This is a genomic window from Comamonas sp. C11, from assembly GCF_024496285.1.
Lineage (GTDB): Bacteria > Pseudomonadota > Gammaproteobacteria > Burkholderiales > Burkholderiaceae_C > Comamonas > Comamonas testosteroni_F.
Genome location: NZ_CP101743.1, coordinates 2,001,876 through 2,055,053 on the forward strand (window position 1 = coordinate 2,001,876; position 53,178 = coordinate 2,055,053).

At 60.0% G+C, this 53,178-nt stretch carries 67 protein-coding genes, 1 tRNA gene and 2 pseudogenes (1 of these 70 cut by a window edge); 43 read left to right on the top strand and 27 right to left on the bottom strand.

Annotation, left to right across the window (positions count from 1 at the left end):
• Positions 1-389 precede the first annotated feature (389 nt).
• A pseudogene (locus NOX35_RS09140) lies at positions 390-533 on the bottom strand (IS5/IS1182 family transposase); the annotation flags it as partial.
• A gap of 115 nt (positions 534-648) precedes the next feature.
• Complete coding sequence (locus NOX35_RS09145) at positions 649-1,605, bottom strand: folate-binding protein YgfZ (RefSeq protein WP_182286425.1); 957 nt, start codon at positions 1,603-1,605, stop codon at positions 649-651.
• 44 nt (positions 1,606-1,649) lie between these two features.
• Here NOX35_RS09145 and mltG point away from each other — a divergent pair, with 44 nt between their 5' ends.
• The 6 genes from mltG to NOX35_RS09175 all read left to right on the top strand — a co-directional run bounded on the left by mltG (position 1,650) and on the right by NOX35_RS09175 (position 6,559).
• Complete coding sequence (gene mltG / locus NOX35_RS09150; RefSeq protein WP_256496407.1) at positions 1,650-2,642, top strand: endolytic transglycosylase MltG; 993 nt, start codon at positions 1,650-1,652, stop codon at positions 2,640-2,642.
• 90 nt (positions 2,643-2,732) lie between these two features.
• Complete coding sequence (gene tmk, locus NOX35_RS09155; RefSeq protein ID WP_256496408.1) at positions 2,733-3,422, top strand: dTMP kinase; 690 nt, start codon at positions 2,733-2,735, stop codon at positions 3,420-3,422.
• Positions 3,419-4,444 (top strand): DNA polymerase III subunit delta', encoded by a 1,026-nt coding sequence (locus NOX35_RS09160; protein WP_182286428.1) that lies wholly within the window; start codon positions 3,419-3,421, stop codon positions 4,442-4,444. The genes tmk and NOX35_RS09160 overlap by 4 nt, the downstream gene beginning before the upstream one ends.
• Positions 4,445-4,566: 122 nt before the next feature.
• Entirely contained in the window at positions 4,567-4,890 is a 324-nt protein-coding gene (locus NOX35_RS09165) for a PilZ domain-containing protein (RefSeq protein WP_182287144.1), read from the top strand.
• Between the two features lie 113 nt (positions 4,891-5,003).
• On the top strand, positions 5,004-5,834 hold the full coding sequence (locus tag NOX35_RS09170; RefSeq protein WP_256496409.1) for a TatD family hydrolase: 831 nt from the start codon (positions 5,004-5,006) through the stop codon (positions 5,832-5,834).
• Entirely contained in the window at positions 5,831-6,559 is a 729-nt protein-coding gene (locus tag NOX35_RS09175) for an ankyrin repeat domain-containing protein (protein ID WP_182286430.1), read from the top strand. Before NOX35_RS09170 ends, NOX35_RS09175 begins: the two co-directional genes overlap by 4 nt.
• Before the next feature lie 112 nt (positions 6,560-6,671).
• Here NOX35_RS09175 and msbA read toward each other — a convergent pair whose 3' ends face one another.
• On the bottom strand, positions 6,672-8,540 hold the full coding sequence (msbA, locus tag NOX35_RS09180; protein ID WP_182286431.1) for a lipid A export permease/ATP-binding protein MsbA: 1,869 nt from the start codon (positions 8,538-8,540) through the stop codon (positions 6,672-6,674).
• 300 nt (positions 8,541-8,840) lie between these two features.
• On the opposite strand from msbA, the gene tolB reads away from it, so the two are divergent.
• The 5 genes from tolB to NOX35_RS09205 all read left to right on the top strand — a co-directional run bounded on the left by tolB (position 8,841) and on the right by NOX35_RS09205 (position 12,512).
• A complete protein-coding gene (tolB, locus tag NOX35_RS09185; RefSeq protein ID WP_182286432.1) occupies positions 8,841-10,160 on the top strand; it encodes a Tol-Pal system beta propeller repeat protein TolB in 1,320 nt (439 codons plus the stop codon).
• A gap of 67 nt (positions 10,161-10,227) precedes the next feature.
• Positions 10,228-10,755: a peptidoglycan-associated lipoprotein Pal gene (pal, locus tag NOX35_RS09190; RefSeq protein ID WP_003061517.1), complete on the top strand. Its 528-nt coding sequence runs from the start codon at positions 10,228-10,230 to the stop codon at positions 10,753-10,755.
• The gene (gene ybgF / locus NOX35_RS09195) at positions 10,755-11,516 is read left to right on the top strand and encodes a tol-pal system protein YbgF (protein WP_182286433.1); all 762 of its coding nucleotides are present in this window, start codon (positions 10,755-10,757) and stop codon (positions 11,514-11,516) included. The genes pal and ybgF overlap by 1 nt, the downstream gene beginning before the upstream one ends.
• Entirely contained in the window at positions 11,516-12,340 is an 825-nt protein-coding gene (locus tag NOX35_RS09200; RefSeq protein ID WP_256496410.1) for a ThiF family adenylyltransferase, read from the top strand. Before ybgF ends, NOX35_RS09200 begins: the two co-directional genes overlap by 1 nt.
• 96 nt (positions 12,341-12,436) lie before the next feature.
• Positions 12,437-12,512: transfer RNA gene (locus NOX35_RS09205), tRNA-Lys, on the top strand.
• A 70-nt stretch (positions 12,513-12,582) separates the two neighbouring features.
• Here the strand turns inward: NOX35_RS09205 and NOX35_RS09210 are convergent.
• From NOX35_RS09210 to NOX35_RS09300, 20 genes and pseudogenes are all read right to left on the bottom strand, one after another.
• Positions 12,583-13,596, bottom strand: coding sequence for a site-specific integrase (locus tag NOX35_RS09210; protein ID WP_256496411.1), 1,014 nt, complete (start codon positions 13,594-13,596; stop codon positions 12,583-12,585).
• Between the two features lie 14 nt (positions 13,597-13,610).
• A pseudogene (locus NOX35_RS28765) lies at positions 13,611-13,742 on the bottom strand (helix-turn-helix domain-containing protein); the annotation flags it as partial.
• Positions 13,743-13,825: 83 nt separating this feature from the next.
• Entirely contained in the window at positions 13,826-14,296 is a 471-nt protein-coding gene (locus tag NOX35_RS09215; protein ID WP_256496412.1) for a hypothetical protein, read from the bottom strand.
• Positions 14,297-14,399: 103 nt separating this feature from the next.
• Entirely contained in the window at positions 14,400-14,723 is a 324-nt protein-coding gene (locus tag NOX35_RS09220; protein ID WP_256496413.1) for a hypothetical protein, read from the bottom strand.
• Positions 14,720-16,015 (bottom strand): hypothetical protein, encoded by a 1,296-nt coding sequence (locus NOX35_RS09225; RefSeq protein WP_256496414.1) that lies wholly within the window; start codon positions 16,013-16,015, stop codon positions 14,720-14,722. Before NOX35_RS09225 ends, NOX35_RS09220 begins: the two co-directional genes overlap by 4 nt.
• Before the next feature lie 60 nt (positions 16,016-16,075).
• Positions 16,076-16,414 carry a hypothetical protein gene (locus tag NOX35_RS09230; protein WP_256496415.1) on the bottom strand — a complete coding sequence of 113 codons (339 nt, stop codon included), beginning with the start codon at positions 16,412-16,414 and terminating at the stop codon, positions 16,076-16,078.
• Positions 16,411-17,085: a hypothetical protein gene (locus NOX35_RS09235; RefSeq protein WP_256496416.1), complete on the bottom strand. Its 675-nt coding sequence runs from the start codon at positions 17,083-17,085 to the stop codon at positions 16,411-16,413. Before NOX35_RS09235 ends, NOX35_RS09230 begins: the two co-directional genes overlap by 4 nt.
• 69 nt (positions 17,086-17,154) lie before the next feature.
• The gene (locus NOX35_RS09240; protein WP_256496417.1) at positions 17,155-18,957 is read right to left on the bottom strand and encodes a YqaJ viral recombinase family protein; all 1,803 of its coding nucleotides are present in this window, start codon (positions 18,955-18,957) and stop codon (positions 17,155-17,157) included.
• Entirely contained in the window at positions 18,954-19,904 is a 951-nt protein-coding gene (locus NOX35_RS09245; RefSeq protein ID WP_256496418.1) for a recombinase RecT, read from the bottom strand. The genes NOX35_RS09240 and NOX35_RS09245 overlap by 4 nt, the downstream gene beginning before the upstream one ends.
• A gap of 8 nt (positions 19,905-19,912) precedes the next feature.
• On the bottom strand, positions 19,913-20,104 hold the full coding sequence (locus NOX35_RS09250; RefSeq protein WP_256496419.1) for a hypothetical protein: 192 nt from the start codon (positions 20,102-20,104) through the stop codon (positions 19,913-19,915).
• Between the two features lie 162 nt (positions 20,105-20,266).
• Entirely contained in the window at positions 20,267-20,530 is a 264-nt protein-coding gene (locus tag NOX35_RS09255; protein ID WP_256496420.1) for a hypothetical protein, read from the bottom strand.
• Positions 20,527-20,787 (bottom strand): hypothetical protein, encoded by a 261-nt coding sequence (locus NOX35_RS09260; protein ID WP_256496421.1) that lies wholly within the window; start codon positions 20,785-20,787, stop codon positions 20,527-20,529. Before NOX35_RS09260 ends, NOX35_RS09255 begins: the two co-directional genes overlap by 4 nt.
• A gap of 247 nt (positions 20,788-21,034) precedes the next feature.
• The gene (locus NOX35_RS09265) at positions 21,035-21,184 is read right to left on the bottom strand and encodes a hypothetical protein (RefSeq protein ID WP_003061541.1); all 150 of its coding nucleotides are present in this window, start codon (positions 21,182-21,184) and stop codon (positions 21,035-21,037) included.
• Positions 21,181-21,558 carry a hypothetical protein gene (locus NOX35_RS09270; RefSeq protein ID WP_256496422.1) on the bottom strand — a complete coding sequence of 126 codons (378 nt, stop codon included), beginning with the start codon at positions 21,556-21,558 and terminating at the stop codon, positions 21,181-21,183. Before NOX35_RS09270 ends, NOX35_RS09265 begins: the two co-directional genes overlap by 4 nt.
• A gap of 261 nt (positions 21,559-21,819) precedes the next feature.
• Positions 21,820-22,578 carry a hypothetical protein gene (locus NOX35_RS09275; RefSeq protein ID WP_256496423.1) on the bottom strand — a complete coding sequence of 253 codons (759 nt, stop codon included), beginning with the start codon at positions 22,576-22,578 and terminating at the stop codon, positions 21,820-21,822.
• A gap of 127 nt (positions 22,579-22,705) precedes the next feature.
• Positions 22,706-23,089, bottom strand: a complete 384-nt coding sequence (locus NOX35_RS09280; protein ID WP_256496424.1) for a hypothetical protein — start codon at positions 23,087-23,089, stop codon at positions 22,706-22,708.
• 910 nt (positions 23,090-23,999) lie between these two features.
• Complete coding sequence (locus NOX35_RS09285; RefSeq protein WP_256496425.1) at positions 24,000-24,455, bottom strand: hypothetical protein; 456 nt, start codon at positions 24,453-24,455, stop codon at positions 24,000-24,002.
• A complete protein-coding gene (locus tag NOX35_RS09290) occupies positions 24,452-24,817 on the bottom strand; it encodes a hypothetical protein (RefSeq protein WP_256496426.1) in 366 nt (121 codons plus the stop codon). Before NOX35_RS09290 ends, NOX35_RS09285 begins: the two co-directional genes overlap by 4 nt.
• Before the next feature lie 51 nt (positions 24,818-24,868).
• Positions 24,869-25,456 (bottom strand): hypothetical protein, encoded by a 588-nt coding sequence (locus tag NOX35_RS09295; protein WP_256496427.1) that lies wholly within the window; start codon positions 25,454-25,456, stop codon positions 24,869-24,871.
• Entirely contained in the window at positions 25,425-26,051 is a 627-nt protein-coding gene (locus tag NOX35_RS09300) for a LexA family transcriptional regulator (RefSeq protein WP_256496428.1), read from the bottom strand. Before NOX35_RS09300 ends, NOX35_RS09295 begins: the two co-directional genes overlap by 32 nt.
• A gap of 118 nt (positions 26,052-26,169) precedes the next feature.
• Between NOX35_RS09300 and NOX35_RS09305 the strand changes: the two genes are divergently transcribed.
• Positions 26,170-26,364 carry a Cro/CI family transcriptional regulator gene (locus tag NOX35_RS09305; RefSeq protein WP_256496429.1) on the top strand — a complete coding sequence of 65 codons (195 nt, stop codon included), beginning with the start codon at positions 26,170-26,172 and terminating at the stop codon, positions 26,362-26,364.
• A gap of 2 nt (positions 26,365-26,366) precedes the next feature.
• Here NOX35_RS09305 and NOX35_RS09310 read toward each other — a convergent pair whose 3' ends face one another.
• Positions 26,367-26,876: a hypothetical protein gene (locus NOX35_RS09310; RefSeq protein ID WP_256496430.1), complete on the bottom strand. Its 510-nt coding sequence runs from the start codon at positions 26,874-26,876 to the stop codon at positions 26,367-26,369.
• 109 nt (positions 26,877-26,985) lie between these two features.
• On the opposite strand from NOX35_RS09310, the gene NOX35_RS09315 reads away from it, so the two are divergent.
• Positions 26,986-27,192: a hypothetical protein gene (locus tag NOX35_RS09315; RefSeq protein ID WP_034383533.1), complete on the top strand. Its 207-nt coding sequence runs from the start codon at positions 26,986-26,988 to the stop codon at positions 27,190-27,192.
• Positions 27,193-27,202: 10 nt separating this feature from the next.
• On the opposite strand, the gene NOX35_RS09320 is transcribed toward NOX35_RS09315, so the two are convergent.
• Positions 27,203-27,481 carry a hypothetical protein gene (locus NOX35_RS09320; RefSeq protein ID WP_256496431.1) on the bottom strand — a complete coding sequence of 93 codons (279 nt, stop codon included), beginning with the start codon at positions 27,479-27,481 and terminating at the stop codon, positions 27,203-27,205.
• Positions 27,482-27,485: 4 nt separating this feature from the next.
• Here NOX35_RS09320 and NOX35_RS09325 point away from each other — a divergent pair, with 4 nt between their 5' ends.
• The 29 genes from NOX35_RS09325 (at position 27,486) to NOX35_RS09465 (ending at position 51,305) form a co-directional block, all read left to right on the top strand.
• Positions 27,486-28,340, top strand: a complete 855-nt coding sequence (locus NOX35_RS09325) for a helix-turn-helix domain-containing protein (protein WP_256496432.1) — start codon at positions 27,486-27,488, stop codon at positions 28,338-28,340.
• Positions 28,341-28,342: 2 nt separating this feature from the next.
• The gene (locus tag NOX35_RS09330) at positions 28,343-28,801 is read left to right on the top strand and encodes a hypothetical protein (RefSeq protein ID WP_256496433.1); all 459 of its coding nucleotides are present in this window, start codon (positions 28,343-28,345) and stop codon (positions 28,799-28,801) included.
• A 27-nt stretch (positions 28,802-28,828) separates the two neighbouring features.
• Positions 28,829-29,314: a RusA family crossover junction endodeoxyribonuclease gene (locus tag NOX35_RS09335; protein WP_256496434.1), complete on the top strand. Its 486-nt coding sequence runs from the start codon at positions 28,829-28,831 to the stop codon at positions 29,312-29,314.
• A complete protein-coding gene (locus NOX35_RS09340) occupies positions 29,311-29,490 on the top strand; it encodes a hypothetical protein (RefSeq protein ID WP_256496435.1) in 180 nt (59 codons plus the stop codon). Before NOX35_RS09335 ends, NOX35_RS09340 begins: the two co-directional genes overlap by 4 nt.
• 1 nt (position 29,491) lies before the next feature.
• On the top strand, positions 29,492-29,953 hold the full coding sequence (locus NOX35_RS09345) for a recombination protein NinB (RefSeq protein ID WP_256496436.1): 462 nt from the start codon (positions 29,492-29,494) through the stop codon (positions 29,951-29,953).
• Positions 29,947-30,210, top strand: coding sequence for a hypothetical protein (locus tag NOX35_RS09350; protein WP_256496437.1), 264 nt, complete (start codon positions 29,947-29,949; stop codon positions 30,208-30,210). Before NOX35_RS09345 ends, NOX35_RS09350 begins: the two co-directional genes overlap by 7 nt.
• An 8-nt stretch (positions 30,211-30,218) precedes the next feature.
• Positions 30,219-30,602, top strand: coding sequence for a hypothetical protein (locus NOX35_RS09355; RefSeq protein ID WP_256496438.1), 384 nt, complete (start codon positions 30,219-30,221; stop codon positions 30,600-30,602).
• Positions 30,603-30,982: 380 nt separating this feature from the next.
• Positions 30,983-31,456: a terminase small subunit gene (locus tag NOX35_RS09360; RefSeq protein ID WP_256496439.1), complete on the top strand. Its 474-nt coding sequence runs from the start codon at positions 30,983-30,985 to the stop codon at positions 31,454-31,456.
• Positions 31,453-32,757, top strand: a complete 1,305-nt coding sequence (locus NOX35_RS09365) for a PBSX family phage terminase large subunit (RefSeq protein WP_256496440.1) — start codon at positions 31,453-31,455, stop codon at positions 32,755-32,757. Before NOX35_RS09360 ends, NOX35_RS09365 begins: the two co-directional genes overlap by 4 nt.
• Complete coding sequence (locus tag NOX35_RS09370; RefSeq protein ID WP_256496441.1) at positions 32,757-34,856, top strand: hypothetical protein; 2,100 nt, start codon at positions 32,757-32,759, stop codon at positions 34,854-34,856. Before NOX35_RS09365 ends, NOX35_RS09370 begins: the two co-directional genes overlap by 1 nt.
• Entirely contained in the window at positions 34,853-35,146 is a 294-nt protein-coding gene (locus NOX35_RS09375) for a hypothetical protein (RefSeq protein ID WP_256496442.1), read from the top strand. The genes NOX35_RS09370 and NOX35_RS09375 overlap by 4 nt, the downstream gene beginning before the upstream one ends.
• On the top strand, positions 35,139-35,510 hold the full coding sequence (locus NOX35_RS09380; protein WP_256496443.1) for a hypothetical protein: 372 nt from the start codon (positions 35,139-35,141) through the stop codon (positions 35,508-35,510). The genes NOX35_RS09375 and NOX35_RS09380 overlap by 8 nt, the downstream gene beginning before the upstream one ends.
• On the top strand, positions 35,507-35,761 hold the full coding sequence (locus NOX35_RS09385; RefSeq protein ID WP_256496444.1) for a hypothetical protein: 255 nt from the start codon (positions 35,507-35,509) through the stop codon (positions 35,759-35,761). The genes NOX35_RS09380 and NOX35_RS09385 overlap by 4 nt, the downstream gene beginning before the upstream one ends.
• A gap of 135 nt (positions 35,762-35,896) precedes the next feature.
• Positions 35,897-36,841: a hypothetical protein gene (locus NOX35_RS09390; RefSeq protein WP_256496445.1), complete on the top strand. Its 945-nt coding sequence runs from the start codon at positions 35,897-35,899 to the stop codon at positions 36,839-36,841.
• 4 nt (positions 36,842-36,845) lie between these two features.
• The gene (locus NOX35_RS09395) at positions 36,846-37,790 is read left to right on the top strand and encodes a DUF5309 domain-containing protein (RefSeq protein ID WP_256496446.1); all 945 of its coding nucleotides are present in this window, start codon (positions 36,846-36,848) and stop codon (positions 37,788-37,790) included.
• A 48-nt stretch (positions 37,791-37,838) separates the two neighbouring features.
• Positions 37,839-38,156 (top strand): hypothetical protein, encoded by a 318-nt coding sequence (locus NOX35_RS09400; protein WP_256496447.1) that lies wholly within the window; start codon positions 37,839-37,841, stop codon positions 38,154-38,156.
• Positions 38,153-38,782 (top strand): hypothetical protein, encoded by a 630-nt coding sequence (locus NOX35_RS09405; RefSeq protein WP_256496448.1) that lies wholly within the window; start codon positions 38,153-38,155, stop codon positions 38,780-38,782. The genes NOX35_RS09400 and NOX35_RS09405 overlap by 4 nt, the downstream gene beginning before the upstream one ends.
• The gene (locus NOX35_RS09410) at positions 38,779-40,230 is read left to right on the top strand and encodes a hypothetical protein (RefSeq protein ID WP_256496449.1); all 1,452 of its coding nucleotides are present in this window, start codon (positions 38,779-38,781) and stop codon (positions 40,228-40,230) included. The genes NOX35_RS09405 and NOX35_RS09410 overlap by 4 nt, the downstream gene beginning before the upstream one ends.
• Positions 40,227-40,538, top strand: coding sequence for a hypothetical protein (locus NOX35_RS09415; protein ID WP_256496450.1), 312 nt, complete (start codon positions 40,227-40,229; stop codon positions 40,536-40,538). The genes NOX35_RS09410 and NOX35_RS09415 overlap by 4 nt, the downstream gene beginning before the upstream one ends.
• Entirely contained in the window at positions 40,535-40,948 is a 414-nt protein-coding gene (locus tag NOX35_RS09420; RefSeq protein ID WP_256496451.1) for a hypothetical protein, read from the top strand. The genes NOX35_RS09415 and NOX35_RS09420 overlap by 4 nt, the downstream gene beginning before the upstream one ends.
• On the top strand, positions 40,945-41,718 hold the full coding sequence (locus NOX35_RS09425; RefSeq protein WP_256496452.1) for a hypothetical protein: 774 nt from the start codon (positions 40,945-40,947) through the stop codon (positions 41,716-41,718). The genes NOX35_RS09420 and NOX35_RS09425 overlap by 4 nt, the downstream gene beginning before the upstream one ends.
• 266 nt (positions 41,719-41,984) lie before the next feature.
• Positions 41,985-42,227, top strand: a complete 243-nt coding sequence (locus NOX35_RS09430) for a hypothetical protein (RefSeq protein WP_256496453.1) — start codon at positions 41,985-41,987, stop codon at positions 42,225-42,227.
• A 3-nt stretch (positions 42,228-42,230) separates the two neighbouring features.
• Entirely contained in the window at positions 42,231-43,499 is a 1,269-nt protein-coding gene (locus NOX35_RS09435; protein ID WP_256496454.1) for a hypothetical protein, read from the top strand.
• Entirely contained in the window at positions 43,499-45,712 is a 2,214-nt protein-coding gene (locus tag NOX35_RS09440) for a hypothetical protein (protein WP_256496455.1), read from the top strand. The genes NOX35_RS09435 and NOX35_RS09440 overlap by 1 nt, the downstream gene beginning before the upstream one ends.
• A 572-nt stretch (positions 45,713-46,284) precedes the next feature.
• On the top strand, positions 46,285-47,091 hold the full coding sequence (locus NOX35_RS09445; RefSeq protein WP_256496456.1) for a hypothetical protein: 807 nt from the start codon (positions 46,285-46,287) through the stop codon (positions 47,089-47,091).
• Positions 47,092-47,099: 8 nt separating this feature from the next.
• On the top strand, positions 47,100-49,994 hold the full coding sequence (locus NOX35_RS09450) for an SGNH/GDSL hydrolase family protein (protein WP_256496457.1): 2,895 nt from the start codon (positions 47,100-47,102) through the stop codon (positions 49,992-49,994).
• Positions 49,995-50,062: 68 nt separating this feature from the next.
• Positions 50,063-50,389, top strand: a complete 327-nt coding sequence (locus tag NOX35_RS09455) for a hypothetical protein (protein WP_256496458.1) — start codon at positions 50,063-50,065, stop codon at positions 50,387-50,389.
• Positions 50,386-50,856, top strand: a complete 471-nt coding sequence (locus tag NOX35_RS09460; protein ID WP_256496459.1) for a hypothetical protein — start codon at positions 50,386-50,388, stop codon at positions 50,854-50,856. The genes NOX35_RS09455 and NOX35_RS09460 overlap by 4 nt, the downstream gene beginning before the upstream one ends.
• 41 nt (positions 50,857-50,897) lie before the next feature.
• The gene (locus NOX35_RS09465) at positions 50,898-51,305 is read left to right on the top strand and encodes a hypothetical protein (RefSeq protein WP_256496460.1); all 408 of its coding nucleotides are present in this window, start codon (positions 50,898-50,900) and stop codon (positions 51,303-51,305) included.
• A gap of 32 nt (positions 51,306-51,337) precedes the next feature.
• Here the strand turns inward: NOX35_RS09465 and NOX35_RS09470 are convergent, their stop codons facing one another.
• Both NOX35_RS09470 and NOX35_RS09475 read right to left on the bottom strand, forming a co-directional pair.
• The gene (locus NOX35_RS09470; protein ID WP_256496461.1) at positions 51,338-51,586 is read right to left on the bottom strand and encodes a hypothetical protein; all 249 of its coding nucleotides are present in this window, start codon (positions 51,584-51,586) and stop codon (positions 51,338-51,340) included.
• Between the two features lie 786 nt (positions 51,587-52,372).
• Entirely contained in the window at positions 52,373-52,558 is a 186-nt protein-coding gene (locus NOX35_RS09475) for a hypothetical protein (RefSeq protein WP_003070780.1), read from the bottom strand.
• A gap of 463 nt (positions 52,559-53,021) precedes the next feature.
• Between NOX35_RS09475 and NOX35_RS09480 the strand changes: the two genes are divergently transcribed.
• Positions 53,022-53,178: the 5' portion of a lipocalin family protein gene (locus tag NOX35_RS09480; protein WP_371878541.1), read on the top strand. The gene runs 287 nt beyond the window's last position; 157 of the gene's 444 nt are visible here — the first part of the coding sequence; it begins with the start codon at positions 53,022-53,024; its stop codon lies off the right edge, out of view.

The following is a 53,178-nucleotide window of genomic DNA, read 5'->3' on the forward strand; positions in this document are numbered from 1 at the left end:
AGCAATCGACCGAGGCTGTGTGGAAACGCAAAAATTTCATCGACATCTCAGCCAATGGGCAACAGATTTTTCGCATTTCATTGCGTTGAAGACTTTTCCAGATTAATAACGATCTGAGCCCTACCAATCGGACATACAACGCTTTATGGGCTGCAATTTCGCAGTTTAAAAGGGTTCACTTGCCCATCAACTGCATGGACCTGCAGCACATTCTTTGGGAGATCTACCCCGACAGGGACGATGGTTTGCATGGCACGGCTCCTGATGAATGACGAAGAAATTGGCTTGCCGATCCATCGTGGCACTGCGTATCCAGCAGGCCAAGATGGCGGGAAGTCCTTCATATTCAAATCCGTCCGAGGTTGAGTTACCCCTGACCCCAGACGCAGCTATGCCACGCCGAGCGTCTGCGGACGCCCTAGTTCAGTGAACCGATTGAGGATGGCCGCGCGGATGTGCAGTTCATTGGCTTGTCGTTCAAGGGCTCTGGACATGACCCGCTCGCCCAGTCGTTTGATGCAGTTCATCTTGGTCTACACCAAGCAAGCTGCTCTGGCGACGGCAGACGGTGCCGAAGTTAGGTACTGGCCAATCCAGCCCTGACAAATCAGGCACTGCCAGTCCTGCGGCAATGCGGGTCCGAGACGTTCAGATATCCGCCAGTAGCTCGTAGGGCAGGGGCAGGGTCTGCAGCGCAATGCCCTTGCCCGTATCGGCGCTCTGGCCTTCGGCCAGCGCAGCATGGGCAAACAGATCGTCGCGGGTGGAAGAGGCAATCTGCATCGAGACAATGGCATCCCAGCCGCCTTGCGGAGCTGCGGCTGCCTGCACCACGGTGCCGGTTGCCTGCTCGAGATCTTCGGCGCTGAAGACTTCCTGGCCGACGCTCAGAGCCTGGTCGGCATGAACCAGATAGGCGCGGCGCTTGAGCGTGCCGCGGAACTGGCTGCGGGCCACCACTTCCTGGCCGGGGTAGCAGCCCTTCTTGAAGTTGACGCCACCCAGGGATTCGTAGTTCAGCATCTGGGGTACAAAGGCATCGACCACGGGGGCCGACAGAGTGGCCACGCCGCTCTGTACTTCGGACCATTGCCAGAGGTCTTCGCTCAGCAACTGCCCTTCGGGGGCCTGACCCGCAGGGCCTATCCACAGCGCACGCTGGTTGCCTGCAGCGGGGTAGAGCGCGAGCACATGGGCATCGCCTTGCTGCTTGAGCGCCCAGGCCGCTGCGTTCTTGCCGGCAAGCTGCTCGGCGGCCTGGCCGGTCAGCCCGTAGAGGGCGAAGTCAGCCGTCGCATCGCTGAGCTTGCACTGGGCGCGCAGCACAAACATGGACAGGCGCTTGAGTGTGGGGGCCAGCAGGCTGCGGTCACAGATCAGCACAATTTCATCAGCGCTGAGCCTGAAGCCGATGAAGCTGGCCAGCATGCGGCCCTTGGCCGTGCAAAAAGCCGCGAGGCGGGCCTGATCGAACTTGAGCAGCGCGAAATCGTTGCTCAGCTGGCCATGGAGAAAGCTGGCTGCGTCGGCGCCAACGGCGCGGATGACACCAAGGTGGGAAATGGGGGTAATGCCGTTCAGGGGCAGCGTCTTGGGCTGGGTCATGGCTGAATTATGATCGTCGCTCTGTGTACTGATGGATCTAGCTTGTGCGTGCCCTTATTCGAGCACTGATATTTTTGCTGCTTCTGGCTGCCCTGGCGGCGGGAGGCGCCTGGTGGTGGCTGAACCAGCCGCTGCAGCTGTCCGAGCCCAGTCTGGAGCTGGAGATAGAGCCCGGCACCACGCCGCGTGGCGTGGCGCAGAACGTGGTCAAGGCCGGGGTGCAAACCGATGCGCGCCTGCTCTATGTGTGGTTTCGCCTCTCGGGCAAGGACCGCGCCATCAAGGCTGGCAACTACGAACTGAGCACGGGGCTCACGCCCTATGTGCTGCTGCAAAAGCTGGCGCGGGGCGAGGAAAGCCTGCGTGCACTGACTCTTGTCGAAGGCTGGAACTGGCGTCAGGTGCGCGCGGCGCTGGCGCGTGAGGAATTCCTCAAGCAAGACAGCGCAGGGCTCAGCGACGAGGCTGTGATGACGGCACTGGAGCGCGCGGGCGTGCCGCCCGAAGGCCGTTTTTTTCCCGACACCTATACCTACGCCAAGGGCAGCTCGGACATGGCCGTGCTGCGCCGTGCGCTGCATGCCATGGATCGCCGTCTGGCCGATGCCTGGGCCATGCGGGCGGCCAATACCCCGCTCAAATCTGCCGACGAAGCCCTGATCCTGGCCAGCATCGTGGAAAAGGAAACCGGCCGCGCTGCAGACCGGGCGCAGATTGCCGGCGTTTTTTCCAACCGCCTGCGCATAGGCATGCGTCTGCAGACCGATCCTTCGGTCATCTATGGCGTGGGGGCCAGCTTTGACGGCAATCTGCGCAAGCGTGATCTGCTGGAGGACACGCCCTGGAACACTTATACCCGTGCGGGTCTGCCCGTCACGCCGATCGCCATGCCCGGCAAGGCTGCGCTGATGGCGGCCGTGCAGCCCGATCAGACCAAGGCGCTGTACTTCGTGGCCAAGGGCGACGGCACCAGCCATTTCAGCGCCTCGCTGGACGAGCACAATAGGGCCGTCAACCGCTACCAACGCGGTCAATAAGCAATCCTTGAGGGCGCAAGGCAGTGGTCTGTGCCCTGTGTCGAATCAAACAACTGGTGCAGCCCCTGCGGTGCACTAGAGGAAATATCAGTGAGTACAGCTTTACCCAAGGGTCTGTTCATCAGTTTCGAAGGCATCGACGGTGCGGGCAAGTCCTCGCATATCGAGGCACTGGCCCAGGCTTTTCGCGATCAGGGCCGGGTGGTCACGCTCACGCGCGAGCCCGGCGGCACGCCGCTGGCCGAAAAGCTGCGCGCCCTGATGCTGCATGACGCCATGGACCCGCTGACCGAGGCGCTGATCGCCTTTGCGGCCCGGCGCGACCATCTGGTACAGGTCATAGAGCCGGCGCTGGCGCGTGGCGAGGTGGTCATCAGCGACCGCTTCACCGATGCCACTTTCGCCTACCAGGGCGCGGGCCGTGGTTTCAGCTGGGAGCAGTTGTCGGTTCTGGAGCGCATGGCTCAGACCGGTACTGCTCTGCAGGCAGGGCAGGCCCCGGATTTCATGCGAGAGCCCGACATGACGCTCTGGTTTGACCTGCCCGCCGAAGTGGCGGCCGAGCGCCTGGCTACGGCCCGCGTTCCCGACCGCTTCGAAGCCCAGCCCGGCGAGTTCTTTGCCCGAGTGGCCCAAGGCTATGCAGAGCGCGCCCGGACTGCACCTGGGCGCTTTGTGCGCATCGATGCCCATGCCAGCCGCCACGCCGTGTGGCAGCAGATCACCCAGGCCGTGGTGCGCAAGGGCTGGCTGGCCATCATGGTGGGCAGCAAGCCATGAGTGCATCCGATCTCGAAGCGCCCTGGATCGCTGCGCAGCGTGGCCGCCTGCTGGCCCAGCGTGGCCATGCCTGGCTGCTGCAAGGGCCTTCGGGTCTGGGCCAGTACGCACTGGGACTGTCGCTGGTGCGCGCCTGGCTTTGCGAGCAGCCGTCTGCGCAAGGCGCCTGCGGTCATTGCGCCAGCTGTCATGCCATCGAGGTGCGTGCCCATGCCGATCTGTGCGTGCTCATGCCCGAGGTGCAGATGATGGAGCTGGGCTGGCCGCTGCCGGAAAAGGCCCAGGCCGACATCGACGACAAAAAGCGCAAGCCCAGCAAGGAAATTCGCGTGGAAGCCATGCGCGATGCCGTGGAGTTCTGCCAGCGTACCAGCGCGCGCGGACGCGGCAAGGCCGTGCTGGTCTACCCGGCCGAGCAAATGAATGCGATTACCGCCAATGCCTTGCTCAAGACGCTGGAGGAGCCGCCCGGAGACACCCGCTTCGTGCTGGCCAGCGAGGCAGCGCACCAGTTGCTGCCCACCATTCGCAGCCGCTGCCTGACGCACACCATGACCTGGCCCGCCGCGGCCGAGGCCGCGCAATGGCTGCAGACGCAAGGACTGAACGAGCCCGATGCCGCAGCGGCCTTGCAGGCTGCCGGCGGCCGGCCCGGCGATGCGCTGCGCATGGCGGCGGACGCAGGCAAGGCCGCCGCCTGGGCGCAGTTGCCAAGGCAGCTGGCCAAGGGTGATGTGGCTGCGCTTGCGGCTTTTGCACCGGTGGATGCCGTGCAGGCGCTGCAGAAAATCTGCCACGACCTGATGGCTCTGGCCGGTGGCGGCGAGCCCCGGTATTTCTCGCCTGCCGATCTGCCGGGCAAGCCGCTGCCCATGGCGCTGCTGGCCGAATGGTCGAGCGAGCTGTTGCAGGCGGCGCGCACGGCCGATCACCCCTTCAATGCCGGGCTGATGATGGAGGCTCTGGCCTCCAGGGCGCGGGCGGTGCTGATCTCGGGCAAAGCCGCCAGAGCCGTGCGCTAGGTCATGAAGCTCGGTTTGGTCAAAATTTTCCCGGGTGTTAACCTCGCGATTTGCGCCGCCCGGCCGTCACAAGAATTCCGCTACCGACTATGAACGCAACTACCACCCCTCGTCCCAGCGTGATGCAGCTGGCGATCAAGGAAAAGGCGGCGCTGTATGCCGCCTATATTCCGTTGTTCGCCGAAGGGGGGATTTTTGTGCCCACGCAGCGTGACTATCGTTTGGGCGATGATGTCTATGTGCTGCTGACCCTGCCCGACGATCCGCAGCGCTATCCGATTGCGGGCCGTGTGGCCTGGGTGACGCCCGAGCGTGCTTCCGGCAATCGCACCCAGGGCGTGGGCATCCAGTTTCCCAAGGATGCCAAGTCCGCCGAGCTCAGGGCCAAGATCGAGCAGATTCTGGGCACGGCCCGGAGCTCAGAGAAGCCGACCCAGACAATCTGATTTTTTAATACTGGCGCGCTCCCACATCAGAGACGCCGAGCAAGAGCCGTCTGCAGCGATGGCGTCGTCCCCTGGGGGAAGCGGCGCAGCCGCCCAGGGGCGATCCAATTTCTATGTTTACCGATTCCCACTGTCACCTGAATTTCCCCGAACTGAGTGCCAATATCGCGCAGATCCGCGCAGCCATGGCTGCTGCCAAGGTCACGCGCGCGCTGTGCATCAGCACGACGATGGAAGAGTTTCCCGAGGTGCACCAGCTGGCGCTGGACTACGACAATTTCTGGGCCACCGTGGGTGTGCACCCCGACACCGAAGACATGACCGAGCCCAGCGTGCAGGATCTGGTGGAGCGCGCAGCACTGCCGCGTGTGGTGGCGATAGGCGAGACCGGGCTCGATTACTACGGCATGGAAGACCGCAAGGGCGGTCGCACGATTGCCGACCTGGAATGGCAGCGCGAGCGGTTTCGCACGCATATCAGGGCTGCGCAGATTACGCAAAAGCCGCTGGTCATCCACACCCGCAGCAGCTCCGACGACACCCTGGGCATTTTGCGCGAGTGCGGCGAGGCGGATTCCGGCACCCAGGCAGGTGGTGTTTTTCACTGTTTCACCGAAACCGCCGAAGTGGCCCGTGCCGGTCTGGACATGGGTTACTACATCTCACTGTCAGGCATCGTGACCTTCAAGAATGCCCAGCACCTGCGTGACGTGGCGGCTTTCGTGCCACTGGACAGGTTGTTGATCGAAACCGACAGCCCCTATCTCGCGCCCGTGCCCTACCGCGGCAAGATCAATAATCCTTCCTACGTGCCCTTTGTGGCCAAGCAGATTGCCGAGGTGCGCGGCATCTCCATCGAGGAGGTGGCTGCCGCCACCAGTGCCAACTTTGACCGCCTGTTCAAGGGCGTGACCTTGTCAGCGAACTCCGGAGCGAGTGCATGAGTCTTTTTGCTGCCCCATCGATTGCATCGTCATTGAACCGCCGCCAGAGCCTGCGCTGGGCGGGTGCTGCTGTCGTCGGGGTGGCGGGCCTGCCAGGGCTGGCCCTGGCCAATGACTACGAGGACTATTCGCGGGCGCTGGTCAGCGACAACTCCAGTGCCATGGTGAATCTGATCTTTCGCGGCTTCAACGCCAACACCCTGGATTCACGCGGACGGCCGGGGTTGGTGGCGGCTCTGCATCAGGACTCGCTCAAGGTCTTCGATGTGCTGCTCAAGGCGCCCCGCATCGATGTCAATCTGGCCTCGCGCCAGAACGAGACGCCGCTGATGATGGCCTGCATCAAGGGGCACCTGGATATCGTGCGCGAGCTGATCAAGCGCGGCGCGGACGTCAATCGCGAAGGCTGGGCGCCGCTGCACTATGCGGCTTCTGCCGATACGCCGCAGACGCTGGACATCATCAAGCTGCTGCTGGAGGAAAGCGCCTATATCGATGCCGCATCGCCGAACGGCAGCACACCGCTGATGCTGGCCGCCCAGTACAGCAGCGAAGCCGTGGTCAGGCTGCTGCTGGAGGAGGGCGCGGACATCACGCTGCGCAACCAGCGCAATATGACGGCTGCGGATTTCGCCAGGCTGGTGGACCGGCAGTACATGGTCGATCTGCTGGGCAAGGCGCTGCAGCATGAGCGCCGTACCCAGCCCTCGCGCGGGACCTGGTAGCGGGCGCTGTTCACCGCTGTCATTGGTATTTTGGTAGCTGCCAGCGCCCAATGAAAAAGGACTTCAGAGTTATTTGACTCTGAAGTCCTTTATTCATATGCGGTAGCAGCTCTTAAATTTGAGGCTCACCGGGGGTCGAGCTGCGCACCTGATTGTGCAGGCGGGCATAGAGACCACCCAGCTCCATCAGCTGTGCATGCGAGCCTTGCTCGGCAATCTGGCCGCGTTCCATGACCACCACGCGGTCCGCATGCTCGATGGTGGACAGGCGGTGGGCGATCACCAGCGTGGTGCGGCCCTGCATCAGCCGGTTCAGGGCTTGCTGGACCAGACGCTCGGACTCGTTGTCCAGCGCCGAAGTGGCTTCGTCCAGAATCAGGATCGGCGCGTCCTTGTATAGCGCGCGGGCAATGGCCAGGCGCTGGCGCTGGCCGCCCGAGAGCTGGCTGGCATTGTGGCCCACGAGGGTGTGCAGGCCCTGAGGCAGATTGCGCACAAAGTCGCCCAGATTGGCGGCTTCCAGCGCGGACCAGACGCGGGCCTCGTCGATCTCCTTGCCCAGCGCCACATTGGCCGCGACGCTGTCGTTGAGCATGACCACGTCCTGGCTGACCATGGCGAACTGCTGGCGCAGCGTGTTCAGGTCCCAGTCGGCCACGGGCACGCCTTCCAGCATGATCTGGCCGCTGGTGGGCGAGAAAAAGCGGGGCAGCAGATTGACCAGCGTGGTCTTGCCGGCACCGGACGGGCCGACCAGGGCCACGACTTCGCCAGCCTTGACATTCAGGCTCAGGTGCGAGAGGGCCGGAGCCTTGTCCGGGCCAAACTGCACGCTCACATCGTTCAGCTGCAGTGCGCCGCTGACCTTGGCGCAGGGCTTGAAACTGCCGCCTTGCTCGTCGGTGGAGCCTTCGAGCAGGGCCAGGCCACGTTCCAGTGCGGCCACGCCGCGCGTGATGGGGTTGGCCACATCGGCCATGCGGCGAATGGGCGCAATCAGCATCAGCATGGCCGAGATGAAGGCGGCAAAGCCGCCCACGGTCACATCCTGCACGCTGGCCGAGCCGATGGCGGCACCGCCTTCGCGGCTTTGCCACAGGGCGATGCAGAGAATCACCGACAGCGCAATCGCCGCCAGCACCTGGGTCAGCGGAGTCATGGCGGCCGAGGCGATGGTGGCCTTGGTGTTCAGGCCGCGCAGCTGACGGCTCAGCTCGCCAAAGCGCGACTGCTGCGAAGCCTGGGCACCATGCAGGCGCACCATGCGGTGGGCCAGCACGTTCTCCTCTACCACATAGGCCAGCTCGTCGGTGGCTGTCTGGCTGGACTTGGTGATGCGATAGAGGCGGCGCGACAGCGTCTTCATGACCCAGGCCACACCCGGCACCATGAAGGCCACGATCAGCGTGAGCTGCCAGTTCAGATAGATCAGGTAGCCGAGCAGGGCGATCAGCGTGAAACCGTCGCGAGAAATGCTCATCATGGCCTGCACCAGCTGCTGGGCACCGGTCTGCACCTCGTAGACGATGGTGTTGGACAGCGCCGATGCCGATTGCCTGGAAAACAGGCTCATGTCTGCGGCCAGCAGGCGCTCGAAGAGTTTCTGGCGCAGACCCAGCATGCCGTCATTGGTGATGCGTGCCAGCGCGTACTGGCCTGTGAACTGGGCCAGGCCGCGAATCACGAACAGGCCGATCAGAAACACGGGCACTGTCCACAGCGGCAGCGACCCTGCCGTAAAACCGCTGTCGAGCAGGGGCTTGAGCAGTGCCGGCATGGCAGGCTCGGTCGCCGCACCCACCAGCGTGGCAAAAATGGCCAGACCCCAGGCCCAGCGCTGGCCCGAGAAATAAGGTGTCAGGCGCTTGAGGCGCTGCATCAGCGGCAGCTCGGATGGATTGACGGGGGCTGCTTGGGCGGGAGCTGGGGCAGGGACGGCCTTGGAGGTCTCGCTCGGCGATGGGGGCGGTGTGGCTTGCATAAGCGCGTGATTTTAGGGCTTGTGCTTTTGGAGTCCGCAGTGATCTCAATAGATGAAATTTGGGATGAAGTTGTAACCAACTATGCCTGTTTGAATATAAAGCGCAAGCCTGCGGCAGAATCGGCAAGGGGATTGCCTCTGCGCTCATGCAGACTCTGGCATGCTCCCGATCTGAAAGTTTTGTGGCACTTGCGTTTGATCACCCTACTGAGCACGTTCTTACATCAGGAATCCGTCAGTGTGTGTAACATTCGCGCTTGTGTTTGTACCGGGCAATTCCGGAAATTTTGATGGCTGCCAATGACTATTGACCGACTTCCATCCCTGACAACCTGGGCGGCAGGGCCGCGCGCTTCTCGTAGAGCCATGCTGGCAACGCTAGCCGCCACGCCGGCCCTTCCGGCACTGGCCCAGTTCAGGGTTGAGGTAACAGGCGTGGGCCTGACACAGTTGCCGATTGCAATTGCCCAGTTCAAGGGAGAGGGCTCGGCCCCACAGAAGATTTCCGCCATCATCCAGGCCGACCTGGAGCGCAGCGGACAGTTCCGCGGCGTGGATGCCTCAGGCCTGGCGCTTGACGAAACCTCGCGCCCCGATGTGGCCCAGTGGCGCCAGAAGGGGGCCGATTCGCTGGCGACCGGCAGCATCACGCGTCTGGCCGATGGCCGCTGGGATGTGCGCTTCCGCCTTTGGGATGTGGTCAAAGGCCAGGACCTGGGAGGCCAGGGCTTCGCAGTCACCACCGGCGATCTGCGCCTGGTGGCCCACCGCATTGCCGACTACATCTATGAAAAGCTCACGGGCGAGAAAGGCATTTTCTCCACCCGCATTGCCTATGTGACCAAGGCCGGCGCTCATTACCGCCTGTGGATTGCCGATGCGGACGGCGAGAATGCCCAATCTGCGCTGTCCAGCCCCGAGCCCATCATTTCCCCGGCCTGGGCGCCCAACGGCACGCAACTGGCCTATGTGTCCTTCGAGTCACGCAAGCCCGTGGTCTACGTGCACGATGTGGCCAGCGGCCATCGTCGTCTGCTGGCCAACTTCCGCGGCTCCAACAGCGCTCCCGCCTGGTCGCCCGACGGCAGCCGTCTGGCCGTGACGCTTAGCCGCGACGGTGGCTCGCAGCTCTATCTGCTCAGCGCCCAGGGCGGTGAGCCCCGCCGTCTCATGCAAAGCAGCGGCATCGATACCGAGCCCTGCTTCTCCAGCGACGGCCGCACCATTTACTTCGTCAGCGATCGTGGCGGTGCACCTCAGGTTTACAAGGTCTCGTCCTCGGGCGGCAGTGCCGAACGAGTGACCTTCAGCGGCACCTACAACATCTCGCCCGCCATCAGCCCCGACGGCAAATGGCTGGCCTATGTCTCCCGCGTGGGCGGTGGCTTCAAGCTCCAGGTCATGGATCTGGCAACAGGCACAGTGAACTCCGTCACGGACACCACGGCGGATGAAAGCCCGAGTTTTGCGCCCAATAGCCGTCTGATTGTTTACGCCACCATTCAGGGAGGCCGTGAAGCGCTCATGACCACTACGCTGGACGGCAAGATCAAGGCGCGTCTGGCAGGTGCAAGTGGAGACATACGTGAGCCCGACTGGGGCCCGTTCCAAAAACACTGATCTGAAGTTTGCTTTCCCTCTTTCTTTCTAGTGATGAAGTCCGTTGTGGACTGTTCGGAGAAATCTCATGTTGACTATCAAACGTCTTTCCCTGGCTTTGGCTGTGACCGCACTGGTCGCAGGTTGCAGCTCTGGCGTCAAGCTGGACGACAAGCCCGTTGACGGTTCGCTGTCCAGCCAGGGTGCTGGCACCAGCGGCCAGGGCCAGAGTGGCGTGTCGGGCGTGGACCTGACAGGTTCCGCCGCTTCCAAGGCCGGCCCTCAGGGTGTCAGCCGCATCGTCTACTTCGACTTTGACAGCTACTCTGTCAAGGCTGATGCACAGCCCCAGATCGAAGCCCATGCCAAGTTCATCAAGGCCAACCCCGCTGCCAAGGTGCAGCTGGAAGGCCATACCGACGAGCGTGGCGGCCGTGAATACAACCTGGCCCTGGGTCAAAAGCGCGCTGAAGCCGTGCGCCGCTCTCTGGGCCTGCTGGGCGTGAACGACGCTCAGGTTGAAGCGGTGAGCTACGGCAAGGAAAAGCCCGCTGCTGAAGGTCATAGCGAAGACGCCTACGCCCAAAACCGTCGCGTTGAAATCAACTACCGTTAATGATGAAGCAGGCCTTGTTGACTCTCCGTCACGCAACGCTGCCTCGCTTGGTGGTGGCCGGCCTGCTGGCCGGCTCTGCCATCAGCGCCCATGCAGCCCTGTTTGGTGATGACGAGGCGCGCCGCGCCATCATCGAACTGCGCCAGCGCGTTGACAGCCTGCAGCAGTCGCAGGAGCAGACCCGCCGCAGCCTGCTGGATCTGCAGTCGCAGATCGAGTCGCTCAAGTCGGACCAGGCCAAGCTGCGAGGTCAGAACGAGCAGCTGACACGCGACGTCGCGGAGTTGCAGCGTGGCCAGAAAGATCTGGCCAAGGGCTTTGACGAGCGGCTGCGCCAGTTCGAGCCCGTCAGCGTGACCGTGGACGGCGTGGAGTTCACCGCCGACCGCAATGAGCAGCAGGAATTCGAGCAGGCTCTGGGCATGTTCCGTTCGGGCAAGTTCCCGGAGGCCGGTCAGGCCTTCGCCGCTTTCCTGCGCCAATGGCCCAAGAGCGGCTATACACCGTCGGTACGCTTCTGGCTGGGCAACTCGCAGTACGCCACGCGCGACTACAAGAATGCCATCGCCAATTTCCGTTCGGTCATGACCAATGCGCCCATGCATGCTCGTGCACCCGAAGCGGCCCTGTCCATCGCCAACTGTCTGGTGGAACTCAAGGACACCAAGGCAGCTCGCAAGACCCTGGAAGAGCTGCTGCAGGCCTATCCGAACTCGGAAGCCGCAGGGATTGCCAAGTCCAAGCTGGCGACGCTCAAGTAATGGCCGAATATTCTCAGCCTCAAGCGGAAACAGCGCCCCAATCCGGCGCTGTTTTTTCTATGGAAGAAGCAGATGTGCAGCGCCGCTTTGGCGGCTTGGAGCGCCTTTACGGCGTGCAGGGGGCAGCCCGGATTCGAGCGGCCCATGTGGTGGTGGTTGGTGTGGGCGGAGTCGGCTCATGGACGGCCGAGGCTCTGGCGCGCAGCGGCGTGAGTCGCTTGACTCTGATCGATATGGACCATGTGGCCGAGTCCAATATCAATCGCCAGATCCACGCGCTGACCAGCACTGTCGGTCAGGCCAAGATCGATGCCATGCGTGATCGCATCGCCGAGATCAATCCTGCCTGCGAGGTCAATTGCATCGATGAATTTGTCGATCCGGACAACTGGCAGCAACTCTTGCCGGCAGATGCCGATGCGGTGATAGATGCTTGCGACCAGATCAAGGCCAAGGCCGAAATGGCGGCACATGCGCGCAAGACCCGGCAGTGCTTCATCTCCGTCGGCGCTGCGGGCGGAAAGCGCATGGCCCATCTGGTGGATATTGCCGACCTCAGTGCGACAACACATGATCCGCTTCTATCGCAGCTACGCTACCGACTGCGCAAGCAGCATGGCGCTCCCAGGGATGGCAAGCGCATGGGGGTGACTTGTGTGTTCAGCCGCGAGGCCGTGGCACCACCTGATGCGTCTTGCTCGATCGAAGGTGGTGATGGCAGTCTCAACTGCCACGGCTATGGCTCGGTCGTGGCTGTAACAGCGACCTTTGGTCAGTGCGCAGCAGGCTGGGTGCTTGATCAATTGGCTCGCAAACCCAACTGATCCAACTAATTCAAGAATTAGGCAAAGAGCCGGGAAAAATAGATTACAATAACGTCATTCCACTGATTAGGCAACTACTGCTTTTGATGTGTGGCAGGGTCTTTAGCTCAGTCGGTAGAGCAGCGGACTTTTAATCCGTTGGTCGCGAGTTCGAATCTCGCAGGACCCACCAAAGATAACAAGGCCCCGTAGCAATACGGGGCCTTTTTCTTTTGCTATCAATTAAGCAGCAAGAATCAAATTCAAGCCGCCTTTCTTTTGGTTGGTGTGCGGATTTTTTTGCCAACCAACGCAACAGCGGTCTGGAGAGTCTGGGTCGCAAGGTGGCTGTAGCGCTTGGTGCTGACCGCCGACTTGTGCCCCAGTACCCCACCAACCGTGTAGAGATCAACTCCGGCGTTGATCATCTCGCTCGCCGTACTATGCCGCAAGTCGTGCAGCCTGGCATGACCGAAACCAGCCGCTCGGGCGCCAGCCTTGAATGCCTTGCTGACCGTCCACTTTGTCGGCTTCACCGGCCAAAGGGTAGGGTTGCGCACGATGTGGGCGACTCGGGGGTGAATAGGAACAGCGCGGGGCTGACCGTTCTTGGTGTGCTGGCTGCTCAGCTCAAACACATCTCCCCCGTAGGCGACCTGGGCCAAGCCCACCTCAGCCGCCCGCATGCCACTGTAGAACGCAATGCGGATAGCGGCCCTCTCCTTGCCGGGCCGGATCTTAGAACAGATCTTCAGGAACTCGGCGCGGCCCAAGTAGACATGACGCTCGTTGCGCACCTTCGGCATGCTGACGCGCTCGGCTGGGTTTCGGTCGCCCAGTCCATGGTGCTTCCACGCATAGCGGCAAGCCGCTCGAAGGTAGGAGAGCCGGTTGCGCACCGTCGCCGCAGACATCAGCTTCTTGTCATCACCCACAGGCCGGTAGCTGATGGCAATGGCTGGCAGAGCTGAGAACGGCTTTCCAGCATAGGCGCTGTAGCAGGCCTTGAGCTCGCGCACGATGTTCTCATAGCTCTTGAGTGCTGGTGCGTGGTACTTCAGATAGAGCAGTACCGCATCTTCAATCAGTGGCTCGGGCTTGCTGACACCAGTCGCAATCGAGTGGAGTCGCTTGGTCTCTTCGAGGTCGAACTTTTGGGCCTCGGCTTTGGTGTAGCCTTTTGGAAGAAGGCGGCTAGCCCGCTGCCGCTGGCCCGCAATAACCTGGTCGAACTCAAAGCGCCAACGCTGGTTGCGGGAGTCGAAACGGATCGGCATGATTTTTTGTATTCCTCTATGTCAGATTCTTCAAAGCGCACAGCACTACCGAATCGGTAGCAGTGCAGGCGCCCGGATTTTGCGAGTTCATAGACGGTTCGCTCGCTAAGTCCGAGCATCCCGGCAACGGCTTTTGCATCAAGCATCTAGGTCTCCAAAAGCAAAACCCCGCATCAGCGGGGCTCTGGGTGGTTGATAGGTTCGCGCCATCTGTCGCGGGCTCGGTGGCTCATGGGCCACCCACCATCAGTGCGTGAAATGCGAGGCTTATCAGCTTGCGTCCCTTCTTTGTGGGAAGGTTGTCCGCGCCGATAAGGCGAAGCTCCCGCATGATGGTTGTGATGGTGTGACCGCAGTAATAGCCGGATGCTTTTTTCAGAACCGCGATATGCAGCTCTTGCCGGTGATCTGCGCCGCCAAAGTTCGTGCCGGCAAAAGCCTTTGCCAACTCGTCGTCACTGACAACTGAGCGAGTGTCGAGCGCGGGAATTGTCAGTGGCTTGCGCGCCTGCTGGGCTTCCAGCTCTGCGATGCGGTCCAGCAGGCCGACGAATAGCTCGGGGCTGGCTGCTTTGTGCCATGCCTCATTGGCCTTGGCCGCGTTGCTATCGCGCCAGTGGGTGTAGATGTGCTGGCCATCTTTCTCGGCGGCTGCGGCCAGGGTGCGCAGATCGTCGGCTTGGTGTGCTGTCATTGCCATGGCTTCCATCCATTCATGATTGCGGCGACAAGTACAGCGCCGGCAGCAAGCCAGAAGCCCAGCCATGCGATGCCCTCGCCAATTGCTTTTGCTGCTTCAGTGCTCATGCTTGCTGCGCTCCTTCCTTGGCTGCTGCCTGGGCATCGCGTTCTGCCGCTTGCGCCATGAAATACTCATTGAGGAATTTGACCGGCACAAACACGGTGCTGCGGCAGCTACGTCGCTCGTATGGCAGTCGCTCTAAAAGCCCGCGATGGTCAGCGAGGTGCTTCAGCCGTTTCAATCCAGCGGCGCGATCGGCATTGGGCACGTCGCGGCTGCGCAGCTCCAAGCGGTAGGCGTCGGCTTTGGCTTGCAGAACTGGCACCAAGTCACCGAGCCACCACAGCGCGTAACCCAGCGGGTCTGTTTGGCGATCTGGGATCATGCTTCACCCCCTTGCGCTGCCTGGGCGGCGATTGCGGCGCGGTGCTCGCGGTCTCGGTCAGAATTGGTCTTCAATGGCAGGCTGGGGTTCTGGTGCCAAAATTGTTCGTGCGCCCAATAGCCAAACATCGTCACGCTGTACCGTCCAAACCCGTGGTTGCTGACAACTCCGAGTTCCGCGAGTCGCTTAATCTCCTCTTTTTTGAGGTCGTAGCTCTCATCGTCCTCTGTCGTCTCGATGAATCGGTGCAGCAGATGCTGGTCTGCCTCCATCAGAAACTGCAGCTTTCCCGCATCCCGCGCGTCTGCCTGCGCCTGGGGTGCTGTGTAGAGCTTCACCGGGAAGCCGCTCGACGCTGGGTGAAACACGGTCGCCATCTTTGATCCTGCGTTTTCCCCGCTCAGCTTTTCCAGCTCCTCGGCAGTTGTCACCGCCACGGGCACCGCCTGCGCGGGAAGTCCGGTAGCAGTAGCCAGCAGGGCGCGATCCTGCTGATCTTTGGAATAGCGCCTTGCCGCAGATCCAAAATCAGCCTCAAAGCCCGGAGCCCCGCCAGGAAGGTCGCGCAGAACTTGAGACACAAGCATGTCGACCGCGCCAACGCTCCCGAACTCGATATAGGTCTGAGCGTTCTCACGGCCACCGACATGCAGGATGCGCTGACCGAGGTTCATGCCGTGCGTGTCGCTCTTTATCACCACTGGCGAGGGTGCCGGGGTGGCTGCAAGCGCGGCGCGGATAGCTGCATGGTTCTCAATGAACCAGTGAACCGCCGCCAAATTTCGGCCGATCCAGTCGTTATCGCTTTCTAGGTAGCCATCCGGCTCGGCATCGTTGTACGGTCGTCGGTCATCCGTCTTGGGCATTTCAGGCACTGCCACGGCTGCGGGCGCTGCCTGGGCAATCTGTGCAAGAAACCCTGCGCGCAGGCCTTTCGCGTGCTTCTCTGGCACCATGAATGCCTGCGATCCATCAGGGCAGCAGTCGCGATGACCCGCTCCAACTTCGCCGACATGGCCGCATTCGGGGCAGTAACGAACCATCGCGCGCTGGCTGGCACCAGCCTGTGCCCGGCCTTCGTCCAGGCCTGCATGCCATGCGGCTTGTTCTGAGGCGTAGGGTTCTTGGATTTGGTGCAGGCACTGGCCGGCCTTGCCAGCTTCAAACGCGGCGCGGCCGAAGCCCAGCAGGTGCTGTCTGTCCTGGCCGGTGACCAGGTTCAGGCTGAACGGTGCCATGAGTGCTGTCAGGTGCAGTTCATCGCCAGGGGTCATCTTGATAGGTTGCTTCATGAGGGTGGCTCCCAGAAAGAGAAAAGCCCGCGGCGGCGGGCTGTGATGGGTGACAAAAGCTCAAGCCACTTTGCGCAGCTTGGCCTCCTTGGCGATGAGCCAGACGCGGCCCCGGCTATCTCCCGGAAAGCGCGACATGGTGCGCACCTCCAGCTTGTCGGCCTTTTCCTGGCTGGCGATCCATTTGCGCATGGCCGCTCCCAGGGGCTGAACTTCATCAGGCTCGCAGGAGAGGCACTGCCCTGGCTTCATCTTGGCGAACAGCTCCGCATATTTGCCTTCGGGGCATGCGCGCTGGCCGGGGAAGGGATCGTTCTTGATCGTGATGAGCTCAACGTCGATGCTCTTCACGGTCTTGTGCACCTTGCGACGCGGCTTTGCTTGGTCGAATGCGTTCACGACTGGGCCTCCCCACTCACAGCAGCTGCAAACGCATCCTCGGGGGTCTGCTGCTTCTCGCCGTCTTCTCCATCCTCAAGGCCGAGCTGATCTGGGTTGCCGCCGGTGCTGGGCGTGTCAGGCTTTCCTGCTCGATATCCCTTCTTGGCCTGGACCAGTTCAGCCGGGGCCAGCAGCTTGATGGAGATCTCGCCTTCGGCGGCCAAGCCGGAGAGCTCGCCGAACAGCTCGTTGTCCTGCAGCTCTTCGCCGTTGTACGAGATGGTCCACTTGATGGTGACGCTGCCGCCTTCGGAGAGCTCGTACTGCAGGTTCGACACCACCACATCGGTGAAATCAACGTGGTACTCGTCCAGGCCCCAGTCTTGGGTGAGGCGGTAGCCGCGGAACTTCAGGCCCTTTCCATAGTGGTACATCAGCGGCAGCTGGGGGTGGCGCAGGTTCGGAAGCTGGATATCCAGGCCGGGTATTTCGTCCTGGCCGTCCTTGGCCGCCTTGTTGCAGTAGTGGTGTGCACGCAGGCCGGGCTCAATCAGATCCAGCAGCGTGTTCTCACCGGTCAGCGAGCATGCCAAGTCAATGGCGCGCACCTTCTCTTCGCCGTGTAGCTCGCGGCGGGGATTGGCGTTGGTGATTACGACATTGGTGGGGTGGGTCAGTTCAAAGGCCATGGAATCCTCTTTTCAATGAAAAAGCCTGCTGGGTTAGAGCAGGCTTACGGTGGTTGCTATTGATGTTGATCAGGCGGTGACTGCCTGCAGTTCGTCGGCCAGCTTTCGGAAGCCCAGGGACAGCAGCAGCGCCAGGCGCTTGGTGTTGGCCTCGGTGACTTGCACGGCCCCACGCTCACGGGTGAACTTGATGCCGTGATGCTCCAGCGTGGCGGCGCTGATCTTGCCCAGGCCGGCCGCCTCCAGCAGCGTGTTGACCTGGCCCAGTGTCATGACGGGGCTGGTGTCTGCTGCTGCAGCGCTGGCCTTGGCCGTGCTGATCGCCTGCTTGGCGTCGATGCCGGCCATGCCTTCCATTGCCTTGTCCTGCACGAGGCCTGCCAGATCGTCAGCCATGGGCGCGGACAGGGCTCCGGCCTGCTGAGCCTGGGTAATTTCGGCCTTCTCCTGCTGGGCCTGCTGCTGGATCAGGTCGCGCTGCTGGGCAAGATCCGCCTGAGCTTTCGCCTGCTCCTCGGATCGAATGCTCTCGCGTTCCTTCTCCAATCGAGCGGCCTCGGCCTGCTTGTGCTGGCCAATGCGCAGGGCGGCCAGGGCCTGGAAGTCCTCTGCAGCTTTGGTGCCCACGGCGGCAAAGTCGGCAAACAGTGCAATCCAGTCGCCGTCCTCTTGCATCAGGTGCTTGCGGTTGGCTTCCAGGCGGTCGGCCAGCTGGTTGGCTTCGTGCTTGGCATTGGTCAGGGCCACGGCCACCTTGTCACGCATGCTGTCCAGCGACTTGAGGCCCTTGATTGCCCCGGCGAAGTCTGCAGCAACTTGTGGGAATCGGCAGGGACGCCCGTCGATCGCTTCCAGGCGCTTCTCCAGTTCACCAATGTGGCAGTCCAGATCCTTCTTGCCGTCCAGAACGATCTGCTCTTTTCGCTTCTCCTTCTCAGACTTCACCAGCTTGGACAACTTCAGGCGAACCTGCCGAGCCTCTTCGCTGATTTCATCAATGGTGCGGAACAGATGGTCGATGCTCTCGGTCTGGGCCAAGGCATGCTGCTTGGCGGCGTCCAGGCGGCTTTCAACTTCTTCGCACCACTTGACCGCCTTGTCTGCATCAGCAAAGTCCTGGTCTGTTTTCAGCTCAGTGTTGACTGAACGGATGGCGGACAGTGCTGTGACCTTGAAGGCATCCAGGTTCGATGCCGTGACAGCACCTTGCACTTCGATGCGAAGCGCGGGCAGTGTTTCAGGAGACTGCCCGACAACTTCTGGGGCCGCCTCCTCGGTGACGTAGGCCGCCACATCCTTCTCCAGCTGCTCCCAGCCGGCGATGATCTGGGCGCGCAGCTCGGCGTTCGGCTCATACCAGCAGTGCAGGGCTTCCACAGGCAGGCCTTCGGCCGTCCACTTGCTGGCCATGAACAGGATGCGCTCGCAGCCTGAGACCATGGCCTGCTGCTCCATCTGCACTTGATACTGCAGCGGCAGGTCAATGCCGTCGCAGCCGCGCGCCAGCAGCTCACGCAGGTCGGCATTGAGCGTCTTGTGCTCAAAGGCCGTGTCGTTCATGAAGGTCAGGCCATCGAAGCTGGCTGAATACTTTCCACGGGTGCCGACACATGGCGAGAGATCTTCGCCGATGATCTGTTCAGCCAGCGGCCGGGCAAGGGCTTCGAACTGGTGACCGTCATTGAAGCGGCGCTGCGTGGCCGCGTCGATTTCCGGAACGATGCCCGTGGCCAGTTCCTTGACCAGCTCAGAGCGCTTCTTGTAGGCGCTGCAGCCCATCATGGCCGGCGCGTCGCTGGCGTTGAAGTGGTTGCGGCGGTGGGCATGCCATTCTGGGCTGCCCTGGATGAGGTTCACGAGTTGCATGGTCATGCTTGCTCCAGTTCTGCTGCGCGGGCATCAAAAATGTCGGTGAGGGTGGCTTGCTGCGACGGGTCAGCAATGGTTTCGATCTGGTTGCCCAGGTCGTACAGCTTGTTCAGGTCAGTGCAGGCCTTGATTTCGGCGCCCAACTTTTCAGGATCAGGCGCCGTGGTGCTGGTGTCGGCTACCTGCTGACGCTTTGCCACTTCATCGCGCAGCTGCTGCTCTTGCTCTGCAGTGACCTTGGCCTTGCTGTTGAGCCATGCCAGCACATCAGCAAGCGGCTTGCCGGCAGCGATGCCGTCCACCCACTTTTGCAAGCCTGCTGCCCAGCGATCAGCCGGCCATTCAGGTTGAACCACCTCGGCTTGGCCCATGTGGCGCTCGCCATGGGATGCTGCTGGCGTGTCAGTGGGAATGTCCTGCAGCTCTTCAGCTATGGGCATGCCGCGCAGCACATCGGGGAACACGTCGCGCAGTGCGAATGCCCTGGCGCGCATCTGGCGCATGCGCTTGGGGTACTGCGTCCATGGGCCTTGTTTTCCAGCGAGGCCGGCCTTGCGGGCATCGTCCATGCTGAAGCTGCGAACCTGCTCGGGTGCGCCCTTGCGCTTGACCCGGCAGAAGGCCGTTTCACCATCATCGTCCTCGGTGACGTACTCGCAGACCGGGCTGGCCATGACCAGGGCAATCACAGCATCACCCCAGAGGGCAGGGCGGCCATTGATCACGGCCAGGTTCTGCAGGGACTGCAGCGGCTTCAGGCCCAACTCGCTACCCCATTGCATGGCAATCAGGCAGTTGCCCGGCTTGCCCTTGAAGTCCTTGGGCACCAGGTCGCTATCGGCCAGATACTGGGAAAACGTCAGGGCCTGGTCGAAAGTCTGAGGGCTCAGGTCAAACTGGCCGGCGGGCCGCAGAGCTGTCGATTGCTGAGCGGTGAGAGCGTTGCTCATGGTGGGCCTCACTTCTTTTGTGCCAGGAACTGCTCGCGGGTCAGCTGCTGCACAGCAGACCTGCCGCCTTCTTTTGCAACATCATCACGGCGCGCGGCCATGAATCGGTCGGCGTCCCAGACGCGGTGCTCTTGCACATAGGAAGAACCGTCCTTGCTGGTGTGACGGACGTAAATTTCATGGGGAGCGGACATGCTCATGAAAACCTCACTTGGGTGATATCGGCGAGAAGGGCGGCAGCGCTGCTGGCCACCCACAAAAGAAAAGCCCTGGCGGTACCGGGCTTGGTGTCTGTTTTGCTCATGGCTTCCTGGCTAGGGCGAAGAAGGCGAGAGCGATGAAGAGGAGGGCGGCGGGGATGATCATGTGCGGCCTTCTTTCTTTCTGATGAAAGCCATCACATCGCCACGCATCACGCGCCCGGCATATTGGTATTTCTTCCGGCTGGGCCAGTAGTCCAGGCGCTGGCCGGCAACCATGCGCGACCAATGGAAGTCGGTGTGCACAGTCCATCCACCATCGTTGTCTTCATTGGCCTCTTTCAAGAAGCGTGCACGATCGGCATCGAATTTCGCCTTCGAATTCAGTTTCAATGCGTCGTAAATTGGGTCTCGGTCTTGGTTCATGGTTTTTCTCTAAGGCATTGCACGGTCTGCGAATCAATCCACTCGGCATGCATCCCCGGGCATAGCCACGCGCCGGCGGCGGCACGCTTGAGGTCGGCGGCTGTAGTGGTGATCGGTGCATCAGCTGCCTGGGCGCTGCAGCCGGACAGGCCGGAACACAGCACGATCAGCAGCAGCACCAGAAACAACAAAGCCCGCGTTGGTGCGGGCTTCTTGCGGCGCGGGAGGCGCTGGAGTTGGATGGAGGAGGGCATCATGCAGACTCCTTCTTCCGGTGAATGTGGTTCATGAATCCCCAACCGCCTGCCGGCTTGCTGGCGTCAGTGAACTCTTCGCAGTTGTCACACATGGGCGCTCCGCAAACGAATTGGCCCGTGTGGTTGCATTCACTGGTGGCCTGCTCTCCGCAGACACAGCACTTGACCTTGGCATGTGTCTCGCAGATATCACCCTCGCATTCGGCTTTGCAGGAGCCGCGCCATGCCAAGCTGTATCGGCAGTAGCTCATATCGCCTCATACTGGTTTTCGGTTTCAGGGGCCAGAGCAGCGCGGATCTGCTCGGGGGACAGCGGCTCTGCCATCTGGGCCAGCACCTGCTGGGCGCAGAACTCGGCAAGGGCAGGGTGCTGGGCTACTCGTTGAGCGGGTGTCATTGAAGATCCTCCAGGTAGTCGGTGTAGATGGCGAAAGCGTTCTTCTTGGCGAAGTGCGCGCCGATGGCGTCGCGCAGTGGCTGGGCCGCAGGGCTGACCATCAGCTCAGAAAAGGCGGCTTGCGTCGCGTCGTCGCTGGCTTCCATGGCCTGATACAGCAGCTCGTCTGCGCTCATGCCGCCGGCGAAAGCGTATTTGTCGAACCAGTCGGCAGGCTTGACCACCTTGGCGAACTGTCGCGCCACGATGCCCGGCGCTTGGACGGCAGCGGTCTCGTGCAGAGCGTTGGCAGCCTCCTGCTCATCGTTCCAGCGCTCGGCGTCTGCATGAGGGTTTGGCGTGGGGCCGAGGTAGATAGGAGGTCGGGCGTTCATGACAAGCTCCAGGAATAAAAAAGCCACCCTGAGGTGGCAAGCTCACTGCGAAGTGAGGGAGGAGTAGGTAGACGGCGCAGCGGTTCGCCAGATGAGGGTCCAGCTAGACAAATGCGCAAGGGTTAAATAAATGCCGCGCCATCCGGCGTGACCACTCTTGCCAAGCTCGTAATCGACGCCAGCCCAGGCCCATTCCTGTGCTGACGTACCTGCTCGAGTGGTCACGCCGGATGGCCCTGGCGCGCTGGCCAGGGGGTGGATTTAAGCGACTGCCAGTTCTTCAAATGGCATGCCGATCTTCTGCAGGAGCTCCTCTGCACTTCCCGGCATTTCTTCGGACTGGGCAGGAATCATGAGTTCCGAACTGCTGAGAAGCTGCAGAGCGGCTTCAATCGAGAACGGCTGGCTTTCGTCCAGATTGACCTTCTCGCCATACTGGCCGCCGATTGCCTTGGCGAGGTCATCCCAGGTTTCCAATGGGATGCGATGGCAGCACAAAGCAATCCGCAGCAGGTCACCCTTACCAACCGTGTAGCCCCGAGATTGGTATTTCAGGACCCGCAGCAGCGACGCGAATGGGTAGCGCGTTCCGTTGTGGAAGCTCAAATGGCGTTGAGCCGCATGCTTGAGAAAGTCTTCATGGAAGACGAACTGCTGGCCCTCGATGTCGTATGCGCCCATGCAGGCCGTGAAGTCGAAGGCATCAAATACTTCTGCCGGACTTGCGAAGAAGCCGAAGCACATCAACTGGATGACGCGCGGCCCACGGATGAAAGTCACAGCGCGATCGGTTGCGGACACGCACCACCAGCCTTCGTCGTAAGCGTCTTGCACTGCCAACTGGAAGTCGCCGACACAGCCGAAATAGATGTCGATATCGTTGATTTCACGGCCAGTGAAAGCGCTTGTGAGCGCGCCGCCAGCGATGATCCCGCGCTCAGGCTGGAACGAATCGGCTGCCGCCATGATCTTGGCCAGCTCGGCCCGGTGCTTGGTAGCCGGTGAAATGTGCATTTCCATGGGTGCTCCTTGTGAAAAAAGAAAAGCGCCCTCGGATGAAGACGCTTTTGTTTTTGGCCCCGCTTAGCCCTGCGGGGGAAGGCGCATGCAGGCCGCATGCTGGCAAATCGCTCACATTTCAGTCACCTCACACTCCCAAATTCGATCTGTAGGCATCAATGAGACCTTCTTCGCGAAGCATCTCGGTTGCCTTCTCTGAGGCAGCCGTGATTTCATGCTTGAGGCCATGGGCAGCCAGCGCATCGCACAGAAGCACAACCAGGGAGGTCGTTCGCCGCTCTTTGGCAATCAGTTTGAGCTTCATCAGCTCCACCTTTGTGCGCTGACGGTCGGCCTCCAGGCAGGCGATCTCAGAATCCAGAGCAACGCGCTCCTTGATGTCAGTGTGCTCGCCGTAGACGAGGAACCGCTCCTTGTTCCTAAGCCGCAGAGCCTCCTTCTCGAAGAGTTCCCGCTTGTTGATCTCGCGCTTCAGCGTGAGCTCGGTGATTTGTTGTTCAAAGCTGCTCATTTGCGCCCTTTCGTTGGTCAAACCGCAACGCCCTGGTTCAAGGCGCTCTGGTTTGATTCCCCTGGTTGTTACCCCAGGGGCGCGGCTGGCATACCCATCCTCGCGGACAGTTCCAACTCGTCTTGCATGTGGCTTCGGTTCCGGTAGTTCAACGGGCTTAGCCATCCCACTTTTGCTTCTGCCGTGGTGCACAGGGGCAGGGCCTTACGGCCTGTTCATCCTTCGGTGTTCAAGAACTGATTGGGTGGGGTGGTCAATCTGAGATACTCGCAGTGGGGCTGCTAGCGCCCCACTGCGGCCAGTCGACATGCCGCAGAAGGTGAAGCATCTGCAGGGAGTGATCGGCATGACGTGTCGAGTCACGCTAATAGCGCAAGCCATGCCGCGCACCAACCCTTCTGATGCCAGCCGTGCTCAAGGCCTATTCGCGGTAAGCCAAGAGCCGCGCTAGCAACGGCGCGTAATAAGAAGTCAGCGGGATCAACGTCCCGTGGCCACGGGGCATTCCAAAGGGCAACCAATGAAATGCCAAGTGAAGGTGAGCATCAAGATCGATGTGGCTAAGTGCATCCAAGCCATCGGCTACATCGTTCTGATACTGATGCTGTGACCAAGTGGGGCAGGGCGGGCAACCGTCCTGCTTCCCGCTGAACTTCCTCAGCGACCACCCCAACCAATCAGTTCTCAAACTTTTAAAGACCGCTGGGTGTCGGCTCGATCACTTGGCACCCACCGCTGCACTTTTGCGTTACTGCTTTGTGCTGCGATGGGTGTAATGTAAGAGTGCTAACAACAACTGTCAAGCATACTTACTTAAATATTTTCAGAGTGCTAACATTTGTCCCATGACCACACACCACACAGACGAAAAAAACCCGCTCTGGGCGGGCTGGTCTTGAGTTGGTGATAGCTACTGTTGCGGTGCAGTCGATGGGGTAGCAGCTGGTGCCGCACCTGGCACGTTGATGATGATCGGTGGCGGCGTGGTTGGCTGTGCAATCGCAGAGGTAGATGCCGGCGATGATTGCTTGAGAGCATTGCTCATCGCAAGAAAAAGACCGCCAAACCCTAGGAAAAGGCCGATTACCGTTCCGATCATCCACTTGTGGATGTCGATGTTGGTCTTGTGCATCTCTGCTCGCAGATCGGAGATACCTGTCTTCACGTCAGCACGCAGTTCTGCAAAGTCTGCTTTGGTGGGCAGATTCTTGACAGCTTCCTCAAGGGCTTTGACTCGGGCTTCCATAGATCCATTGTATCCATCACCGCCGCCATGGGAAGACTGTCCCTCTAGCTCAGGAAGGCGTTGAACTCTCTTAAAAAGCTCTTCAGCATTCTGCTCAGTAACTCTCTCCAGATAAGTCATGGCGTGTTGTCCCGCGACTTTATGTATTCATCGATAAATACTTCCAGCGCATCTGAAGTCTGGATGAATTCCTCAAGAAGTTTTGAGGTATCTCTGATGTTGCTACTTGCAGCATCAAGAATCAATGAAAGAGACTTTTTCTCGTCTGGGTTACTAACACCATCTTTCAACATTTCTTTAAACCTATGGGTCAAAAGATTATGTACTTCCGTTGAGGTGTCGAAACTTCTGGATGCGGTTGTATGATAAATGCTAATAATTTTCGAGAGTAATGATATCAGCTTGTAATCATATTCAGTTAGCTTGTCATGCTTGAGAATGGAATCAAACTTCCGAATAAGACTTGGTAATTCACCATTCATTAAATATCTCGCATAAAAACTATAAGTATTTTCCGGCGTGGAAGAGGTTCATCAGAGGTTTATATCTTTAGTTGATGTTGAATTAATTTTGTTAAAAAACTTCTGTTTTAACACATCAAGAAATGAAATCGCCTTGGTCGAGCCATTTAAGTCAAAGCGCATGACGGTGAATGATCCCGCTTGCACCGGTATGGCGAAAGATAAGATCCCACTGCTTTTCTTTACTACTGATTCAATATCATCGAAAGGAGATAGCAGATATCGGTGATACTTCGTTCCTGATAGCTCAAATATTCCAGCGCAGATAGTAACTAGCTGAACTGCACCATTTGATGAGTTTGCAATAATTGGTGCCTCATCTCCCTTTTTGCATGGAGTCTTTGGAGAGAGAATGAGCCAAAAACAAGCTTCAGAGTCATCCGCGCATACTTGTCCAAAGGCATTGTCGCTGTCATTAGATGTTAAAGCGATTGGCGGTGATCCATTGGCATCACCAAATACTCTCCATTTTCCAAATGTGGCATTCTCAGCGAGAGAATTTGAAGATGCCGCTATCAATGCTATTGCATACAAATATTTCATAATCACTCCCTCCCCGCCGTTAACATTATTTGCGTCTAAATTTTCGTCTGTGTTCAAGCATAGTGCCGATCACTGACAGGTGGTGTTCATCGCTACGCAACACTGGATAGTCATCGTTGAGAGGAACCAGTTCGAAAACCTCTTTGCCAGACTCATCAATGCCGCGGACACGGTATTTTTTGAAAGTCGCCTCTTCCTTGCTGTTGCGAGCCGCTACAAAGTCTCCAGGGCGAGGGGGCACCTCAGGATCAATCAGAACCCTGTCGCCTGGCCTGAATTCAGGCAGCATTGATTCGCCCTCGATCTCGAAATAAAACGCCCAGGACGAGGCGTCGTCCTCGCCAAACTCGATCGCATATCCATCGCCGGGCTCATACGGGCAAACAGCCTCCTTCACGAGGCCTGCCTGGATTTTGGAAATAACAGGATAGGCCCGCATGCCTTCGAGAACAGGACGGGCATTGACATCAAAGCCGGCGGTATCGCTTTTTACTGGGCCTGTGCCGGTTGCTATCCACATGGCATTGAAGCCGGTGGCAGCGGCAAGCTTCGTCGCAGGCGCTGTCTTGAGGCTCTTGGTTGGCCCGTCTTTCCACTGTGTAACTGCAGATGATGTGACGCCGGTCACTTTGGCTATCTCGCCAACGGACATGCCGGTCTCAGACATCAGGTGTGCGATTCGATCTTGAAGCGTTGACATGTTAGAGAGCTTACGAGTTCTTGTGGTTAGAGTGCTTGCGTTCTTTTTGTAAGTGCTCTAACATGTGCGCATGACCAAAACTGAAGCCATCACCTTGCTTGGCGGCTCTGTAGCCAAGGCGGCCGAAGCCATCGGCATCAATTCCCAAGCCATCTCGCAATGGCCGACTGAGCTTCCTGCTCGGCTGGCTGACCGCGTGCAGGCCGCCCTCTGGCGCATGCAGCAAGCAGAGCAGCCCGCCCCCGCCGGACAAGAGGCCGCTTGATGTCAAACGATCCCAATGTTCGGGTACAGGAGAGGGGCGGACTCTCTTGCAAGGTAGATCGAATGCTTGTCGTTGGAAGGGCATTCGATCTTCGGTCCACCAGTCAAAGGCTTGGGATGGAACTGAAGTGGAATCTCGCGTCCTTCGCCATAACACGTAGCGCAAAAGTACTTCGGATTGCCCACTTGGCCCTCCGTCGACTCCACAAGTTCGCGCACCAGTTTTCCGGGAGCCACCTCGGTCAACTTGTATTGGCTGCGCTGTTTGATCTGTCTTTCCAGTTCGGCCTGGCGAGCATCCGCCTCTATGGCCTCCATTCGAAGCTTCTGGACCTCGAGCTCGAGCGTGTTCGTCGATTGCACATGGGTAGTTGCAATGACTAGTGCATCCAACAGCCTGGCCTGCAAATCGACCAGCGCCGAATTCACTTTGGCTTCGTCGCGTGCGGCGACGCCCAACGCTACCAAGTCGTATGCCGCCTTCGTGGCAGCAAGCGCCTCTGGAATGTTCATGTCTGCCCCTCCCGGGAATGGTTGTGTAGGAGCTTCCATTCTGCCCCGGGAGGCGGCGGGCACCTTTTCCCCATCCCTCAACAAGAACCCCATCAAGGAGGCCTGAATCATGTACGCCGACCCCGCCCACATTCGCAAGAACCGTGTGAACCTGTCCCTGAACGATGCAGAGGACAGGCTGGCCGAAGCGATGGCCGAGTTCAACGGCATGCAGAAGTCTGTGTTTCTGCGCGAGCTGGTTCTGGAGGGTTTGTCTCGTTTCCATAGCTCCAAGTCTGCAGCGGCTGCTACAGAAATGCGAGCTACAAACTCGTGACGCTGGCGCGTCATTTCAGCAACGGTTGCGTAACGCGGAATGAAACCAAGTGCCAGCTCCACCCCAGACCGGGCAGCCCCTCGACCTTTCGGAACGAGAAGCCGCTGCACTCGATGCCTACGCCGCAGAGCATGGGCTTACCCGTCAACAAGCTGCCACGAAGCTGGCACAGCAAAGCCTGGAACACCGCTACCGCATCACGCCGCAGCAGGGCAGGGTTTTGCCATTTAGGAGGCAGTGATGGCCTCTCTTGAACTTTTGCGTAACGGATTTTCAGCAGATCGGACACGGCTATGAGCAACCTTCCTCCATTCGCCGTGGTGCCGCTGGAAGTGGCCACCGACCGTCGCCTGACGCTCGAGCAGACCCGTGTGCTGATCGCGCTCTTCTCATTCCGCAACAAGGCCACCAATACCGTGTGGCCTTCTCGCTCTGAAATTGCCCAGCGCACGGGCATGCATCCGTCCAACATCAGCAGCGCCACAACTGCCCTGGTGGCCTTGGGCTGGCTGCGCAAAGAAGGGCAGGGCGGCTACTCCAAATCGACCCGTTACACCCTGGATGTGCCTGACGTTTTGCAGGCCGAAAAAGTAGCCGATTCGGCTACGGTAGCCGAACAGGCAACGGTAGCCGATTCGGCTACTCAAACGGTAGCCGATCAGGCTACACGCGTGGTAGCCGATTCGGCTACACGCAAAGAACAGACCAAAGAACATACCAAGGAACAAAAGAATACAACGCGCGCATCCGCGCTCGTGCCTGCTGTTCCGAAACCCGATGGCGTGACCGACCAGACCTGGACCGACTGGCTGCAGCAGCGCAAGACGCTGAAGGCCACGGTCACGCAAACCGCTGTGGACGGGATCGAGCGAGAAGCCCGCAAAGCCGGATTCACGCTGGAAGCTGCCCTGCAGACCTGCTGCAGCAACGGCTGGCGCGGCTTCCGTGCCGACTGGGTGCAGCCCCGCCATCAAGCCCAGCCCCAGGCACCACGCCAGCTGCAGTCCTTCGCCGAGCGTGACCGCGAAGAGCAGATGCAGCGCTGGGAGCGGTCCACCGGCCGAGTGCACCCAGACCGCCAGCAGCAAATGCCGCGCAACGTCATCGACATCACGCCCCGCGGCGAAACGATGTTTTTGGAGTCCTGACCATGACGACAGAAGCCCTCAGCAGCATTCAGTGGCTATTCGGGAAGCTCGGCGCAGCATACGGCGCAGCGTGGGACCGGAGCCTTGGCGTCACCCCCATCGAGGACGTGCAAGCCGAGTGGAACAAGCGCCTGCTGGGCTTTACCGCCGGAGATATCCGCTACGCGCTGGACCATCTGCCGTCATCCAAGCCGCCAAACGTCTTTGAGTTTCGCGACCTATGCCGGGCCTCGCCGAAGAAGCAAGTCCCGCTGCTCGAGCAGACACCGGCCAACCCCCAGCGAGTGGCTGAGCTGGCAAAGCAAGTCCGTGAGTCCTTCGGCACCGAAGCGAAGAAGGACCCCAAAGCCTGGGCCCACAAGCTGCAGAAGCGCCACGAGTCCGGCGAAAAGCTGGGCGGCCACCAGATCCGAGCTTACCGAGAGGCGCTGGGCCTCGATGGCCGCCAGCCCTGGCAGTAAATCAATCAAAAACAGGAGCAACGAATCATGATCACGCTTATCCTTCCGTACCCTGTGAGTGCCAATCGCTACTGGCAAACCCGCGTCATCAAGCCCAAGGGCGGCAAGTTTTACCAGGCCATGACCTACGTCAGCGCCGAAGCCAAGGCGTTCAAGGATCTGGTGCACAAGCTGGCCATGGCTGCTGGCGTCCGAGCCCCCATCACTGGCCGCGTGGCCATCAGCTACACGCTGCACCCCCATTGCCCACAGGATGCGCTGCGCCGTGCCAAGCGTGACCCTGTTGGCTGGGAAGACACCGTGCAATGCATGGACCTGGACAACGCCCAGAAGGTTCTGTTGGACAGCCTCAAGGGCGTGGTGATCGATGACGACAAGTGGGTGCGCAAGATCTCGGCAGAGCGCGGTGCACCTGTGACGGGTGGCAAGCTGGTGGTGACCATCACCCCGATTTCCCCGGTCCCGGACATGACCACGCAAGAGCAGGGGGATTTGCTGGGGGCTCTGGTATGAATCCCGAAAACGTCATCCCCCAAAGCTTCGGCGGCCGGCCATACCCGCAGATTGCAGAACTGGTCGACGACTTGAACGCAGTGCTGGGAAAGTACGACGGCCAGATCCCGTTGGCGGCCGCAATCGGCGCGCTGCGCATCGTGGAGCACGGTCTGCTCCAGCAGGAAGGAGCGTGACATGCGCGACCGCCTCACCCTCGTCCTCAAGACCCCAGAGCAGGGCCACATCGCCATCACTAGCGCCTGGAAGCAGGCCAAGCAGGTGCTGGCCGATGGCCGCCGCCTGGTGCTGGAACTCCGGCCCGAGCGCCGGCAAGAGCGTCACAGCCGGCACTTCCATAGCCTTATCAACCAGATTAGTGCGCATGTGGGCGGTGACCTGGCCAACACCGACGACGCCAAGCGCATCCTGATCAGCGCCTTTCGGATGGACACCCTGCGCGATTCCCAGTTTTGCGACGAATGGGCGCGCTTCGGCGATCTACGCATTGGCCGTGGCCTGCGTGGTGAGACTGTAATGCTGGGCACGCAGTCCAAGGACTTCACCGACAAGATGGCCCGCGGCTTTATCGAATGGCTCTATGCCTTCGGCGCTGAGGCGGGCGTGGCCTTCAAGCCATGGGAGGGTGATCAGTGCTGAACCGCCTGACCAACGCCGAGCGCGATCACCTGGCCCGGGTGAAGCAGCTTCCCTGCAGTGTCTGCGATGAGCCCGGCCCCAGCGAAGCCCACCACATCAACCAGGGCCAGCAGTACACAGCCGTGGCCCTATGCCCCAGCTGCCACACCGGATCCCTCATGGGCTGGCACGGTCAGAAGCGCATGTGGGCTATCAAAAAGATGGATGAAATCGCTGCGCTGAACATAACAGTAAAGCGCTTGATGCTAGAAAAATAGGAGCAAATATGAACGCAGTGGCAGAACACCAGCACATAGACGAGTGCCAGCTGAACGACTTGCTCAACGAGATCCTGAGGGAGTGGCATAGCTGGAGCGCCGGAGACACGATTGCAGAGGGCTACCCCAGCCGCTCACCGTCATGCGCCCTTGGCCCAGCTGGCAGCGATGGCGATGGCCCATGCATGGAGACCGTGGACGCAGTGATGGATGCCATCCCCCAGCCCCACCGCACAGCCCTGGCATTCCAGGCGCGCAACCTGCACAGCCGCGCCCAGGTATGGAGCAGCCCCAGGCTCCCAGCCAACTGGGAGGAACGCCAGATCCTGCTGATGGAGGCCCGCAACCTGTTCACGCGCGGCTTGATGGCAAAAGGCGTTTTAGGGGGTTGACGCAAAAAACAGTTCGTGCAGAATACGTCTCGGGCCGTTGCGCCCAAAAATTCCAAAGCCCTGGCCTCAACCGCCGGGGCTTTTTCGTTTGTCTCCTGCTGGCCGAAAGCCGGCACCTGCCGCCCTGGTTCGCCTCGGCGGCTTTTTTATTCCCTTGATCCAGCCAAGGCCGCGCCGGAGCAGTCTGATGGCGTGGGTGATTTCCACCGTGATCTGTCGCGGTGCTGGTGAACAGAGAAGGGCAGAACCCCAGCGGCTCAGGCCGTAAGTCCTCATGGGGTGACAGATTCAGTTTCGCCACCACCAGGCGCGTCCGGCAAAGCATGCACTGACACATGGGACGCTAGGCCTGTGTGGTGGCACCTCATTGAAAGAAAAGCATGGCACTCACCCCAAAGCAAGAGCGCTTTGTGGCCGAGTACCTGATTGACCTGAACGCGACTCAGGCCGCGATCAGGGCTGGCTACAGCCAAAAGACAGCTGGCCAGATCGGCGAGCAAAACTTGAAGAAACTTGAAATCGCTGAAGCAGTCAAGGCCGCCATGGAAAAAAGGGCTGACCGCAACAGCGTCACCCAGGATGAAGTGATCAGCGGACTGCGAGAGCTGCGCGACATGGCCATGGGAAAGAAGCCGATGCGCATCACAGAGGTGATCAGAGCATCCGGAAAGAAGCCAAAGACGGTTGAACTGAATGTGACGGTCTTTGAAGCCGCCGCAGCCAAAGGCGCCTTGGAGCTGCTCGGCAAACACATCGGAATGTTCAAGGAAAAGGTCGAGCTCACCGGCGCCAACGGCGGTCCGGTAGAGACAGTCACTCGCGTCACGCGCACCATCGTGGATCCCAAGGCATGAGAACGCTGGACCTGAAGACGGCGCGAGTGTTTGCGCCGCTGCTGGAGCCTGCTCGCTACAAGGGCGCGCACGGTGGCCGGGGCTCTGGCAAATCCCACTTCTTCGGTGAGATGCTGATCGAGGACTGCCTGTATGAGCCGGGGGCCAGCGGCGGAGAAGGTCTGCGGTCGGTGTGCATACGTGAGGTGCAGAAGGATCTGAGCCAGTCCAGCAAGGCGCTGCTTGAGGGCAAGCTATCCGCGCTGAACCTTGGGCCGGCCGATGGCTTTCGGGTTTACAAGGACGTCATCACGACGCCGGGTGATGGCCTGATCATTTTCAAGGGCATGAACGACTACACGGCCGACAGCGTGAAATCGCTGGAAGGCTTCAAGCGAGCATGGTGGGAAGAGGCGCAGACTGCCACACAGCGAAGCCTGGACCTGCTGCGGCCAACGATGCGCGCACCGGGCTCTCAGCTCTGGTTCGGGTGGAACCCACGCTTTGCCATGGACCCGGTAGATCGCATGCTGCGCGCTGCTGAGCTGCCCACAGGCGCGCTGGTGGTGCAGGCCAACTGGCGGGACAACCCATGGTTTCCTGCTGAGCTTGAACAGGAGCGCCTGGACTGCCTGAGGCAGCAGCCTGACAAGTACGACCACATTTGGGAAGGCGGCTACGAGACGGTCAACGAGGGCGCCTACTTCGCCAAGCAGCTGACAGCAGCCAAGGCAGAGGGCCGGCTCGGTGTTGTCGCGGCTGACCCCAGCATGCGCCTGCGGGCCTATGCGGACATTGGCGGCACGGGCCGGAATGCCGACAGCTTCGCCATGTGGATCGTCCAGTTTGTCGGCCTGCAGGTGCGCGTGCTGGACTATTACGAGGCCCAGGGCCAGCCCATGGCGACTCATGTGCAGTGGCTGCATGACCGTGGCTACAAGCATGACCGCCTGGATATCTGGCTGCCACATGACGGAGACCGCTCTGATGTGGTGTTCGCTGTGACGCCGGCAAGCGAGCTGCGCCGCCTTGGCTACACCGTGACCACGATCCCGAACCAAGGCAAAGGCGCTGCGCTCAAGCGGGTCGAAGCCGCGCGCCAGCTGTTCCCCAGCATTTGGTTCAACCAAGAAAGCTGCGCCGGCGGCCTGGCCGCACTGGGCTGGTACCACGAGAAGCGCGATGAAAAGCGAGGAATCGGCCTGGGCCCAGAGCACGACTGGTCCAGCCACGGCTCTGACGCCTTCGGGCTCATGTGCTGCGATTGGACGCCGCCGCGCGTCATGGCGCCGTTACCGCTCCCTCAGATAGGAATTGTGTGATGACAATGGAAAAAGACACGTTCCGGCAGGTGCTGGAGCATGAAATCGATGATGCGCAGAGCTGGCTCACCGGTGGCATCCGCGCCGAGCAGCAGCGCAATCTGCAGTACTACCTGGGCCTGCCGCTGGGTAATGAGGTGGATGGCCGCTCTCAGGTGGTGTCCTGGGATGTGTTCGAGACCATCGAGAGCGCGCTGCCGAACTTCCTGGAGCCGTTCTTCTGCGGGGACAACATCGGCGAGTTCCTGCCGCGCGGACCTGGTGATGCTGAATATGCAGACCAGGCCACCGAGCTTGTGAACTTCGTCATTCAGAACGAGAACCCCGGCTTCCTGATCTTCATGGACTGGATCAAGGACTCGCTGCTGAGCAAGATCGGCGTAGTCCGGGCCAAGTGGGTGCAGGCTGATCCTGTACGCCAAGAGTTCCGTGGTCTGACCATGGAGCAGGTCACGCTGATGACCCAGGATCCAGCGGTATCGATCATCGAGGCGTCCACATCTGAGCAGTTGTCGCCCGATGTGATGCAGGCGGCCGGCCTGCAGATACCCGAGTTGTTCGATCTGACCATCATGCGCAAGCAGCGCGGCTGTGTGAAGCTGCGCAACGTGCCTCCTTCTGACTTTCTGGTCAACCGCACGGCCAAGACCATGGAAGAGGCCCGCCTGCTGGGCGAATGGGTCACCTACACCCGCTCGCAGCTCAAGGAAATGGGCATCAGCGATGTGGACGAGATCAAGAGCTATGACGGGGCCAGCAACCTGCTGGAGGAAGACGAGCGCACCAGCCTGCCAAATGACAGCGCCGACAAGTCGCTGGAAGAGGTAAGGCTGTTCGAAGGTTTCATCCGCTGCGACTACAACGGAGACGGCGTGGCCGAATGGCGCCGCATCCTGGTATCGGGCGACCGCGAACTGGAGAATGAAGAGGTCGAGGGGCACGAATATGCTGTCCTGACGCCAATCAAGTTGCCTCACCGCGTGATTGGCATGGCCTTGGCTGACCCGGTGACGGAGTTGCAGCGCCTGAGCAGCGGCCTGACACGCCAGTATGTCGATTCGCTGTATTTGGCCAACAACCCACGTACCTATGTCAACCAGAAGGCTGTCGTCAACCTGGATGATGTGATCAGCAACCGCATTGGCGGGATCATCCGTGGAGAGGGCCCGGCACAAGACGCCGTGTCGCCGATCAAGACGGCCCTGGTAGCTACCGAGTCTCTGGCCGGCATCGAGATGACCCAGGGCATGCGCGAGCGCCGCACCGGCGTCACCCGCTACAACCAGGGCCTTGACGCTGACAGCCTGAACAAGACCGCCACGGGCATCACCAAGATATCCAACATGGCCGACAGGCGCATGCTGCTGATCCTGCGCATGTTCGCCGAGAGCGGGGTGAAGGATCTGTTCAAGCTGGTCCTCCGGTTGATCACCCAGTACCAGGACATTCCGCTGACTATCCGGCTGCGCAATGAGTTCGTGCAGTTCGACCCCCGCATGTGGTCGCCTGACATGGACGTGAGCACAGACGTTGGCTTAGGCACGGGGGACAAGACCGAAACTCTGATGCTGCTCCAGCAGTTCGGCCAGTTCATGCAGCAGGCCGCTACCGTGGGCATGGTCGGGCCGCAGCAGATCTATGAATTTGGCAAGGCCCTAGCCAAGAACGCCAAGCTCAAGGGAGCCGCCGAGAAGTTCCTGATTCCGCCGGAAAAGATCCAGCAGAAGCCGCCCCAGCCATCGCCTGAGCAGATCAAGGCTCAGATGGAGCAGGCGAAATACCAGCATCTGCAGCAGATGGAGATCATCAAGCTCCAGGCCGAGGCAGCCGAAGGCGACAAACAGCGCGCCGCGGATCGCCAGCTCAAGGAAATGGAGCTGCAGCAGGACGCCTGGAAGTCCCTGATAGAGCTGTCAGCTGGCTACGTGATGGGCCAGGCCCGCCTGGACGGCCAGATGACGGAGCCCGCGCAGAACCTGATCGGCGGCACGCAGCTGGACCAGAACATGCAGGCTCCGAACATCACGCCGGAGCAGCTTGACTACGTGGCCAAGGTCATCAACGGCTTTGCCAACCGGTTTCAGAGAGGACAAGCATGAGCGACGCTCAATACCGGGCTGAGCAGGCCAAGCGCCTGCTTGATGACCCGCTGATGAAAGAGGCCCGCGCCGTGGTGGAGCAGGCCTTGAAGGATGAAATCCTGTCTCTTCCGCTCCATGAGCGCGAGCGCCGCGAAGCTGCGGTAGCCATGCTCAAGGGCGCAGAGCAGTTTTTCCGTGTGTTCCATCTTGTGATTGACGGGTACAAGCTGGAGCAGGCCGAGTTGACCAATGAGGCCCAAATCCAGTCCCGTCTCCAAGCCATCCAGGAGCGCATGCGCAATGTCTAAAGCAAAGAGTAAAGCGGGCGAGGCGCCTGCAGTGGAAACTAACGAACCCCAGGGTACTGAAGTCCAGGCGGCCCAGGAGCAGGCGGTGGAAGTGGTCACGGAAGCGGCTGAGACTGAATCCAGTCCCGTCTCCAAGCCGGCCGAAGATGATCCCAAAGTGGATGATCCTGCCGGCCAGGCCCCGCTAGAGGCGCTCGAGGCCTTCCTGCGCCGTGTGGAAGGCAAGCACATCGACCGCGACGTGGTGGCCACGGCCGCCACTCATCCGCATGCATCTGAAATCACATGGCCCGGCACCTATGGCGGCATCCGCCTGAGCGCTGGCCCTGTGTCGGTGACGTACAGCGACGGAACAACGGAATGAGCACAGAAGCTATTCACAAAGCGCTGTTTGCTGCTTACGACGCTGTCGAGGCGCTTGAAGATGCGCTGAAAGCCGATGCTGAGAAGAACATTCCTCCAGGATCGCACACACATGCCGCAGGGCATTACGCCCTTTTGGCTGCGAAGCACCGCTATCAGGCCAGCAAAGGCGCTGTGAAGCTTGATTCGATCTTTGCTTCAAAGCCCGCAGTGGCCGAAGTCGGCGTATGCGAGAACGTGGCCCGCGACTAAAGATTTTCAACACCGCCCGGGCACGGTTTGCCCGGCTGACCAGTTAGGAACAACCCGACAAGGGGCTGCATGCGACGGCGTGCGGCCCTTTTTTCGTTGGGCTCACACCTGGCCAGACCAACCACACCAACGATCATGGACGACGATCAAGACCAAAGCCCGACGCTGGAAGACCTGGCCAATGCACTGAACGACGACGAAGGACAAGCGCACGACGCCCCTGGATCTACTGAAGGTGCAGACGATTCCCAGGCCGAAAGCGCCACCGAAGCCGAAAGCGACCCGGAAGGCGTGCAAGAGGCAGCTGCAGACGACGAAGGACAAGCCGCCCAGGCCCCTGCCGACGATGCAGTCATTTCGTGGACCACTGCCGGCGGCGAGACTCTGGAAGCCCCTCTCTCTGAGCTGAAGGCTGGTTATCTGCGGCAGTCCGACTACACGCAGAAGACCCAAGCCCTGGCCGACGAGCGCAAGCAGGCATCGGAGCAGGTTGCCAAGCAGTACCAGCAGGTGCAGGAGTTCGCCCGCGAACAAGCGCAGCTGATGAACATGCAGGAGCAGCTGGCTCTGTTTGCCAAAGCTGACTGGAATGCCCTGTACGAGCAGGACCCGACCGAAGCAGGCCGGCTGCAAGCACAGTGGCGACAACTGGAAGCACGGGCCCAAGACACGGCACGAAGCTTCCAGGCCAAGGTCCAGCAGCGCGAAGCGGAGCAGGCCACCCAGTTTCAGCAGCGTACCCAGGAAGCCCTGCAGACCATGCAACGCGATATCCCAGGGTTCGGTGCTGAGCAACTGAAGGCCATGCGAGAAACGGGCATCGCCCATGGTTTCACGGATGCCGAGCTTTCCCAGGTGGCGGATGCCCGCACCCTGAAGGTTCTGCACGAGGCCGCGCAGTGGCGCGCCCTGCAGGCCAAGAAGCCGGCAACCCAACAAAAAGTGCAGGCAGCACCGCCCAAGGCATCCAAGCCTGGTGCAGCCAGCGTTCCCCAATCGAAACGCGAAGCGGCCTGGAAGCAGTTGAATGCCCGCCGTGACGTGGATTCTTTGGCTGCATTGATCGCAGCCTCGGAGTAAAGATATGGCTCAACAGACCAATTCCTTCGCCACGTTCAACGCGGTGGGCAACCGCGAAGAACTGGCCGATGCGATCTACCGCATCTCTCCCGAAGAAACCCCCTTCGTGTCGGCGATCGGCAAGGGCCCCGCATCCTCGGTCTTCCCCGAGTGGCAGACCGACGCCCTGGGCGCCGCCGCCAACAACAAGGTGGAGCAGGGTAACAACCCCACCATCGCAGCGACCACGCCCACCAAGCGCGTCGGCAACCGCACGCAGATCTCCGAAAAGACTTTCTCGGTCACCGGCACACAGGAAGTGGTCGACAAGGCCGGCCGCAAATCCGAAGTGGCCTACCAGAAGGCAAAGAAGATGATCGAGCTCAAGCGCGACATCGAGTTTGCGGCCATCAACAACACCACGGCGATTACTGCTGCCTCTGGCGTTGCGCCTCAGGCTCGCGGCATCGCTGGCTGGTTGGCAACGAACAACAGCTTGGGTGCCACCGGTGTTGCACCGAACCCCGATACCAACACAGCCCCCACTGACGGTACGCTGCGCACCTTCACTGAAGCGATGCTGAAAGACGTTGGCCAGAAGTGCTGGGAGCAGGGCGGTGATCCATCGCTGCTGTTCGTGCCAGCGGCACTGCGTGCGACGGTTTCGGCCTTCACCGGCGTGGCCCAGAAGACAAACGATGTGAAGTCCAAGGCCGCCACCACCGTGGCCACTGCGGACATTTATGTTGGCGACTTCGGCACCTACACCGTGGTCAATAGCCGCCAGCAGCGTGCCCGTGACGTTTTCCTGATCGACCCCAAGCGCTGGAAGCTTCTGACTCTGCGCGGCATGAAGGCCACGCCTCTGGCGAAGACCGGCGACTCGGAAAACTGGATGATCAACACCGAGTGGACGCTGCAGTCCAACCAGGAAGCTGCCAGCGGCGCTATCCGCGATCTGCAGCCCTGATCCATCCGCCAACTGAAATAGGCCGCCCTATGGGGCGGCTTTTTATTTATGCAGAAACGAATCCTGAGCAACAACGGCCACTCGCAGGCCATCTGGCACGACCACGGTGATGGCAAGGTGACTGTCCAGCAGGTGACAGACGTAACAGCCGCCGTCGAGCGCGCCAAAGGGCTGCACAACATCGGTGCGCATACGACTGGCATGGGCGACAAGCATGTGGCATCGGTGCCCATCCCTGTGCTGACCGAGTGGGCCCAGAAGCGAGGAAAGACCTACGCCGATGTTCTTCAGGATTCGGGTTTGTTGAAGCAGTTCCTGGAAGACCCTGATAACAGCGTCTTTCGCGTCTGGAAAGGGCGGCTATGAGCTCCACGATCATCGTCCCCGGCGGTACAGGCGGCGCCTCTGGGACAACGCTGCTGAGCCTGAGCAAAGATATTGCCGCTTGGCTGAACCGCACCGACCTGAACGAACGCATTCCCAACTTCATCCAGTTAGCCGAAGCAGAGTTCTCCAGGGAGCCGCGTCTGCGCTCTACCTTCCAAGTGATGCAGGTTGAAGGCCAGGTGCCGGCAGGAGAGATCCAGTTGCCCGGCGATCTCTTGGAGCTACAGGAGCTCGTTTTCAATGACCAAGTGGTCAAAGAGCTTCCCTATGAGGACTGGCGGTGCAAGAACGATCCGCGCTATTTTGCGCGCGTCGGCGAAGTGATCCACCTCACAGGCAAGCCGGCCGGGTCATATCGTCTGCGCTACTTGCAAAGGCTCCCGGGCCTGAAGTTCGATTCAGATTCCAACTGGCTGCTCAGTGACGGGCCAGACGTTTATCTGTGGAAGTGCTGCGAACTTGGTTCTGTCTGGCTGCGTGACCCAGAAGCGGCGCTCGGCTATCGGGGTATGTACGCCACGGCCGTGGATCAGATGCTCGCAGCCATCAATCTGCACAAATGGGGCGGCGCATCAATCGCCGTCCAGTCCCCGGGGGTCGTATGAACAAAGTGCTCGGTTTTGCGCCGGATTCAGACCCGACCACACCGGGCCTGCTGGTGGATTGCGAAAACCTGATCCCATCAGAGCTTGGCATGCGGCCTGGGCCGACAGCTACGCCTTTGGGCATCCAGGCCCTCCCGGAACAGGCCCGCGGTGCGCTGGCAGCCATTGATCTCAACGGGAACAGGCTGGTATTTGCTGGGAGCACCGCGCACTTGTACATGCTTGCAGGCAATGTCTGGAGCGACATTTCCGGGTCTGGTGCACCGTTTTCTCTGGGAAATGAGGAAGTCTGGGCATTGACTCAGTTTGCCAACAGCACTGTCGCTTCCAGCCGATCAGCCGGCATGCACATCGCCACAGGAAGCGATTTTGCGCCAGTGACAGATGCTCCCAAAGCGAAGATCCTTGTCTCGCTCAAGGGCTTCGTCATGGCCTTCAACACCGATGAAACCACCTATGGGGATTCGCCGGACCGGTGGTGGTGCTCCGCCTACCTGAACGCCTCTGACTGGACGCCAAACGTGTCGACACTATGCACAACCGGGCGCCTGGTGGAATCCGGCGGGGAAATATCGGCCGCGCATCGTCTCGGTGATGATGTGATCGTCTACAAGCGTCGTTCGACCTACGTTGGGCGCTATACGGGCCCCGCGGAGGTATGGAACTACACGATGGTCGACTCTGATGTGGGCTGCGTGGGTCAGGATGCTGTCTGCGACACCGGAAAGGCGCACTTCTTCATCGGCGATGACGACATCTATGCCTTTGATGGCGTGCAGGTACGGCCGATTGGCCGCGGGGTGCTGCGCGACTGGTTCGTGGGCGTGCGCAACCCGAAATACATGCACCGCTCCATAGCCTATTGGGACAAGCAGAACCAGCTGGCCTGGTTCTTCTTCCCCAGCGTGGCGGGTGGTGGCGATGTTGACATGGGCTTGGTCTACCACCCATCGACTGGGCGGTGGGGCCGCGCCAATCACAAGATCCGAAGTCTGCTGCGCTTTGCATCGCCGGCGCAGACCTATGACGGATCGTCCGGCCTGATCTCGACCTACGACACCGGCCCCGACATTGACTATGACTCACCGTTCTGGACGGAAGAGCAAGAGCTGATGTCGGGCTTTGACCAGAGCAATCGCATCATGACGTTCAGCGGCATCCCAGGGCAATCCAGCTTCACCACTGGAGACTGGGGCGATGAGGAGCAATACAGCTCTTGCGATCGGCTGTCCCTAAGGCTGAAAAAGTCGCCGCTCGGAGCATTTGCCACTGGTTTCACCAAAGACGATGGTGGTTCTCAGGTGCAGATGGCATCGGTGGCCATCCGTGACGATGCAGCATTTGACCTCCGGCAGCGCGCCCGCTGGCACCGGTTCAAGGTCGATGTGACTGGCGACTATGCGCTGATCGGGATCAGCCCCAGGCTGAAGCAGGCAGGATTCAGATGAGAGTTCCAACCGACAACTTCCGCCTTGGCAGTGACCTGCCATCGGTCATCCGCGCGCTGGCCAGTCAGGTGCTTCCGCAGTTCGCGGTGCAGATCAATGCCGTATCTGAAGGGCGCATCTCTGGCCACTACAACGCCATGGATGCTCATCCGACAACTGGGTTGTGGCAGCAGGGCGACTACATCCGGAACAAATCACCGGTGGTGCTGGGAACAGCCGGCTCGCAATATGTTCTCAAGGGGTGGATATGCGTTGCCGGTGGAGAGTCTGGCACTTGGGCCGAAGACAGGGGGGTGACTGGCACATGACCTACAAGCTGCAAGTCATCCCTGCGGCCTTCGTTGGCCGCGCCTGGCTGGATGGTGCGCACATGCTGGCCAAGGCCTGCGAAACCTCGGGCGGCGAGATCACCGGAGAACAGCTCAAGCTGCTTCTCAGCCGTGGCGAGCGTGATCTGATCCGCATCGACCTGGACGGGAAGGCTGTTGGCTGGGCTGTTACGCGCATCGACCAGCTTCCCAATGTCCGCGCGCTGCACATCTGCGAGCTGTACGCCCCCGGCGGCCATTGGCTGGCCTGCAGTGAACAACTGGCGGCCATGGCCCGGGCCAACGGCTGCACAGAAATGCGCTGCAGCGCCAAGCCGGCGCAAGTCAGGCTCTATCAACGGCATCTCCCCTGGGAGCCGATTTACACAACCTTGAGGATGCCCATATGAATCCGCATCAAGAAAAGCGCCGCGCCCTTGGACAGATGAAAGCCTGTGGCGGCGGAGGTGGAGGCACCAGCACCAGCAGCAGCGCGATTGCATATCCTGACGAGATCCGACCGCTGCTCTCCAATGTGGCCAACTTGTCAACCCAGCTGGCAAACAAGACCTGGCAAGGCTACGGCGGCCAGCGCTATGCAGACCTGAACAATACCCAGCAGCAGGCGTTGCAGGGCATCACTGACCGCGCCACCGGTGGATCCGACCTGTGGAACCAGGCCCAAGGCAACTTGCAGCAGATGATGGGCGACCAGACGAATCCCTATCTGGACCAACAGGTGGCCAATGCGCAGAAATCGGTGGTTGACAGCTACAACCTGACGGCCAAGCCGCAGATGGAGTCGGCCATGGTCGGCTCTGGCTCCTTCGGCAACTCCGGCCTGCAGCAGATGCAGCAGCAGTCCCAGAACCAGCTGCAGCAGAACCTGGGCAACGTCGCCACGCAGATGTACGGCAATGCGTACAACACCAATCAGGCGAACCGCCTGTCGGCGTTGGGCATGGCACAAGGCTTCGCGAACCAGGATTATGCGGACCTGAATCAGCTGCTCAACGCCGGCAACACCCTGCAGGACCAGGCGCAGAACAACGCCGACTTCAACTACGAGCAGTGGCAGCAGCAGCAGGATGACCCCTACAAGAAGCTGCAGGCCATGACCGGCGTGATGAACAACACCGCCGGCAGCACCACAACGACAAATCAGAGCGGGGGTAAGTAATGCTGCAGTTCTTGCCAATGGCGTTGGGGGCCCTGGGCGGCGCCTTGACGAATAAGGACCCTCTGACTGGCGCGTTGACTGGGGCAGGTCTTGGTGCCGTGACTGGCGGTCTTGGGGGGCTTGGTGGCGCGGCCGCATCTGCGCCAGGGGCTGCTGGCACTACAGCACTGGGATTCGGGTCCCTGGCTGACACTGCCGCGCAGGCTTTGCCAACAACTGCAGCATCAACCGGCGTCCCTGGAATAGATGCCATCGGTTTTGGGTCTATGGCTAAGACGGCGGCACCTGCGGGCGGCCTGCTTTCGCCAACCAACCTGAAAACCGTCTCCGACATGGCCGGCATCGCCGGGAAGATGGGTCTCATGGATAGCCCGCAGGGGCCGGTTGCGCAGTCTGCAGGCATCCCAGGCAGGCAAGCCGACTTCACCGGTCTGCTGTCGGCCGCCCGTGGCAACCAGATGTCGGGCGCGGAAAAACTCATGGCTCAGCGCGCTGCGCGCAGGGGGTGATTTATGGCAACACAGATGCCAAGCTATGGCGCATACCAGCAGGTCTATGGCCAGCAGCCGGAACAGGGTGGTTTCATGGGCTTGCTCAGCTCGCCGGTTGCTCAAGGTCTTCTGGGAGCCGGCCTGGGCGCTCTGGCCAGCCGCGGAACCACTGCTCAGGCCATTGGCCGCGGCGGTCTGCTCGGCCTTTCTGCCTACGGCCAGGCCCAGGACACGCAGAACAACCGGCTCCTGCAGATGGCCCAGGCCAAGCTGCAGCAGGACGCCCTGGCGAAGATGGTGCCTGGTGCTGACGGCGCGATTTCTGCTTCGCCGGCCACGTTCCTGCAGGCCGGGTTCTCCGACCCCAGCAAGTGGGCCGACATTCGCAACGCCGGCCGCGACAAACTGAAGGAGATTCAGCAGGTCACTGGCGCTGATGGCTCCAAGTCGCTTTTCGGCGTGGACGAGTACGGCGGCGTGCGCAACACCGGCCTGGCCAATGCGCCCGAGATCAAGACTCAGGACATTGGCGGCCAGGTGATCGGCTGGAACCCGTATACCGGACAGCAGGCCAGCGCCGTGGACAAGTCGCTGACCCCCGACCAGGTGCAGGACACGGCTAACCAGCCATTCATGATGGTCAACGGCCAGATTGTGGCCAATCCGGCCTATCAGGCCTACTCGAAGGCCAAGGCAGCCGCCGGGGCCGCGCGCACCAATGTCGTAGTTGATGCAGCGCCAAAGGCCTTCTGGAGCGATTTCGGGAAGCAGGCAAGCGACCAGTTGTTCAAAGAGCGAGAGCAGGCGCAAGGTGCGGCAACAACTCTGCACAGCATTGATGAGATTCGAAAAGTTGTTGCAGGGGGAGCGTTCCAGGGGACTGGCGCAGATCTGAAACTGAATGCAGCAAAGGCTCTCGGGTCTATCGGCCTCCAGATTGCTCCAGAACAAGTGGCGAATTCAGAGCAGTTCAATGCCATTACCAATCAATTTGTTCTTGGCTCTATCAAGACTCTTGGTGCAAACCCATCTGATGCTGACCGAGAGTTTCTCAAGAAGACAGTTCCCAGCCTATCTACCGACCCCAATGCTTTGCCGAAGTTGTTGGACTTCCTCGGCCGCAAGGCGCGTACCCAGGTTGAAGGCTACAACACCAAAATTCGCGGCGTGCAGCGGCAGCCCGGCGCGGAGTTCATGCCTTTCAGCCTTGAGGTCCCATCCACACCGAAAGAGCAGTCGCCTTCTGCGCCTGTTCGTCGCTTTAATCCGGCGACAGGAAGGATTGAGTAATGCCACAAATCATTGAGGTTCCTGGCGTCGGCCAGGTTGAATTCCCTGATGGGATGAGCGATGAGCAGATCATTTCTGCGATCCGTTCAAACTCGCCAGAGAAGCCCGCATCTGCCCCGGGCCCGTTGTCTCAGATGATTCTTGGCCAGCGGCCAACACCCCAGCGCTCTGCCCTGGAGAACATCGGCCGCCAGGTCGGTTTGACAGGCCGCTATGCGCTGGAGGGTGGGGCCCAGATCCTGGACCTTCCAGGCGCTTTGTTCCGTTCTGGGCTTGGCGCCATGGGCATACAGTCCGACCTGCCGTCTGAAAGCGCCTCGAAGCTGGCCGATAGCCTCGGCTTGCCCAAGCCAGAGACTGGGCTTGAGCGCGGTGTGGCGGCTGCAACGCGCGGTGGCTTTGGCGCGGCTGTTCCTGCTGGACTGGCCGCCCAGGGCGCCCGCGGCACCACAGGCACCACGCAAGGCATTCTGTCGGCACTGGCCGCAAACCCTGCTGCACAGATCGGTGGTGGGGCCGGCGGTGGGGCGGCGGCCGATGCGGCAAAAGAGGCAGGGATGAACTGGGTAGGGCAGATGGCCGCCGGTCTTGCAGGTGGTGTGGCCGGCGGCATGGTTGGCAATGCCGCCATGAATGCAGCAGGCCGGGCCAGCGAGGCGGTCGGCCGTCGCGTCGGCCTGGATGCCATGCCTGAGCTCAAGCCTAAACGCATGAACGACACAGAGCTGTCTGCGGTGTTGCGCAACCGCTTGAGCATCACGGGAGGCGACTGGGATGCCATCCCCGCCAATGTGCAGAAGTCGCTGATGACCGACCTGCGCAAGGCAAATACTCTGGAAGGGCTGGATGCTCGGGCCGCCCAGCGGCTGGCAGACTTTCGCGCCTTGGAGGTGACGCCGACACGGGGAACTGTGACGCGTGACCCCATCCAGTTCACCAATGAGAAGAACCTGGCCAAGACTGGCGCCAACAGCAATCTGGCGAATATCCAGGGTCTGGCTCAGATGGAGAACGCCAATAACAGCCGGCTGATTCAGCTGCTGCAGGGCGTGGAAGGTGGCCGGGAGACTGACGCCATTGCCGCCGGCCGCGCGCTGTCCGGGAACATTGCGCAGCAGCGTGATGCGCTCCGGGCTGCAGAGTCTGCCGCATGGCGAGACGCTCGAGCCACGCCTGGATATCGCATGCCCATGCAGGCCAATGTGCTGGGCGACATCAATGCCGCCCTGGACGACGCCGGCCTGATGCCGTTCATGGATTCGCGGATATCCTCGTACATCCAGGCCTTGCAAACGAATCCAGACCAGTTCACACCCCAGGCGTACCGCAACCTGCAGAGCATGCTGTCCAACACCATGCGCGCTGGCGGGAATGAGGCGGCGGCGGCCGGCGTGGCCCGGGATATTCTGGAGCAAGCCCGCATGCAGCCTGCGGCATCGCAGATCTTCAATCCCGGCGGTGCGCCGGCTGCGGCCAGAACCGCCCAGCAGATGAGGGTGACTGACCCCCTGCCTGGTGACGCTATGTCAGCGATTGACCGCGCACGGCAGGCAACGCGGGCAGCCTATGGGTTTGAGGACTCTTCGCCTCTGGTGCGCTCGGCCCTTTCGGACAGTGCCAACGCTGATCCGGCGAGGCTGGCCAAGAGGTTTGTCATCGATGGGACGGCGGATGAAGCGGCCCAGGTGGCAAGAAATCTCACGCCGGAGGGCAGGCAAGTCGTTCGTGATGCGCTCGCCACCCACATCAAGCGCAAGGCCCTGAGTGGGGCAGCTGATGAGGTGGGGAATATTTCTCAGAAGTCGCTGAACTCGGCGCTTAGCTCTCTTGGTCCTGAAAAACTGGGTCTGTTCTTCTCCCCGGAGGACATACAGCAGTTGCAGCGAATCGGACGCGTGGCGAGCTATATCCAGGCGCAGCCGGCGGGGTCAGCGGTGAACAACAGCAACTCGGGGGCCTTAGTAGTAGGGAAGGCGTTGAATGCTCTGACAGGAATCACCAGCAAGATTCCGCTCTTGAACATCAATCAGCAGGTTGATGCTCTTGTGAGCACAGGCCGCACTGCAAATGCTCTGCGTGCAAGCCGCGGTCTTCTGGCACCGCAAGCGCCGGAATATGGCCTTCTGTCAAACGCCGGCCGTGGGGCTGCGATGGGTGGATTACTTGCGATCCCTGAAGACGCCGAGCGCACCAAGAACGATAAGCGCAAGTAGGTAGCCGAAGGTGCCGGGAGCGATCCCGGTGCTCTCCCCCCATTCGCTCATTGCGATGGACCAGGGCTGGCTATTCCACCAGAGCACGAAATCTTGGAAGGAGTTCATGACGGCATCGTATCAAACCAGCGTCTGGATCGATTAACCCCATCAATAGGAGCAGACCGATTCAAGCGGTACGCACTGTTATGGAGGAGGTCAGTTTGACCGTCTCCGGCCCCAGGCCGCCACAGCTGAATTGAAACCGTTGACTTAACCCACAACCCCAAAGCGAAAGCCCCAGAGCGTTACGAGCGCCTGGGGCTTTCTTGTTTCCACCAGAAGAGCAAGGAGGAATGTCTTGAAGAGTCCCAAGAGTACCAGAAACGAATCTGAAAAGCACCCCTATGTGGAGTCCCTAAAGATGCTCATCGAAAAATATGGCCTCTGGAAGATTGCCATCGCCTGCGCCATTGTTGCGCTTGCATATCGCATTCCTGATGTCCTGATCGCGCCGATCAAGTAGTCACCAGTCCCGACAACCTCAAACCCGCCACGGTTCGCCATGGCGGGTTTTTTCATGACAAAACGCCATGCCAGTACCCACCTCGATTGATGAGCTGTCACCGATTCCGGTGGACAACTATCCAGTTGGCACAGAGCCGGTTTTCCCGAATCTTGACAACTACATCCGCGCTCATGGGGCATTTATCGCTCAGTTGCGTGACCGTCTGAACCTGGAAGGGATTCCGCTCACCTCAGTTATGTGGTGGGGCGGTGCGAGATCTGCAATCGCAAGCCGCATGCAGCCACTGGATGGCCAGTTGTTGCTGCGCGCCGACTACCCAGCACTGTGGTCATTTCTGACTGCTGGCAACTATCCGATGGTGACTGAGGCCAGTTGGCAGTCTGGCCCAACGCTTCGTGCGTCGTTTTCCGCTGGAGACGGAGCAACTACGTTCCGGATGCCTGATTTGAATGGCAAGCAAACAAACAGCATCGGCTCTGTGACTGTGCGCGGTGACGGATCAGGCGCTGCAAACGCTCCAGGCCAAATTCAGGACAGCCAGAACCGTGAACACAGTCATGGCGCATCTACTGGAACAGCAGGAGGCCACTCTCACACGGTGGCAGGCAGCACAGACACCGTACCTGATCACACCCATGGAAATACACAAAGCTCCTATCTCGTCGCCTTGGCAGGTGGTGGCTGGTCTGGGCGGGCTGCGGGATCGGACACCGGTGGGTCAACCGGTGGCGCAGGTGGCCATGGTCACTCTGTATCCGGAACAGCGCTTGAAGTCGCTGGACATCAGCACACGGTGACCGTTGAAAACAACGGTGGCACTGAAGCGCGGATGAAGTCGGCCACTGGGGCCTGGGTGATGCGCGTCATGTGAGGTAAATCATGCAAAAGTACAAGTCAAACATCACCAATACCAGTGGCGATGCGGTGCGAAATGCGCCCGTCTCCGTTCTAAAGGAAGATGGAAGCCTGGCCACGCTGTATTTGGACCGTGAGGGTCTAATACCGGCGGCAAATCCCCTATCTACAGGTGCTGATGGAACATTTTCGTTCTATGCAGTAAATGGCCGCTACAGCCTAGTTACTACAGTAGCTGGAGCGACGGTAACTGACCAGGACGTTGTTCTGCTCCTTGACCCCGACGATATGGAGTTTGGCCAACTAGAGGAAGCGGTTATAGAGGCGCAGGAGGCCGCGGCAGTTGCACAAGCTGCAGCGACAGGGGCAGCGACAAGCGAAGCCAATGCCCTTCAGTATTCTCAGAGTGCTGCAATATCCTCGATACAGGCAAACTCTAGCGCGGTCCTCTCACAAGATGCAGCCCTGCTCGCAGAAGCAGCCCGCGATGCTGCGGTAGCAAATGCGAATCTGTACCCAGACGAGCCAACCGGAAGAGCAGCAACCGCAGATGGAGCTTCGTTCTTAGTTCAAGGCAGTGGAGACATTGCCGCTTATATTTATCGCCGAACCAACGCAACTGCTAGTGTGTTGATCGGGACGCTTCCGAGTGGGCGTATTGCGATAGCAATGAACTCGGGTGGCATCTTTCCGCACCTGCGTGTTGATGCGACAAACTCGACCGTGTTTACGCCTGGGGCAGGATATACGCGCTCTGTGGTTGATGGTGTTATCCGCCTCACGCCGGACGGTGTAACGACATCGGTTGGCTATTACGCAAACAGCGGACTCAATGCTTCTCAGCAGTTTTCACCCAAGCTGCAGAATCGCGTTGGTTATCGCATGCGCCATTTCACGGGTTCGCCAGCGGCGCGCCTGTACGAAATCCAGCTGCGAGACACGGCTGGTGTGACGTATGCATATAGGACTAGCACAGCCTCTATTTACAACACTGGCCGCATCGTTGGCTGGGCCACTCATATCGTTGATATTTCCAAGAAGCCCGACGGTTCTGACTGGGGGACTGAGGTAATCAACGGCGTCTATATCGCGCTGTATGTCCCAACGCAGAACAACGCGATTATCGATATCGAGTGGATTGCTATTGGCGTAGAGCGGGCTGATTTCGCCACCAATGCAGACCTAAGCCGGGAAACGCTGATTATCCGTAACGTCGATATTCCGGCTGCTGTGGCTCCTGGAACAACTGCCCAGAAATATGTGCTGCGCAGTGTGCAGGTCGAGAGCACATCGACCATCAACCCTACGTTTATGGCTCCGACTGGATTCACCTCGGCAGTTGTCGGCGGTGCGATCCGCTATACCCCTACGGGTGTCGGTACTGGCCTGGGGTGGATGTCGCGATCCTTCACAACGCCACTTGCACCAGCGCAAACCACTCGTGCACGCTACAAGATGCGAGCTGTCGGCGGAAGCGATGAGCGTAGCTACTTGCTCTTCTTGCGCGATTCGGCAGGGGACGCCCATTACTACCAGGTCGATGCTTCGAATGTGGGCCGCCGTGATGGTCTGGATTATGTGGTGTACGACATCGACATCTCCAAGCGAGGCGACGGCACGGCATGGCCAGCTGGCGTAACACTGACTCAGGTTTGGATATCCCTGTCTGATCGTGCAGGCGCAACTTCGTGGGATTTGGAGTGGTTTGCTATGGGGATGGCCGACAGCATTTTTGCGACTGCAGCTTCTGCTGCGGATGATCAAAAACGCCTAACTGCTTTGGAATCGGCCATCACGCCTTTGCGGGCCATGTCTGATCTCATGCATGCAGTTACCAACCCATTGCGATCTGTAGAAGTTCAGCTTATTGGCGATTCCATTACCTGGGGTGTTGGGTCTACTGGTGCCGCAGATGACGGGCAGGGCCATAACGGGATGACCAATAACTCTTGGGCCAACCTTTTTCACAAGTGGCTTGGAGAGTCGTTCATTGATGGGTCGCTCGTCGCCACAAGTGGCGTAGCAACCTATTCGGAGCGCACATGGACCGGGCTGTCGAATGTGCATCTTGCCTCCGGCAATCTCGGGTTCACGATGAAATCGACCGGCGTTGCACCTGTCCACACGTACAACGAGAACGCGCTTGCCTATAGCAACATGTGGGAGTTCTCTTCGGCTGCTGGCACGGCCAAGAACAAAGGGGCACTCCAGTTCGATCTGACAGGGGACAACCTCACGTTCGTCTGCTGCCCAACCAATGCATCTGACGAGGCGGGATCCATCGTGGAGTTGTGGGGCAATGGCACCAAGCTTGGGGAGTTCAGCTATTACGGTGCAGAGGCGTGGCACACAGAGAAGACGCTGACATTCCCATTTGGTCGCTACAAGATGGAAATGATCGTGAAGTCTGCGAGCAATATCTTCAGGCTCGAGGGATTCCGTGCGAACCGCTACATCAAGGTGATCAACGACGGGATCAGCGGAACAAGCACAGGCTCCTGGCTTCCTGGCAGCGCAAACCTCAATGCAGCTCTCGCCAAGCGGGCTGAATTCGTGCTGATGCAGTTGGGCACAAACGACCGGCCCAACCCGTCTGGGAGCTATAGCACTTATCTGTTCTCGACTCGAATCACCCAGGCGCTGATTGCAGCCGGGCGCAAGGTAATCGTGATGGCTTCGAATGCTGTATCAGATGCGATCGACTATGCGCCTGGCCGTGTCTACACGCAGCGGCGTGTGGTCGATGCATTGCGCAGCATGTCGAAGGACATGAACCTCGATTTCATCGACAACTACCAAGCTACGGTGCCCGCGAAGATGTACGGCGAGGTGTGGGCGCCAGACGGCCTGCACCCCAACGACTATGGCTACAAGCTCATTTTCGAGAACATCCGCCGCGTTCTGATCAATCTTCAGTGAACAGCTGAACCCGCTTCGGCGGCCTTTCTTTTGAACACCCGCGGGTGGATTTCGTGCCTGGGAGGGCTATGGACAACAACTGGACTGACCAACTACTGCCGAAGGTGCCTGGCATTCTCGGCAGTGCAGGAGCGCTTATGTGGATGCAAGGAACGTGGCCGCGTAAGGCGGCAATGCTGGTCCTGGGTATCGCGGCCAGCAACTATGGGACGCCTGACTTTGTGCAGGCAACAGGTCTGTCTGAGGGGCTCGGCGGATTCGTCGTCGGCATGTTCTCAATGACGGCGGCCGACTGGGTGTTCAGGGCATGGGATCAGTTCGCTCTGGGGCCGCTGCTCAATGAATGGGTGCGCAAGCGCCTTGGGCTGCCACCGAAGGACGGGGGTGCTGCATGACCTTAGACGACATCACCAAAACCGCCATCCTGCCGGCCTTGAGCCTGATCGGCGTGAAGAACACCCAGGAAGCGCTGGTTGAGCTGCTTGCCATAGGTCTGCAGGAAAGTCGGTTCATCTACCGGCGCCAGATTGGCGGCCCAGCACGCAGCTTCTGGCAGTTTGAGCAGGGCGGGGGTGTGAAGGGGGTGCTGAACCATGAGGTGACGCAGGCCAAGGCCCGCGCCCTGTGCGCAGCTCGTGAGGTGGAAGCTACGCCTGCAGCTGTCTACAACCGGCTTGAACATGATGATGTGCTTGGCGCTGGGTTCGCCCGGCTTCTGCTGCTGAGCGACCCCAGGCCACTGCCAGCACTCGGCAAGGTCGATGAGGCCTGGGCGTACTACTTGCGCAACTGGCGCCCGGGCAAGCCGCATCCTCAGACCTGGCCCGGCTTCTATCAGAAGGCGCTGGAGTATGTGCGATGACTGGCCGCACCCAGGCCCTGGTGCTGGCCGTGCTGGTGGTCATGGCTTTTGCCGCCGGATGGTGGGGCAATGCCCAACGCGCAGAGGCCCGCATATCGCTCCTGAAAAAAGAGCATGCAGAGCAGACTATGCGAGCCAGTGCATCCGCTTTGGCTTCCTATTCACGCATGGAGAAAACCAAGGATGACGCAATCAAATCCGCTCAGGCCCGGGCTGAGAGCTTGCAGGCTGATGCTGGTGCTGCTGCCGCTGCTGCTGACGGCCTGCGCAAGCAACTCGCCGGCGTGCCAGCCCGTATCGCAGCCGCTTCCCGCGCCGCCGTCGATGAGTACGCTGCAACCGCAGGAGAGCTACTCGGCGCGTGCACAGCGGAATATCAGTGGATGGCAAAACAAGCTGATGGACACGCAAATGATGCGAGAATGATCACCGAGTCTTGGCCTCGCTGAACAAACGCAAAAAAGCCCCCTCGACACCCAAATCAGGTGCGAGGGGGCTCTTTTTTTTGTGCGGGAGATTTTGCCAACATGGGCGGTAAACCATGCGCTGCATGCTGGCCCTGCGCTTTGGCCTTCCCTGTGTCACATGAATGCGCAAACAGCGAGCACGCCGCTTTTAATCCGTTGGTCGCGAGTTCGAATCTCGCAGGACCCACCAGAATGCATAAGCCGCTACAGCTATTAAAGCTGTAGCGGCTTTTCTGTTTTATTCCCATGGTGGGAATATTCATCACTCCAAGGAATTGCGGTTTGCCCTCCTTGAGCGTTCGTGGACACGGGCGCTCTTGCTTTGCTTGGGTAAAGTCCGGGCAGCGCTCCGTATCGATTCTTGTGTCGGGTCTGGAGCATGCATGCAGAGCTGTAATCTGGTCCGGTGCTGATCAGCCTTTCCTCATGGTATCGGCCACGAACCGCTGCCAGCCCCAAGTGAAGCCCGATGGGGTCGGCAGCCTTGGTGATTGCTGTCTTTGTGTCGCGAGGCTTCATGGGGCGGAAAAGCAAGCCGGCAAACGACAGGATATGCGTGGTCTGTGCTTTACTTTTTGATTTCTACCTTGTTGCTGGACGCGCATGAGGCAAATCATGTCTGCCTTGAGGTCGATCTACGGGGGTGAGGGCCCAAAATTCCACCCGGTCCGAGCCTGCAAGGTCCGCGAACTCTGCCATCAAGGCAAACGGGGGCGCTGTCGAGCTGCTAGTTGCGACAGGCTCGCCTGGCGTTTGCCGGTATAGATGCCAAAGCGCCGCTCACGCCCCTTGGATCAAGGCTTGCGTACTCAATCCGAGAGCTTCCGGGCCGCTTAACCAAAGTCTTTGCCCGTCAGAGTAGCGAAACTGCTTTCCTCTGGACAGGCTGCGGCTCAGCAGATTGGTCAGTTGAAGTGATGGTGGAGTCAGGCCCAGTCTTCTGGCAGGCCAGCGGTGCTGACGCTGGTCGCCATGTGTTCGCCGAAAAGCAGAACCCCGCTCAGTGAACAGTGGCGGGGTTCGTCGGGAGAGCGGAGACAGAGTTGCCGTTATGGGGTTTTGCTTCTTCCCCGGTAGTTCAGGTCAGTGGCTGAGTAGTTCTCACGCTTGCGCCAGTCCATTTGAATCGGGCCGGCATGGTTGGCAGGATAGGTGATGCGCTCTTTTTCGCGATTGAGTTCCCACTGCTTTGCATCCACGATGCGATGGACTGTGGACTCTTTGGATTTACTCATGGGGAAGGCGGCCTTCAATCAAGTTTCTGAACCTAAAGAAGACGGTACAGTTGCCGGGATGACGAGTCCAGTGAATTCGCCCGATGAATGACGGATCGCTTGGATTACGTTGGAATCACGACTACTAGAGGTTTTTTTAGGGTAGATACGGATAGTTGCTGCTGGGGGATGGGTCTGTGTTCCCGTCAAGGCGTCAACCTTGAAACGGTTTGAGGCCTGTGTTGCAGCTCAAACGTGGCAAACAGAGCGCCGGAGAATGCTCGTCCGGCATATCGGTCCCCGGAATGAGAAAGCCCGCTTTGCAAGACTGGCAGGGTGATGGATGGTTGAATGAGGTTTTCAACCTCAATGAACAACAATGCATTTTTCGAGAAGTGCTTTGCTTCGTACTGCTGCCTTGACTGCGGTTGCTGCAGGAATTGCTGCTGCGTTTTTGGGTTGCTCTGTCTCGGTACCCCACGGCCTGCAGCCCGTGAGCGGCTTTGATGCCAAGCGCTACGTGGGCACCTGGTATGAATTGGCAAGGATCGACCACAGCTTCGAAACCGGACTAACGCAGGTGTCCGCGCAATACAGCCTCAATGACGATGGCACGGTGACGGTAGTCAACCGAGGTTTTG

Bases quoted from the DNA above. Each gene is read 5' to 3' on its own strand.
- NOX35_RS09440 (WP_256496455.1), top strand. From the start codon at position 43,499: ATGCCACAAATCATTGAGGTTCCTGGCGTCGGCCAGGTTGAATTCCCT.
- NOX35_RS09405 (WP_256496448.1), top strand. From the start codon at position 38,153: ATGAGCTCCACGATCATCGTCCCCGGCGGTACAGGCGGCGCCTCTGGG.
- NOX35_RS09340 (WP_256496435.1), top strand. From the start codon at position 29,311: ATGAATCCCGAAAACGTCATCCCCCAAAGCTTCGGCGGCCGGCCATAC.
- NOX35_RS09290 (WP_256496426.1), bottom strand. From the start codon at position 24,817: ATGAATGGTGAATTACCAAGTCTTATTCGGAAGTTTGATTCCATTCTC.
- NOX35_RS09430 (WP_256496453.1), top strand. From the start codon at position 41,985: ATGGCTAAGACGGCGGCACCTGCGGGCGGCCTGCTTTCGCCAACCAAC.
- NOX35_RS09210 (WP_256496411.1), bottom strand. From the start codon at position 13,596: ATGCCGATCCGTTTCGACTCCCGCAACCAGCGTTGGCGCTTTGAGTTC.
- NOX35_RS09450 (WP_256496457.1), top strand. From the start codon at position 47,100: ATGCAAAAGTACAAGTCAAACATCACCAATACCAGTGGCGATGCGGTG.
- NOX35_RS09245 (WP_256496418.1), bottom strand. From the start codon at position 19,904: ATGAGCAACGCTCTCACCGCTCAGCAATCGACAGCTCTGCGGCCCGCC.
- NOX35_RS09310 (WP_256496430.1), bottom strand. From the start codon at position 26,876: ATGAACATTCCAGAGGCGCTTGCTGCCACGAAGGCGGCATACGACTTG.
- NOX35_RS09160 (WP_182286428.1), top strand. From the start codon at position 3,419: ATGAGTGCATCCGATCTCGAAGCGCCCTGGATCGCTGCGCAGCGTGGC.
- NOX35_RS09345 (WP_256496436.1), top strand. From the start codon at position 29,492: ATGCGCGACCGCCTCACCCTCGTCCTCAAGACCCCAGAGCAGGGCCAC.
- NOX35_RS09175 (WP_182286430.1), top strand. From the start codon at position 5,831: ATGAGTCTTTTTGCTGCCCCATCGATTGCATCGTCATTGAACCGCCGC.
- ybgF (WP_182286433.1), top strand. From the start codon at position 10,755: ATGATGAAGCAGGCCTTGTTGACTCTCCGTCACGCAACGCTGCCTCGC.
- NOX35_RS09305 (WP_256496429.1), top strand. From the start codon at position 26,170: ATGACCAAAACTGAAGCCATCACCTTGCTTGGCGGCTCTGTAGCCAAG.
- NOX35_RS09275 (WP_256496423.1), bottom strand. From the start codon at position 22,578: ATGGAAATGCACATTTCACCGGCTACCAAGCACCGGGCCGAGCTGGCC.
- NOX35_RS09360 (WP_256496439.1), top strand. From the start codon at position 30,983: ATGGCACTCACCCCAAAGCAAGAGCGCTTTGTGGCCGAGTACCTGATT.
- NOX35_RS09455 (WP_256496458.1), top strand. From the start codon at position 50,063: ATGGACAACAACTGGACTGACCAACTACTGCCGAAGGTGCCTGGCATT.
- msbA (WP_182286431.1), bottom strand. From the start codon at position 8,540: ATGCAAGCCACACCGCCCCCATCGCCGAGCGAGACCTCCAAGGCCGTC.
- pal (WP_003061517.1), top strand. From the start codon at position 10,228: ATGTTGACTATCAAACGTCTTTCCCTGGCTTTGGCTGTGACCGCACTG.
- NOX35_RS09460 (WP_256496459.1), top strand. From the start codon at position 50,386: ATGACCTTAGACGACATCACCAAAACCGCCATCCTGCCGGCCTTGAGC.
- NOX35_RS09390 (WP_256496445.1), top strand. From the start codon at position 35,897: ATGGACGACGATCAAGACCAAAGCCCGACGCTGGAAGACCTGGCCAAT.
- NOX35_RS09375 (WP_256496442.1), top strand. From the start codon at position 34,853: ATGAGCGACGCTCAATACCGGGCTGAGCAGGCCAAGCGCCTGCTTGAT.
- NOX35_RS09465 (WP_256496460.1), top strand. From the start codon at position 50,898: ATGGCTTTTGCCGCCGGATGGTGGGGCAATGCCCAACGCGCAGAGGCC.
- NOX35_RS09380 (WP_256496443.1), top strand. From the start codon at position 35,139: ATGTCTAAAGCAAAGAGTAAAGCGGGCGAGGCGCCTGCAGTGGAAACT.
- NOX35_RS09475 (WP_003070780.1), bottom strand. From the start codon at position 52,558: ATGAGTAAATCCAAAGAGTCCACAGTCCATCGCATCGTGGATGCAAAG.
- NOX35_RS09445 (WP_256496456.1), top strand. From the start codon at position 46,285: ATGCCAGTACCCACCTCGATTGATGAGCTGTCACCGATTCCGGTGGAC.
- NOX35_RS09315 (WP_034383533.1), top strand. From the start codon at position 26,986: ATGTACGCCGACCCCGCCCACATTCGCAAGAACCGTGTGAACCTGTCC.
- NOX35_RS09235 (WP_256496416.1), bottom strand. From the start codon at position 17,085: ATGGCCTTTGAACTGACCCACCCCACCAATGTCGTAATCACCAACGCC.
- NOX35_RS09385 (WP_256496444.1), top strand. From the start codon at position 35,507: ATGAGCACAGAAGCTATTCACAAAGCGCTGTTTGCTGCTTACGACGCT.
- NOX35_RS09165 (WP_182287144.1), top strand. From the start codon at position 4,567: ATGCAGCTGGCGATCAAGGAAAAGGCGGCGCTGTATGCCGCCTATATT.
- NOX35_RS09280 (WP_256496424.1), bottom strand. From the start codon at position 23,089: ATGAGCAGCTTTGAACAACAAATCACCGAGCTCACGCTGAAGCGCGAG.
- NOX35_RS09170 (WP_256496409.1), top strand. From the start codon at position 5,004: ATGTTTACCGATTCCCACTGTCACCTGAATTTCCCCGAACTGAGTGCC.
- NOX35_RS09220 (WP_256496413.1), bottom strand. From the start codon at position 14,723: ATGATCCCAGATCGCCAAACAGACCCGCTGGGTTACGCGCTGTGGTGG.
- NOX35_RS09145 (WP_182286425.1), bottom strand. From the start codon at position 1,605: ATGACCCAGCCCAAGACGCTGCCCCTGAACGGCATTACCCCCATTTCC.
- NOX35_RS09470 (WP_256496461.1), bottom strand. From the start codon at position 51,586: ATGAATATTCCCACCATGGGAATAAAACAGAAAAGCCGCTACAGCTTT.
- NOX35_RS09285 (WP_256496425.1), bottom strand. From the start codon at position 24,455: ATGACTTATCTGGAGAGAGTTACTGAGCAGAATGCTGAAGAGCTTTTT.
- NOX35_RS09260 (WP_256496421.1), bottom strand. From the start codon at position 20,787: ATGATGCCCTCCTCCATCCAACTCCAGCGCCTCCCGCGCCGCAAGAAG.
- NOX35_RS09400 (WP_256496447.1), top strand. From the start codon at position 37,839: ATGCAGAAACGAATCCTGAGCAACAACGGCCACTCGCAGGCCATCTGG.
- NOX35_RS09415 (WP_256496450.1), top strand. From the start codon at position 40,227: ATGAGAGTTCCAACCGACAACTTCCGCCTTGGCAGTGACCTGCCATCG.
- NOX35_RS09300 (WP_256496428.1), bottom strand. From the start codon at position 26,051: ATGTCCGTTGGCGAGATAGCCAAAGTGACCGGCGTCACATCATCTGCA.
- tolB (WP_182286432.1), top strand. From the start codon at position 8,841: ATGACTATTGACCGACTTCCATCCCTGACAACCTGGGCGGCAGGGCCG.
- NOX35_RS09265 (WP_003061541.1), bottom strand. From the start codon at position 21,184: ATGACACCCGCTCAACGAGTAGCCCAGCACCCTGCCCTTGCCGAGTTC.
- NOX35_RS09435 (WP_256496454.1), top strand. From the start codon at position 42,231: ATGGCAACACAGATGCCAAGCTATGGCGCATACCAGCAGGTCTATGGC.
- NOX35_RS09215 (WP_256496412.1), bottom strand. From the start codon at position 14,296: ATGGCAATGACAGCACACCAAGCCGACGATCTGCGCACCCTGGCCGCA.
- NOX35_RS09410 (WP_256496449.1), top strand. From the start codon at position 38,779: ATGAACAAAGTGCTCGGTTTTGCGCCGGATTCAGACCCGACCACACCG.
- NOX35_RS09250 (WP_256496419.1), bottom strand. From the start codon at position 20,104: ATGAGCATGTCCGCTCCCCATGAAATTTACGTCCGTCACACCAGCAAG.
- NOX35_RS09355 (WP_256496438.1), top strand. From the start codon at position 30,219: ATGAACGCAGTGGCAGAACACCAGCACATAGACGAGTGCCAGCTGAAC.
- NOX35_RS09270 (WP_256496422.1), bottom strand. From the start codon at position 21,558: ATGAACGCCCGACCTCCTATCTACCTCGGCCCCACGCCAAACCCTCAT.
- NOX35_RS09335 (WP_256496434.1), top strand. From the start codon at position 28,829: ATGATCACGCTTATCCTTCCGTACCCTGTGAGTGCCAATCGCTACTGG.
- NOX35_RS09370 (WP_256496441.1), top strand. From the start codon at position 32,757: ATGACAATGGAAAAAGACACGTTCCGGCAGGTGCTGGAGCATGAAATC.
- NOX35_RS09365 (WP_256496440.1), top strand. From the start codon at position 31,453: ATGAGAACGCTGGACCTGAAGACGGCGCGAGTGTTTGCGCCGCTGCTG.
- NOX35_RS09225 (WP_256496414.1), bottom strand. From the start codon at position 16,015: ATGAAGCAACCTATCAAGATGACCCCTGGCGATGAACTGCACCTGACA.
- NOX35_RS09325 (WP_256496432.1), top strand. From the start codon at position 27,486: ATGAGCAACCTTCCTCCATTCGCCGTGGTGCCGCTGGAAGTGGCCACC.
- NOX35_RS09395 (WP_256496446.1), top strand. From the start codon at position 36,846: ATGGCTCAACAGACCAATTCCTTCGCCACGTTCAACGCGGTGGGCAAC.
- NOX35_RS09330 (WP_256496433.1), top strand. From the start codon at position 28,343: ATGACGACAGAAGCCCTCAGCAGCATTCAGTGGCTATTCGGGAAGCTC.
- NOX35_RS09200 (WP_256496410.1), top strand. From the start codon at position 11,516: ATGGCCGAATATTCTCAGCCTCAAGCGGAAACAGCGCCCCAATCCGGC.
- NOX35_RS09255 (WP_256496420.1), bottom strand. From the start codon at position 20,530: ATGAACCAAGACCGAGACCCAATTTACGACGCATTGAAACTGAATTCG.
- NOX35_RS09420 (WP_256496451.1), top strand. From the start codon at position 40,535: ATGACCTACAAGCTGCAAGTCATCCCTGCGGCCTTCGTTGGCCGCGCC.
- NOX35_RS09240 (WP_256496417.1), bottom strand. From the start codon at position 18,957: ATGACCATGCAACTCGTGAACCTCATCCAGGGCAGCCCAGAATGGCAT.
- NOX35_RS09425 (WP_256496452.1), top strand. From the start codon at position 40,945: ATGAATCCGCATCAAGAAAAGCGCCGCGCCCTTGGACAGATGAAAGCC.